We start from the raw sequence: 57,671 nt of genomic DNA on the forward strand, positions 1-57,671 counted from the left end.
ATGCCGAGCTGCAGCAGCGGCAGGCCGGATCGCGCCTGGTCGTGACGGCTCCAGATTTCACGCAATGCGCCGAGCGGGGCTTTTTGCTGACGCGCCAGCACCAGTGCGGCATAGGCCTGAGCGGCAAAGCGGCTGGCCTGGGCGTCGTCGCTGTAGCGCACGGTCATCAGCCCCGGCTCCTGAAGATAGCGCAGCAGGCGTTCGTTACCTTTATTAATGGCGTTGACCGGTACGCTATAGCCCTGCTCGCCCGCGCGAACAAGGAAATCCATGGCGTAAGCCGTCAGCCAGTACTCTTCCGGCCCCTCTTTATCCCATAGCGCAAAGCCGCCGTTTTCCAGTTGCATCTGCAGCAGGCGCGAGATCCCGACATCGATTGCCGCGCGACGTTTTTCGTCGCTGTCCCCGCTGATGCCCAGCGCTTTTAGCTGCGCCGCGCTGGTATACAGGGACGGGAACAGGCCGCTGGCGGTCTGCTCAAGGCAGCCGTAAGGATAGGCTTTCAGGTCGCGGATATAGCGCGCGAGATTCAGCGGCGGCTTGCCGCTGAGCAGCAGCTGGCCCTGCAGCGTCTGCGGGGCGAAACCTGCCGATTGCGCCGCCGGCGCCTGCCAGCTTTCGCCGGGCTGCAGCACGGCGCCGCTGTTAACGGTCTGCGCCGGGAACGCCGGACGAACGCCGATTTTCCACTGCTTCTGCAGCGGGGCGAAGGTTTCCCCCGGCAGGCTCAGGCCGCTGATAGTGGCGCTCACCTGGCCATCGCCAAAGCCCGGCAGCGCGCTCACCGGCACAAACAGCGTGCTGCGCGCCCCCGGCGCCAGCTGCACCGACGGCAGTTGACCCTCGGTCAAGGTCACCAGTCCGCTGGCGGCAAGGTGTACCTGCAGAGTTTGCGGTTTATCGGTCAGGTTACTGAGATCCAGCGCCAGACGGGTGGTGTCGCCGCTGGCGAGGAAGCGCGGGGTATTCAGCTCGGCGATGACCGGGGCGGCCACCACCACTTTATCTTCGCTGCTGCCGAAGTCATCCGCCGTCCAGGCCTGAGCCATCACCCGCAGCTCGCCGTTAAAATCACCGATCGGCAGCGTCACCGTCCCTTCGCCCTGATCGTTCAGCACCACCGGCTGCGCCTGCTGGGCGATGATGGTCACATGGTTAACCGGCGGTTTACCGCCACGTTTTAACTCGTCGCCATCGCCGCCGAAGCGCAGACTGGCCACACGCCCCTGCCCTTCAATCACCTGCCCGTAAATATCATAAATATCCGCCCCATAACGTTTCTGGCCGAAGAAGGCGTTCCACGGATCCGGGGTGGCGTAATCGGTAATATTCAGCACCCCGCTATCGACAGCCGAGAGCAGAACGTTAACCTGCTTCGGCGCCTCTCCCTCTTTGACGCTGGCTTTCACTTTCACCGTCAGCGGCTGGTTGGGGCGCATTTTATCCGGGGCCTCCAGCGCCAGCGTCAGGCGACGGTTTTCATCGCCCAGCGGCAGATGCAGCAGGCCCACCGCGCGTTTCGGCGTCGCCGAGCGGGATTTATCGCCGGGGCGAACCACCAGCGTGCTGAGGTAGAGGTCGTGGCGATTCCAGGCGTTATCCACCGGGATCGACAGGTCCATCCCCTCGGCGGGTACGTCAATCTCCTGCCACCACAGCGGCCCTTCGCTGGATTCCACCATCGCGTAGCCTTTACCCGCCGCCGGGGCGGCGATGTGCAGCCTGATGGTGTCGCCCGGCTTATAGCTCGGTTTATCCAGCTTCATGGTGACCCGGTCCGGGCGCGCTGCGCCGGTGCCTTCGCTGTTATCCTGCCAGCTGTAGCCCGCCCAGAAGCGCACGCTGCTGACGACATCGTCCGGTCCTTTCACCTCCAGGCGATAGGAGCCCCACTCAACCGGAAAGCTCACTTTACCGATCTGGCCGGCCTGCAGATCCAGCGACTCCTCGCCCTCCTGCAGATCTTTTTGATCGAACTGCGACTGCCAGCCTTCGCTATCGGACCAGCTCCAGTAATAATCCCGGCGCTCGCGGATCAGTCGCACCTGCAGGCCGGAAACGGCTTTTTTCTCGCCTTTGGCGTCGGCATAGACGATATCGAACGCGGCGTTGCTGTTTTCATCCACCACCGGCTGCTTCACCGTGGTGTCGGTGCGGTAGTCGTAAACGTCCTTCAGGGTAAATTGCGGGCGGATCCCCGGCAGCGCCTCGGCAGGCCAGATCGGCTGCTTAACCGTACGGGTGACCGGACGCCCACCGGACTCCAGCAGGCTCGCCTGCAACACCACCTGCAGCGGCGAATGGCTATCCTGCCACTGGCTGGAGGTGGTCACTTCGCCATGGCCTTTTTCATCCAGCGTCAGCTGGACTTCATCAAGGCTGCGGGAGAGATTTTCTTCTGCGATATCGCCGAACTCAAAGCCCGGCAGCGCGGCGACGGCGTCGCGCAGCGGGCGCAGGAACAGTTTGCCCTGCAGCGGGTTGCCGCTGGCCGGCGCGCCGTAGAGATAAGCGCCGCTGACGTCAAAGGCGACATCGGCATTCGGCGCGACAGGCGCCGCCTGCGGCGTCAGCTTCAGCGCCATGCGTTCCGGCATAAAGTCTTCGACGTGGAAATCCCACTCGCGGGGCTGGTTGTCGCCGGTGCTGGCACGAATGTGCCACATTCCGGTGGCCGCGCCGCTGTCGAGCGGATAAGTAAACTGGTACAGGCCGTTAACCGGTTTGCTCATCACCGAGCGGATCACCTGGCCATCCGGCTGGACCACCTCCAGCTTCACCGGCTGTTCCGCCAGCGGCTTGCCGTCGCTATCGCGCAGCAGCGCATTGAGGATCACCGTTTCGCCCGGACGATAGAGATCCCGTGGGCCAAACATAAAGAACTGTTTGCTGAAGCCAGGCGCGCCGGCAATGGAGAACTCCGCCAGATCCAGCGCCGGCAGTTTGAGGTCGAGCAGCGTGGTCTGTCCCTCTTTGCGCGCCAGCAGCAGCGCGGCTTCTTTATCGGTTTGCAGGGTGACGTGGCCCTGGCTATCGCTTTTCGCCTGCGCCAGGGTCTGCCCTTTGGCGTTGAGCAGCTGGACATCGATACCAGACTGGGCGGCGCCGTTTTCCAGGCTCTGGGTAAAGACGTCCAGCCGGTTGTGGTAGCGATGCGCCGACACGCCGATGTCGCTAAGGGTAAACAGCGTCGCCGCGTTGCTGTAGCTATAATGACCCGCCGGGTTCATGACCGCCACGTAGACGCCAGGCTGCTGGAGCGGCTTGATGTCGCTCAGCGGCAGCAGCAGCTTTTCGCGGGTATTGCGCGCCGGATTGAGGTCAAAGCGGCCGCTGTATACCAGATCGGCCATCTTCAGCAGCTCGTCGGATTCCCAGTTGCTTAATGAATTGCGGTATTCCCACTGGCTGACGAAGGCCGAGAGCGATTCCGGCTTAATGCGGAAGAAGTTCACGTCGACGTTATCGACGTTCAGCGCCATCACCGGCAGCCCGGCGATCACGTTGCCCGGCAGCAGCGAGCCGCGGCTGGCAAATCCGACGCTTGGCGCGATATCGCGGGTAGTCAGGGTCTTCTCGAACGGTTTATCGAGCGTCGCCTTGTTCAGGGCGGTCAGCGTCGGGTCGACCGAGACAATCAGCTCGCGCTTTGGCTCAAGGTGACGCAGACGCAGCTCTTTCAGGTTCGGCGCCAGCTCCCACGCGCCATCTACCTTACCGCTCTTCTTATCCACCAGGTGCACGCTGCGGGAGAAATCCTGGTCCGGCTGCAGCGGTACGGAAAAGGTCAGCACCAGGGTCGCGGCGCCATCCAGCTGCACCTCCGAGGCGTCGAGCAGCGTCAGCGCTTTGCCCTGGCTTTTTTCCGCCAGCGCCGCCAGCTGGGCGCTGTCCGGTTTTGCCGCCGCGCCAGGGCCGCTATCGGCGGCCGGCGTCGGGGCCGTAGCCTGCGGTGTACCGCTGTCATCACACCCGGTTAATGAAAATGCGGTAAGGAGCGCCAGTGACAGCGCCGCTAAACGAAATGGTTTCATCCTTCTAACCCCTCGGCCGGTGGGCCTGATGCAAATTATCACTTTTTATTATGCGTTAAGGCGGCGCTTCTCAACAGTGATGACGCGGGTTTCTGCCGATTAATCAGAAAAGTGCCGTGACGTCGTCCCCACTCTGGCGTCCTTAACTTGTCAGCACCCGATAAAACGCCGACAATTCAGTCATGAATAGTCAAACGGAGGCACCTATGTCCACCTCGTTTTTTGTCGCCGCCGACTGGCTGGCGGAACATATTGATGACCCGGAGATCCAGATTATCGACGCCCGCATGGCGCCCGCCGGGCAGGAGGCCCTGCGCGATATGGCCGCGGAGTACCGCGCCGGCCACGTGCCGAACGCGCTGTTTTTCGATATCGAGGCGCTGTCCGCTCACACCAGCCCGCTGCCGCATATGATGCCGCGCGCCGAGGCGTTTGCCGTGGCCATGCGCGAACTGGGCGTCTGCAGCGATAAGCACCTGGTCGTCTATGACGAAGGCAATCTGTTTTCCGCCCCGCGCGCCTGGTGGATGCTGCGCGCCTTTGGCGTGGAGAAAGTGTCGATTCTGGCCGGTGGGCTGGAGGGCTGGCGTCGCGACGAGCTGCCGCTGGAACAAGGGGTGCCGGAGGTGGCCGAAGGAGAATTCGACGTGCGATTCGATCCTCAGCAAATTAAGCGCCTGACCGACGTGCTGCTGGTCAGCCATGAAGGATCGGCGCAGATTGTCGATGCGCGTCCGGCAGCCCGGTTTAACGGCCAGGCTGACGAACCGCGCCCGGGCCTGCGGCGCGGGCATATCCCCGGCGCGCTGAACGTCCCGTGGACAGAGCTGGTGATTAACGGCGAGCTGAAGACCGTCGACGAGCTGAACGACATCTTTTTGCGTCAGGGCGTCGATTTTGATCGGCCCATTATCGCCAGCTGCGGATCCGGCGTGACGGCGGCGGTGGTCGTGCTGGCGCTCACCACGCTTGGCGTAAACGGCGTCTGTATGTACGACGGCTCATGGAGCGAATGGGGGGCGCGCAGCGATCTGCCGATTGAACCGGCTCCTGCCGCTCAGTAAACGCCGCATGGCCGCGGACGTCCCGTCCCGCGGCCACTAAATAATTTCTGATTTTCTCCGCTTCATTCTCCTGCCAGTCGCTAAACCAGCTACTCTGTGCTGCCGCAGGGCTTGCGCCTGCCGTGTTGGCTTTACTGCCGCCCACTATATAAGGAAATTGAATGATGGCTTTTTCATTAGCGGATCTCATGGATGTCGTACACAAGCACAACCGCAATCCCACCCCGAAACCGATGCCTGTAGACGAAGTGGATCGCCTGCGCGTCCGGAAATACCGTGATCCGCAAAATAGCGAAACCGTGGCGCTTCCGGAGAGTCTGAAAGCGCTGCTGGCCTACGATTGCCAGCTGACAAGCCCCTACGGTCAACGGGTGCTGGAATCGGTTCTGAACGCCATTGATGAACATGGCGTCCTGCTTTCCGACTCACTGGATGAAGAGGCTTATTATATGAATGGCCTTGATATGATCGGGCTGGATTTTGAAGAGCTAATGCCCGTCTGGAACGACGATCCGCGTCTTCCTGCCCTGATTCGCCTCTGCCATCCCGGGGATCAGCAGGTATTTATCTATGTCACCGAGCGTGATGAACAGGGTGAATATCCTGTCGTCCGTTTCGAGGGTAAAGAGAATGAGCTTTGGCTGGCAGAATCGTCGCTGATTGAATATTTGCAGGGGATTTTTACCGGTGGAAAGGAGAGCCACGACGAATGGCAGCATCAACAAGCCCTCAACGAGTCACGCGATGGCGCCTTGCTGGAGCTGGAATATATTCATGAGGATCTTTACGCCAGGCTCGAAGGTTGTCCTGACTAATTCACCATCTCCCACCGATAGCGCGATTAACGCGCGCCGTCGGGGCCAGCGCCAGGATTGAGCGTTTAATCTATAACCTGATGGCACCACAAGGAGTGAAAATGGCATTAGTCTCCAACCCACATTCTGCTTATTCCCCGCGCCTTCCCTGGCTGGGAGGCATAGCTGGCCTTCTGGTCGGCGGCGCAATCCTCTATTTTTGGCAGCAATGGAACCGGACATGGTTAAGCCTGGTTCCTGCGCCCGTTTCCGTTTATACCCGCTTTCTCGGCGTCACTTTGGAAGACGTCCCGCTGATCACCTATGGTCATCAGGCGCTGCTGGGTTTTCTGATGGTGCTGCTCGCGCCCGGTTACGGTAAATCGACGCTTGCCGCATGGATGATGCACAACCCGGCGTCAAGCCGCCGCTGGCCCGGCGAGGTACTCCGTGCCTGGGCAATGAAATTTGGCCTGCTGGTCATGGTCTTTTGCAATCTGTTCTTTTTGTCCCGGGTCGGATCCGGAACCCTGGCGTTTTATATTTTTATTCTCCAGCACGTCAGCGTTGCCGCGGCGGTGGCATCAGGGGTGCTGCTGCTGCGTGACGCCCGACGTCTGGCCCGCACGTTCGACGCTCAGCTGGCGGATCTGCGCCTTCTGATGCTCCTCACCCTCGGGTTCCAGACGATTTTGCCGGCGCAGATCGCGCTGATGAGCGCCCGGGGCGTGAATACACCGCTGGGCTGGTATATCGTCATTGCGCAGATGGCGGGGGTGTTACTGGCGTTTATGCTGCTCGCCGGGCTGGTAGCAGCGCTACGCTATCTGCTGGGAGAGGAAAGGTGCAGGGCCTGGCGCGGGGATATGGCGCTCTTCAACGGCGTCGTCACGCTGTGCGTGACGGGATTTCTGCTCTATAACATGGCGTCAGCCTATCCGCGGATCGTTGCCGCCCTGCATTAACCTTTGCAACTCCGCTTTTGCATCGAGCTGAAAGCATACCGAAACCGGGGGCAGCCGCCCCCGCTGTCAGATAATGCGGTTTTGTTTGAAATCGCGCAGGAAGCTGCCCCAGCGCTTTTCATAGAACGGCGTGATATGGGCAATCATAAAGTGGCTGATGCCCTTCTCGCCTTCCACCACCTGGCAAATATCGATCGGCTCATCGCCGGGCAGGGTATCGGTGGCCACGCTGCCGGTGGTCTGAATGATGGACTCGATATCCCCTTCCGCTTCAATGCCGATCAGCAGATTAGCGGGCGCGTCGGCGTGCTCTTTGATCGAGCACAGGAACGCCCGCTTGACGGTTTTCAGCGTTTTGAACAGCGTGGTCAGCGAATCCACCATCTGCGCCGGCGGCTCGGCGACTTCAGACAGCAGCAGCGCTTCCCCCCCTTCCAGCACCGTCTGGGTACTGAGCGGGCTGCCCTCTTCCCCGAGCAGATGGCTGATTTCGCGCGGGGTGAACGCTTTACCGTTCGGCAGCTTCGGGTTGAGGAACAGCGATTCACCGAGAGTCATCGCCATCAGCGTGCGGGCCGGCATCATCACGAAAGCCTGTTCGTCTTCCACCGCCTGCTGCAGGGCCTCAAGCGAAGTGAAGAACGGAATGACCGACGTGCCGTCATCTTTTTCCCAGTGCTGCAGATCCAGCGCGCTATCTTCGACAATCTGCTCGCCATCGGCTGCGCTGCCTGGTACCCAGACGGTGGCCTCAAGCAGCGCGCTGAAAAATGCCGGACGATGAGCGGGTTCGGTAGCCGCTTTTTCCAGCAGGGTTTCTAATTCGTTTTTGGTTTCGGACATAGTTTGGCTACTTCAAAAATCGCCCGGCGGCGCTACGTCCGCACGGGCCTGCGGATTTTCCAGGCCGGGTAGGCGTCGCGCCACCCGGCAAGGCCATTACTCAGCCGTCAGCAGATTGGCGATAGTACGTACGCCAAGCCCCGTCGCGCCCGCCGACCACTGCTCAACGGCAGATTTGCGGTAGGTTGCCGAACAGTCGATATGCAGCCAGCCCTGGTGGTAGTTTTCCACGAAGTGGGACAGGAAGCCCGCCGCGGTGCTGGCGCCGGCCGGATAGGCGGCGCTGCCGGTATTGTTCAGTTCCGCGAAATTAGACGGCAGCTGATGACGGTGGAATTCGGCCAGCGGCAGACGCCAGAACGCTTCATTTTCCGCCTGAGCGCTCGCCAGCAGGCGATTCGCCAGCGCATCGTCAAAGCTGAACAGCGCGTGGTAGTCGTTGCCGAGCGCGGTTTTCGCCGCGCCGGTCAGGGTGGCGGCATCGATGATCAGCTCCGGCTTCTGCGCCGAAGCGTCAATCAGGCCATCCGCCAGCACCAGACGACCTTCGGCGTCGGTGTTCATGACTTCGACGGTTTTGCCGTTGCGATAATGAATAATATCGCCCAGTTTGAAAGCGTTACCGCTGATCAGGTTGTCGGCGCAGCACAGATAGAGCTTCACGCGCTTGTTCAGCCCGCGGGTAATAGCGAAGGCCAGGGCGCCGGTGATAGTCGCCGCGCCGCCCATATCGGATTTCATTGAATCCATAAAGGCGCTCTGTTTGATGCTGTAGCCGCCGGAATCAAAGGTGATGCCTTTACCTACCAGACAGGCATATACCGGGGCTTCTTTATCGCCGGTCGGGTTATAGTCCAGCGCCAGCAAAACCGGCGGGCGCTCGGAGCCGCGGCCCACCGTGTGCAGGCCGAGATAGCCCTGCTCACGCAGATCTTCGCCTTTGGTGATGCGATAGCTCATCTTCTCGCCCGCCACGCTGCACAGCAGGTCGACGGCGCGCTGCGCCAGCTGTTCCGGGCCCAGCTCTTCCGCCGGCGCATTGATGGTGTCGCGCACCCAGTCAATAATGGTCAGACGGTTATCCAGCTCGCTTTTCTGCGCATCGTCCAGCGTCGGCCATTCAACTTTACGGGTGCCTTTCGGGCCTTTATAACCCGCCCAGAACGCCCACGCGCGGTCGGTGTTCCAGCCTTCGCCGCTTAACGCGACATGCTTGATCCCCATGCCGTCAATTTTACGCGCCGCGCGCTGAATCAAGCCCAGGTCGTCTTTGCCGTTGAGATGCAGGGCGATGCCGTCATGATTAATGCTGTAAGACGCCTTTTCTCCCCAGCGCGCATCGGCTGGCTGAGTGGAAAGCGTAATCTTCATGGCTTCGGTCATTATCATTATCCTTCTTAGCAAACGGGCCACCGTATGGCAGCCCGTAACGTTCTCTCGCTCAATGATTCATCCGACTTTATACCGCCGCATAAATCATGATGCGAAAATTATTCGGCTTCGTCTAACCAGACTAACAGAATCGCCTCGAGAATTTTTTCATTGGATGCGTTCGGGTCATCATCAAACTCTTCCAGATCGCAAATCCACTGATGCATGTCGGTAAAGCGAACGGTTTTTGGGTCGAGGTCAGGGTAAGCGTCATACAGCGCTTCGCCGATTTCACGACTGTCGGTCCATTTCAGTGCCATATTAGTGCTCGCGTGCGTGGTTGATGGTGTAACGCGGGATCTCAACGACCAGATCTTCGTCGGTGACGCGCGCCTGGCAGCTCAGGCGGCTGTCAGGCTCCAGTCCCCAGGCTTTATCCAGCATATCGTCTTCATCTTCGGTACTTTCCGCCAGCGAGTCAAAGCCTTCACGCACGATGCAGTGGCAGGTGGTGCAGGCACAGGATTTTTCGCAGGCGTGTTCAATCTCGATGCCGCTACGCAGCGCCGCATCCAGAATAGTTTCACCGGTCTCAGCTTCCACAACGATGCCATCCGGACACAGGTCCTGGTGGGGCAGAAATACAATTTTTGGCATTTTAAACCTCGTCCACGGATTGGCCTTTCAGCGCGATACGGACCGACTGATCCATACGGCGGGCGGCGAATTCCTGGGTTTGTGTGTCGATATTTTTAATCGCTTCTTTAATGGCGTCGGCGTCGTCGCCTGCCGCGGCGGCGCGTACCTGCTCCGCAGCGGCATCGATAGCCTGACGCTCCGCGGCGCTTAACAGCGCGGCGTCGGCGGCCAGCGCGCTTGTCAGGCTCTCCAGGACGCGTGCGGCTTCCACTTTCTGTTCAGCCAGCATGCGCGCCTGAATATCCTGTTCGGCGTAGCTCATCGAATCTTTAATCATGGTGGCGATTTCGCCATCGGTCAGACCGTAAGACGGTTTCACCTGAATAGAGGCTTCCACGCCGGTCGACTTTTCCATCGCCGTGACGCTCAGCAGGCCATCGGCGTCCACCTGGAAGGTGACGCGAATATGCGCCCCGCCCGCCGGCAGCGCCGGGATACCGCGTAGCGCAAAGCGCGCCAGGGAGCGGCAATCCTGCACCAGCTCACGCTCGCCCTGCATCACATGAATGGACATCGCCGTTTGGCCATCTTTGAAGGTGGTGAACTCCTGGGCGCGGGCCACCGGAATGGTGGTATTACGCGGGATCACTTTCTCCACCAGGCCGCCCATGGTTTCCAGCCCTAACGACAGCGGGATAACGTCGAGCAGCAACAGTTCGCTGTCCGGCTTGTTGCCGACCAGAATATCGGCCTGGATCGCCGCGCCAATGGCGACGACTTTGTCAGGGTCGATGGAGGTCAGCGGGGTGCGACCGAAGAAGTCGCCGACGCGCTCGCGCACCAGCGGCACGCGGGTGGAACCGCCGACCATCACCACTTCCAGCACCTCTTGCGCCTCAACGCCAGCGTCTTTCAGCGCCCGGCGGCAGGCCATTAACGTGCGTTTTACCAGCGGGGCGATCAGATCGTTAAACTGGCTGCGAGTAATATCGCCCTGCCAGCCGCCGACCTCAACGTGCGCCACCTCGGCATCGCTAAGGGCGATTTTCGCCGCGATGGCGGCATCCAGCAGCTCACGCTGCAGGCGGTTGTCGCTACGGTCGCTAAAGCCCGCCTGCTCGCGCAGGTAGTCCGCCAGCAGATGATCGAAATCATCGCCGCCGAGGGCCGAGTCGCCGCCGGTGGCCAGCACTTCAAACACCCCGCGGCTTAAGCGCAGAATGGAAATATCAAAGGTGCCGCCGCCGAGATCGTAGACCGCAATCACCCCTTCCTGGCCGGAATCAAGGCCATAGGCGATAGCAGCCGCGGTCGGTTCATTAAGCAGGCGCAGCACGTGCAGACCCGCCAGGCGCGCCGCGTCTTTGGTCCCCTGACGCTGGGCGTCATCAAAGTAAGCGGGGACGGTGATGACCACGCCGTCGAGCTCGCCGGCCAGCGCTTCAGTGGCCCGGGCGGCCAGCGCTTTCAGGATATCGGCGGAGACGCGAATCGGGTTCAGCAGGCCGCCGGCGGTCTGGATCATCGGCAGGCCGTTTTCACTGGCCTGCAGCTGATACGGCAGATGCGGATAGCGGTGTTGGATATCGGCGAGGGAGCGCCCCATCATCCGTTTCACGGAGCTGATGGTATTGGCGGGATCCTGGGCGGCGTTCAGCCGGGCGTCATAGCCGACGGTCAGCCCCGATGCGTGGTAATTCACCACCGACGGCAGCAGATAGCGGCCTTGATGATCGGGCAGAGTCTCGGCCTGGCCGCTACGCACGGTAGCCACCAGAGAATTGGTGGTGCCCAGGTCGATACCGGCCGCCAGACGACGCTGGTGCGGCGCGGCGCTCAGGCCGGGCTCACTAATTTGTAATAAGGCCATAATTGCTTCCGAAAATTAAAAATCGAGCAGTTTTTCTTCGAGTTCTTCAGCACTGCTGCGCAGTTTATCGAGGAAACGGAGCTTACGAACCGTGTCCGCCGCCGCCTCCCAGCTCTCATTATGCAATTGGTCAACCATCAGCTGATGGCGGGTATCAAACAGCGCTTTCACTCGTTTGATAAAGCCTTCCAGCCGCGCTTCGTCTTTCGCCTGGCCGATCTCATCCAGCTCTTCGCGCAGTTCCAGCTGTTCCATCAGGAACGCGGTATCGCGAACGGTATGCTGCTCGCTGGCCAGATCGAAGCCATGCAGCGAGAGGAGGTATTCTGCGCGGGTCAGGGGATGGCGCAGCGTCTGCCAGGCCTGGTTAATGGTGGCGGAATACTGAACCGCCGCAAGCTGTTCCGCAGCGGGCGCGCTGGCAAATTTATCCGGATGGTACTGGCGCTGCAGATCCTGATACCGGACAGCCAGTTGTTCAAGCGAGAGGGTATAGCTGGCTGGTAACCCGAAGAGGGTGAAATAGTCCATAGTAACCTCAGGGTCATGCATCTAAACGAAAACCCCACGCGCGGCGTGACCGCGGTGGGGTTGGGGAGTACCGATTATACGTTAAAGCTTTCGCCGCAGCCGCACTCATCTTTGACGTTAGGGTTAGTGAACTTGAACCCTTCGTTAAGGCCTTCTTTGACGAAGTCCAGCTGCGTGCCGTCGAGGAATTGCAGACTTTTGCCGTCGATCACGACCTTCACGCCTTTGTCTTCAAACACGGTGTCTTCAGCCGCCGGCTCGTCAACAAACTCCAGTACATAGGCCATACCTGAGCAGCCGGAGGTTCTCACGCCCAGGCGCAGGCCAAACCCTTTTCCGCGGTTTGCCAGGAAGGCATTGACTCGCGCTGCTGCACTGTCGCTAAGAGTAATCGACATAACAAAACCTCAACTAATTATTTTGCTTCACGTTTGCTTTTGTAATCCGCAATCGCGGCTTTAATCGCGTCTTCCGCCAGAATAGAGCAGTGAATTTTCACCGGCGGCAGCTCCAGTTCATCGGCGATATCGGTGTTCTTGATCGCCTGCGCTTCGTCCAGGGATTTACCCTTCACCCACTCGGTGACCAGAGAACTGGAAGCGATAGCGGAACCGCAGCCGTAGGTCTTGAAGCGCGCGTCTTCAATGATACCTTCATTGTTGACTTTAATCTGCAACTTCATCACGTCGCCGCAGGCCGGCGCGCCGACCATGCCGCTGCCGACGTTCTCGTCGCTGTTGTCAAAAGAGCCGACGTTGCGCGGGTTCTCGTAATGATCGATAACTTTTTCGCTGTAAGCCATGATGAATTCTCCTTATTGGTGCCGAATTAGTGATGTGACCATTCAATACTGTTCAGATCCACGCCCTGTTTGAACATTTCCCACAGTGGAGAAAGCTCGCGCAGACGGCCAATGGATTTACGAATCAGGTTGATGGCGTAGTCAATCTCTTCTTCGGTAGTGAAACGACCTAAAGAGAAACGAATAGAACTGTGCGCCAGTTCATCAGTCATGCCTAACGCGCGCAGCACGTAGGATGGCTCAAGGCTCGCGGAAGTACAGGCTGAACCGGAGGAAACCGCCAGGTCTTTCAGCGCCATAATCAGCGACTCGCCTTCAACATAGTTGAAGCTGACGTTAAGAATGTTCGGCGCGCCCTGCTCGAGGTCGCCGTTGAGGTACACTTCTTCCATATCCTTCACGCCGTTCCACAGACGGTTGCGCAGCGTGCGCAGACGCGCCATCTCGCTTTCCATCTCTTCTTTGGCGATACGGTAAGCTTCACCCATGCCGACGATCTGGTGAACAGGCAGAGTACCGGAACGCATACCGCGCTCGTGGCCGCCGCCGTGGATTTGCGCTTCGATACGAATACGCGGCTTACGACGCACGTACAGCGCGCCGATGCCTTTCGGACCGTAGATTTTGTGACCGGAGAAGGACATCAGGTCAACTTTCAGCTGGCTCAGATCGATAGGCAGCTTGCCCACGCTCTGGGTGGCGTCTACGTGGTAAATGATACCGCGGGCGCGACACATCTCGCCGATGGTAGCGATATCCTGCACCACGCCGATTTCGTTATTCACATGCATGATGGAAACCAGGATGGTGTCGTCACGCATCGCCGCTTCCAGCTCTTTCAGATCGATAATCCCATTGCTCTGCGGCGCCAGGTAGGTCACTTCGAAGCCTTCGCGCTCCAGCTGACGGCAGGTATCCAGAACCGCTTTATGCTCGGTTTTGCTGGTGATGATGTGCTTGCCTTTTTTCTGATAAAAGTTGGCTGCACCCTTGATCGCCAGGTTGTCGGATTCAGTCGCACCAGAGGTAAAGACAATTTCGCGCGGGTCGGCACCGACCAGCTCGGCAATCTGATTGCGGGCGATATCAACCGCCTCTTCAGCCTGCCAGCCAAAACGGTGGGAACGGGAGGCCGGGTTACCAAAGGTCCCGTCCATGGTCAGGAACTGCATCATTTTCTCGGCAACACGCGGGTCCACCGGCGTGGTTGCGGAGTAATCGAGGTAAATCGGTAATTTCATTGCTCTTAAACTCCGTACATCACTCAATGCAAGGAATCAGGCAACCGGCTTGATGTACGACCGAGTACACGGAATGTCGGAGCATCCCGGCCTGATTCTGAAAGCTCTTTATAATCGTTGTCCCGCCGTTTCGCGCTGCCTCGCCCTGTCAGCCGCAGCCCGAAACGGGACGGGTCACTCAGGCGCGCAGTTTAACGTCGATCGCGTCCTGGGTGCGCGCATTGCGCTGGGTTTCGTGCTGATGCTGACGACCGGAAACATCGAGGATCTCCTGGTTATTCACCAGTTCCCCGAGGGTGATATTGTTCAGGAAGCCGGTCAGGCGTTCGCTCAGATCGCGCCACAGCGCGTGAGTCAGGCATTTATCGCCGCCCTGACAGCCACCCTTGCCCTGGCAACGGGTGGCGTCAACGGATTCGTCCACGGCGCTAATGACTTCGCCGACGGCGATACTGCCGGCATCTTTACCTAACAGATAACCGCCGCCTGGGCCACGAACGCTGGATACCAGGCCATTTTTACGCAGGCGAGAGAACAGCTGTTCCAGATAGGAAAGCGAAATTCCCTGACGCTCTGAAATATCTGCCAACGGCACCGGGCCCGTTTCAGAGTTGAGCGCAACGTCAAGCATCGCGGTCACGGCATAACGCCCTTTAGATGTCAGTCTCATGTCTTACTTAACCTCAAACTCGCCCCTGGCCGGGCTTTTTATTAATATGGGTATTGCATAGCAGGGCCAAGTCTGACATTCCCGAGTAATTTGGTCAACTATTTACTTGACTGTTTTAGTCAGGTATTTGGCTTTCCGTGCCGTTTTCCTTCCGCGTTGCCGGGCGCCCTCACCCCGGCCCTCTCCCACCAGGAGATAGCAAGGGCCGCGTGATTTGCATGCCGGATAAGCGCAGCGCCATCCGGCATCAACGCGGTTACTTGCCTTTATTCTGCTGGTCAATCGAGGCCAGCATGCCGCGCAGGATGTTCAGCTCCTGGCTTTCCGGGCGCGCACGAGTGAACAGACGACGCAGTTTGTTCATCACCTGCCCCGGATGATTCGGGCGGATAAAGCCCGTCGCCAGCAGCGTCTGCTCAAGATGACCGTAGAAACGCTCCAGGTCATCCACCAGCGGGTACGGCGCTTCTTCGTGCTCAACCGCTGGCTGCGCTTGCTCCTGCGCCGCCAGCCAGGCCATCCGCACTTCGTAGGCGATAACCTGCACCGCCATCGCCAGGTTCAGCGAGCTGTACTCCGGGTTGGCGGCGATGGCCACATGGTAGTGACACTTCTGCAGTTCGTCGTTGGTCAGGCCAACGCGCTCGCGGCCAAACACCAGCGCCACCGGCGCATGCTGGCCTTCGGCGATGCTTTTCAGGCCGCATTCGCGGGGATCGAGCATCGGCCACGGCAGCGTGCGGGAGCGCGCGCTGGTGCCAACCACCAGGCTACAGCCCGCCAGCGCTTCATCAAGGGTATCGACGATCTGCGCGTTGCCAATGACGTCGCTGGCGCCCGCGGCCAGCGCAATGGCCTGGGAATCAGGTTTCACCAGCGGATTGACCAGCCACAGGTTGGTTAAGCCCATGGTTTTCATCGCGCGGGCAACGGAGCCCATATTGCCGGTGTGGGAGGTTTCTACCAGTACGATTCGAATATTTTGCAGCATTATGGTTCTTCGGCTAAAGATTATTCGGGCATGCTACCATAAAACGGAGACATAAGCAGAATTCGCTGTTATTATATGCGCCGTTTTTTCCCGTTCTTTAACATCCAGTGAGAGAGACCGATGCATCCGATGCTGAACATCGCCGTGCGCGCCGCGCGCAAGGCGGGTAATTTAATTGCCAAACACTACGAAACGCCAGACACCGTAGAAACCAGCCAGAAAGGCAGCAATGATTTTGTGACCAACGTCGATAAAGCCGCCGAAGCGATTATTATCGAAACCATTCGCAAATCTTACCCGCAGCACACCATTATCACCGAAGAAAGCGGTGAACACGCTGGTGAAGAGCAGGATGTTCAATGGGTTATCGATCCACTGGATGGTACCACCAACTTCGTTAAACGTCTGCCGCATTTCTCTGTTTCCATCGCCGTACGCATCAAAGGCCGTACTGAAGTCGCGGTGGTTTACGATCCGATGCGTAACGAACTGTTCACCGCGACCCGCGGCCAGGGCGCGCAGCTGAACGGCTACCGTCTGCGCGGCAGCAATGCTCGCGACCTCGACGGCACCATCATCGCGACCGGCTTCCCGTTCAAGGCGAAGCAGCACGCCACCACTTACATGAATATTCTCGGCAACATGTTCACCGAATGCGCCGATTTCCGCCGCACCGGCTCCGCCGCGCTGGATCTGGCCTACGTTGCCGCCGGCCGCGTTGACGGTTACTTTGAAATTGCCCTGAAACCATGGGATTTCGCCGCAGGCGAGCTGATCGCCCGTGAAGCAGGCGCTATCGTTTGCGACTTCACCGGCGGTCATAACTATATGCTGACGGGCAACATCGTTGCCGGTAACCCGCGTGTGGTGAAAGCGATGCTGGCGAATATGCGCGAGCAGCTGAGCGACGCGCTGAAGCGTTAATCTCTTGCAGATGTAAAAAGGAAGCCGCGGCTTCCTTTTTTTATGTTCTAAAACGGTCGCAAACCGCCGCCTGGCGCGATCGCGCTACTCCACATCACGACAGCGGCCACCAGCAGCGCCACGCCGCCGGCCAGCGCCAGCGTCAGCCAGCCCACCTGACGCCACAGCGGCGGCGCCTGATGCCGGCCCAGCTTCACCGCCAGCTGGCGAAAACTGTGCACCAGCAGCGCCAGCGCCGTGATAGTCAATGAGGTCCCTGCCGCCATCGCCAGCGCCGCCGCCATCCCCCAGTTGAACACCCCGATCACCTTGCTGAACAGCAGGACCATGATCGCCCCCGAGCAGGGACGCATGCCCATCGACAGGACAATCACGGTGCGAGCCCGCCAGTCGTCGCCGGCCTGCAGCTGCTCCGGGGCCGGGAGATGCTGATGCCCGCAGCCGCAGTGTTCGTTATGAACATGATGCGGGGTAAACGCGGTAAACGTTGGCCGGCTCAGCAGCAGACGCAGCTTTTTCAGCGCCCGCCAGCAGAGCAGCAGACCTAACGCGCCCACCAGCAAATAGCTCCCCTTCTCGAGCCAGAAACTACTGAGATGCAGCTGGCGCGCCGGCAGCTGCAGCAGCGCCAGCACCACTACCACCAGCGCGATAGCCACCAGCCCCTGCAATAAAGAGGCGGCCAGCGTCAGGTTAATACTCGATTTCAACTTCGAGGGATGGGTGGCAAGCCAGGTGGTAATGACAATTTTGCCGTGGCCGGGCCCTAAGGCATGGAGCACCCCGTAAACGAAGCTGAACCCAAGCAGCGACAGCCCCGCCGCCGCCGGGTTCTCCGCCACCGCCTGCAGCAGGCGGCTGAGCTCCAGATTGAGCGCGCGCTGCCAGACCGCGCTCTGCATCAGCACCTGCGGCCAGGCCTGCCACAGCCAGAAGCCGCCCGTGACGCTCACGGCCAGCAGTAGCGCCAACGGCCACAGCGCTTTCCAGCGCGACGCGCGCGTGCGCGGGGTAAAAATTACTGACATGTCAGGGTCACCTTCTGGGCAAAATAGCTGCCCAGCGCCATATCCTCCGGCGGCGCATCCGCTTTATCCAGCGACTGGGCGTATGAGAGCATTTTGTCATTCGGTTTTGGCGTCATTACCGTTGCCTTACAGTCGGCCTGCAGCCCTGCGGGCAGGGAAAAATCGCTATCTTTGTCATAAAACATGTCGACATAGTAGGTCGGGTCGAAAGTGGAAAAGGTAAATGTCTGTCCGGCAACGGGTTGCGGCGTCGCCAGCGGCAGGGTGAAGGTCAGTACCGCCTGCAGGCCGTCGCGCTCAAGACCGTAGCCGTCGGGGCGATTTTCAAATTTCACCCGCTGGCCGTTGTGCCACAGCTCGCTGAAATAGTGCTGGCCGAGCACGTTGGCCATCACCTCCGCCGCCAGTTTTTTCCATACTTCGCTGCCTGGTTTAGCGTTTCCGGCGTCGTAGAGCAGATCCGATGAGGTAATTTCATCCATCGTCCAGCGCATTTTAAACCCGCTCAGCAGGCCGTCTTTGACCACCGGCTCGCTCTGCAAACTGATGAAGCTATGCGGATGCGCGGCGGCTGTCCATGATAAAACCATGAAAAACGCCGCGCTGGTGCATTGTTTCACTCTGTTCATCTGTTCCTCACGTGAAAAATTCTGTGAACTTCGCCAGCAATCCTGAGCTAAAGCGGGCGCACTTCCCTGCCCCCGCCGCTGTCATTGTCTATTCTTAGCGGAAACCCTAACTGGAACTTACCAGATGATGACCGTCATTGAACCACCATCTGCGCTTTCCAGTCCACAGCGCCGTAGCCAGGTGCTCCTGATGTTTTATCTGCCCGGACAGTCGGTAACGACTGAACGGCTTGGCAGAATCAACCTCGTTGATGAGACCACGGCCCGGCAGGATATTGAGGAGACCGGACGCGAAATTCAGCGTTACCACCGCCTGACCCTTCGGTCACAGGTGGACGGCAGCTATCGGATTGAAGGCGCCGCGCTCGACCAACGTTTATGCCTGCTGCATGCGCTGCGGCGGGGCCTGCGCCTGTGCCCGCAGTTCGTTAACCATCATTTTACCCCGGCGCTGAAAACGCAGCTTAAACAGGAAGGCATCGCCCGTACCCTGTACGATGATACTAACCTGCAGGCGCTGGTGAACCGCTGCGCGCGAGCGCTCAATCGCCAGTTCGACTGCCGGGACGTTCAGTTTCTGCGCCTGTACCTGCAGTACTGTCTGCTTGAGCATCACCGGGGATATTCACCCGACTTCAATGATGAACAGCAACGCTGGGCGCAGACCGCCGCCGAGTTCACGTTGGCGCAGGAGATTGTCCGCCACTGGCAGCGTCGGGTCGGCGCGACGCCGCATGTCGGAGAGCCTTTTTTCCTCTCGCTGCTGTTTATGATGCTCAAAACCCCCGATCCGCTTCGCGATGGTCACCCGCAGGATCGACGCCTGCGGCTGGCTATTTCCGGCCTGATCCACCGCTTCCAGATGCTCGCCGGCAGGTCGTTCAGTGACGAGCAGGGGCTGAGCGATCAGCTTTATATTCACTTGTCGCAGGCGTTGATCCGCAGCGTGTTTGCTATCGGCATCGATAACACGCTCACAGAGGAAGTGAGCCGGCTCTATCCTCGCTTACTGCGCACCACCCAGGCGGCATTGAGCGAATTCGAGGAGGCCTGGCACGTCAGTTTTAATGAGGAAGAGACCGGCTTAATCGCGGTGATCTTTGGCGCCTGGCTGATGCAGAAAAGCGACCTGCATGAGAAGCAGGTCCTGCTGCTGACCGATGATAATCCGGATATGGAAGCGGCCCTGGAGCAGCAGTTGCGCGAACTGACGCTGCTGCCGCTGAACATCAAATACCAGAGCGTAGAGCGCTTTCAGAAAGAGGGGGCGCCCAAAGGGGTGACGCTTATCGTCACCCCCTATGCGACGGCGCTGCCGCTGTTTTCACCGCCGCTGATCCACGCGGAGAACTGCTTCACTGAACGCCAGCAGCAGCATATCTGCGCGATGCTCGAAGACTAGGCCGCCACCGTTTTTGGCCGGATAGCCAGCGCCGGGATGGTCAGCAGCGCCATCACCCAGAACACGCCCTGGTGCAGGTGCTGGTAGAGGAAGCCTGCGAAGACGGTCATGATGGCAATACTGCCACCCATCGCCACCGCGGAGTAGACGGCCTGCAGGCGGATCACTTCGCTGCCCTGGCGAGCGGCGATATAGCGCATCGCCGCCAGATGACACACCGTAAAGGTGCCGCAGTGAAGGATCTGCGCGAGGATAAGCCCCGGCAGCGCCGTGGTCCAGCCCATCAGCGTCCAGCGGACCAGCCCGCACAGGGCAGAGAGCAGCAGCAGATCCCGCGCGCTAAAGCGGCGGAACACCTTTTTACTCAGCGCGAAGATCACCACTTCCGCCACCACGCCTAGCGACCACAAATAGCCCACCGCCGAGGCCGAATAGCCTGCCTGCTGCCAGTAAATGGCGCTAAAGCCGTAGTAGGCGGCGTGCGCCCCCTGCAGCAGGCAAACGCAGGCGAGAAAGCGCCAGCTCTGGCGCACCAGCGTCAGCCAGGCCGCCAGTCCGGCCCCCTGCTGCTGGCGCGACGCCCCCTCGGGCATCACCGACGGTTTCAGCAGCATGCCGAGCAGCATTGAGGCGACGCCCAGGCTGAGCATCAGCAGGATCGCCCGGTAATCAAACAGGCTCACCAGCTTGCCGGTCAGCGCCGAACCAATCACAAAGGCGATGGAGCCCCATAGCCGCACCCGGCCATAGTCCATGGTGATTTGCTTTTGCCAGGTATTGGCCAGGGCATCCGTCAGCGGCACCAGCGGCGAAAAGAACAGATTGAAGCCCACAATGATCGCCAGCAGCCATGCGACGTGGCTACCGGCCCAGAAGGCCAGCGCGAAGAGCAAGGTTAACAGCGCCAGCACGCGCAGCGCGGCGATCAGCCGGGAGGGGTCGCTCACCCGCGGGGCGATCAGCAGGCTGCCGAGAAAACGGGCTACCAGACCGGCGCCGAGCAAGATGCCGATGGTTTCCGGGGTCAGTCCGTTACCGGCCAGCCAGACGCTCCAGAAGGGCAGAAAAATACCGTAGCTAAAAAAGTAGGTGAAGTAACTGAGCGCCAGCCAGCGCGTGGAGTGCAAGACCATGATTCCCTCCCGAATGGAGGCGACAGTCTGGCGATAAAGCGGGGCGGGTGCAAGAGGCCCTCGCCCCAAAAATGGCGCTATCCGCGCCCCTGAACGTCTATTGTTAGCGAAAAGTTCAGCGTATCTCCAGTGCCCAAAACCCGCAGCCCCGGTTGGCCGTCCATGTTATGGGCGTTTACCGGGTGAGTTTGCGGCTCGAGGCAAAGGAACGGTTCATCCTGCATTCTGAAAAGCATCAACCACGGAGTTTGCGAAAGAATTGTGACATCCATCACATCACTAATCACCCTCGCCCGCCCGCTCCAGCCGGAATAGCCGACGTTTAGCCAGCGATCCTCACCGTACTGCGGGTGGCTGAAATCGGCATAGCCGGGAAGATGGCTTTGCCAGTCCAGCGGCAGGTGCTGTTCCCCTTCCGGCCAGTAGCCACTGGCGGCAAACTGCGCCGTGCTGCGCTTATCAAAGGAGAAAAAGGGATGAAAACCGCCGCCGTAGGGCATAGGCGTACTACCGCAGTGGGTAAGCATCAGCGACGCTATCAGTTGGTTACCCTGCAACTGATAGCGGATCTGCGCCAGGTAATCGAAACCGCAGACATGCTGCCGACGTAGCTGTAACACGCAAAAATCGCCCCCGCGCGCAATGATATCCCAACGCTGCAGCCAACCGTCGCCGTGGAGAAAAAAATGCGCGTCGGCGTGGTGACGTGGCAGGACTATCTCGCGTCCCTGAAAAATAAAGCGATTTCCGGCAACGCGATTGGCCATCGGCAGCATCGGAAACATGCCGCCGGCGGGATTTTCATATAGCACCGGCGCCTGATAGTGCCGCGAGAATAAACTTTGCACTTTGCCGCCCAGAGAAGAGACGCACATCCGCAGATGCGCGTTCTCCAGAATCCACGCTTCCGCCATTAGCGCATCTGCTCCTGCTTCGCCGCATTAACGCCCGTATGGCGTTGCGCCAGCTGTTCTTCCAGGGCTTCGAGAGTGATCCCCTTTGTTTCCGGCACGTTGCGCAGAATATAGAGATAGCCGGCGGCGCAAATGACACCATACAGCAGGAAGCTGCCCGCCGCGCCCAGACCGGCATTAAGCAGCGGGAAAGTGTAGGTTAACAAGAAACAGGCAATCCACAGCGCCAGGGTGCCTAAAGACATGGCGAGTCCGCGAACGCGGTTAGGGAAGATTTCCGCCAGCAGCACCCAGGTGACCGGCGCCAGGGTCAAAGCGTAAATGGCAATCGCCGCCAGCACCAACAACAGTACCGGCCAGCCCATAATGCCCATGGCGTAAGCGCCGGCAATCAGCACATAGATCAGCGTCAATCCGGAAGCGCCGAGCAGCATCAGTTTACGGCGGCCGATCTTATCCACCAGCGGCAGCGCGGCGAGGGTAAACACCAGGTTGACGATCCCTGTTGCGACAATCGATTTCAGCGTGCTGTTAATATCGAATCCCGCCGAGGCAAAAATCTCCTGTGCGTAGTTGAAGATGACGTTAATTCCGCACCACTGCTGGAAGACGGCGAGGACCATGCCGATGATAACGATCGGTTTTACCTGCGGAGCCAGCAGCGCGCTATAGGAGATTTTATGGTTATCTTTTTCCAGCGTGTGCGCGATGTCGCGTAATATTCTGTCTGCATAGTCGGCGGAACCAATGCGTTCCAGCGCGGCGCGGGCGCGCTCGGGCTTCCCGGCCTTCATGAGCCAGCGCGGCGATTCGGGAACAAAGAACATTAGTATCAGAAACGCCAGCGCCGGCACCAGTTCTGCGCCGAACATCCAGCGCCAGCCCATCTGCCCGTTCCAGGTTTCGACAATCATTTGCTGTGTCGCTCCCGTCGCCACGGGTTCCGCAATCATCAGGTTGATAAGCTGAGCGGCCAGCACGCCAATCACGATAGTGAGCTGGTTTATCGCAACAAAGCGCCCTCTTTTTTCTGCCGGGCTGACTTCGGCAATGTAAAGCGGGCTGAGAGCGGAAGCCAGACCAATCCCCACGCCGCCCACAATGCGGTAAACCACAAACATATCGAAACTGCTGGCGACCGCCGTCCCCCACGCCGAGGCGCTGAACAGCACGGCGGACAGTATTAAGGGCCGCTTGCGCCCGAGTTTATCGGCGCACCATCCCGAGATTAATGCGCCGAAAACGCAGCCCGCCAACGCCGAACTCATCGCCCAGCCGGACTGTGCCGGATCGGTAATAGAAAACCAGGCTTCATAAAATGGCTTTGCGCCGCCAATGACTACCCAGTCATAGCCAAACAGTAAACCACCGCAGGCGGCGACCAGACAGATAGTCCAGACGTAGCCCATTTTGAGATGTGTCTGCGCATTATTCATAATGATTCCTCTATAAGGGAAACGCAGGGAACAGTAGGGTTCAGGCGGGCCAGGCCCGCCCATTGAGGTTCAGGAAAAAATGCCGCTTTGCAGGGCATGACGAATCAGATGCGCCTTATCGTGAGCCGGGTTCAGCTGCAGAAGCCGCTGCATCGCCTGCTGGCTGGCGGATACATTCCCCAGCCCCAGATGGCCCAGCGCTTCAATAAACAAGCAGTGCTGCTGATGTTGCTGCTCCGGGCTGACATCCAGCGCCACCAGATCCGGCAGCGATACGGCAAAGAAGTCCGTTTCCGGCACGCAGTCACGCTGTTGTTCTACCCAGTCGAGGAAGCTGTGGAAATGCGCATCCGCTTCAGAAGACTGACCGTTTGCCCGCATCGCCATACCCTGCCAGAACAAATAGTCAGCAGGCTGGTCATTGTAGTAACGCCCGGCGCTCAGGCCGTAATCCCCCAGCAGCGCCCGCGACAGCGCCTGAACGGCCAGCGCGTCTTCGCCTCGCATTTGATGGCAGTGCGCCAGCAGATACCAGATGTCGTTATCGGTCTGCCCCGGCAAGCGCCCTTCCCCCAGGTTCAGCGGATAGCGTAGCCCCTGCTGTAGTAATTCTATCGCCAGGCCGCTATCGCCCAGGGACATCGCCGTCAGCGCACGATGGATTTGGTTAAGCAGATACTGCCCCGTTACCTTCCCTTCCCCGCCCTCCCAAGGATGGAAATCGCGTTCGCGCAGCACCTGCGCCGCCTCGGCATATTCCCCAACGCCATTCCACAGGCTGAGCAGCTCGGCAGTGAGATCGTCACGCTTGAGCACCACTTCGCGACGCGGCGTCAGTAACGCCAGCCGCGCTTCCCGACTCTGGCCCTGCTGTTTGTTGAGATAATCCAGCTCAAATAAGAAGCGGGCGTTGTCTGGCTCCAGTGCCACCGCTTGTTGTAAATAGCGGCTCGCCAGTTGGGCGTTATGCTGTTTATTCCAGGCGTAGATCCCCAACAACCGGTGCACGGGCGCAAAGTCGGGCTGTTGCGCCAGCGTCTGCTGCCAGCAGGCAATGGCATCATCATAGCGACGTTTGCTGTACCAGAAGCAACCGAGCAGATAACAGGCAAAGGCGTCCTGTTGCAGAGATTGCAGCATCACTACTTCATCGAGCGTATTGGGGAAGCGGACGCATTTGGCAAAACTGCGCTGGGCATTAAGTAGATATGACTGCGGGTTGTCGCTGAGCGAAGCCTGCCAAAGCAGCGGCAATGTTTCCTGACAGTCCAGCAGCGCCAGCAGTTCGCTAGCCGCCTGCTTTTTACCCAGCGATACCAGCCACCCCGCCAGCGTACTGGCGTTAATACCTCGTCCCCCGGTCACCTGACGCAATGCGTCGCCCGACGCCTCATCGCCGCTAATGGCCCAACGCGCATAGTGCAACACATAGCTCAGCGGGTGCGTTTTCAACGCCAGGTCAATGTAGGTCAACGCCGTCTGTTGACTCTGCGTTGTTGCAAGCGCCAGCGCTTTCAACCCCATCGCGAGGTTATTACTGCCATTAAACTGCAGGCTGAGTTCAACCTTTGCCAGCGCGTCAGCCTCATCGCCGCGCACCATCGCCAGCCGCGCCAACGAATAAAACGCCGCATCGCGGCAGTTGCCGCTCCAGCTTGCCTTATAGTAGCTATCCCATGCTTTGCTCACTTCGCCCTGACGCTCGAAAGCCGCCCCCAGCAGTAGACTAGCTTCTCCATCGCGTGGGTTCTTGTTCAGTCGATGTGCTCGAGCCAGCGCCGATTCAGCACAGCGCTGCGCCATCAGCCAGTCGGCACGGTTCAGCGCCAGATTGCCCAGCGCCACGTTATTGCGATAGTCCTCCGGGTCCAGTTCAATGGCCCTACGGTAATAATCCTCGGCGTAACGGCTGGCGTGGTTGTACTGCTCAATATGCTGGCCGATGAAATAAAGTTCTTCAGGGTTATGCAATTCGTGTGGCTGCTTTGGCGCGCTGGCGGCGTTGGGCAGCGGCGTCGCTTCGGGAATGTGCTCCTCATACTGCAGCAGCGGCGTACCATCGCTGGCTAACACCGCCATGGTCAGGCGCTGCGGCCACCCCTCCGCCAGCGTCTCCTGCCAGCTTTCGCCCGGCTCCAGCGTCACCTGCGTACGCCACAGCGTTTGCTCGCCATCGCGAATTTCCACCCGCACGTCGTGCAGCGGCGCAACGGCATACAGCCCCAGCGCCAGCTGCGACGCCTGACGTTCAAGACGCATCACCAGCCGGGTACTGGCGTTCTGCACCGACGATAGCTCACTGTAGGGGAGAAAATTCTGTACAAAAACCTTCTCTTCATACGGTGCAAGCCAGGTGAAGTCCGGCTGGTTATCGGTGTACACCCCGGTCATCAGCTCAATGTAAGGGCCGTTTTCGTCGGTCAACTGACGATCCCAAGCCTGACCAAACTCGCCGTGACCCCATGACCACTGTTTTTTTCCGGGCGAGATGTGATGATCCGCCACGTGCAGCAAGCCACCGCGCTCGCCGTGATGCCAGGCGCCGACAAAATCATATTCTGACTTTTCCGCCATGTAGGAAGTGGGGACTGGCACATTCTTATAGCGAGAGATATCGACACCCGCGGAATAGTCCACTTTGTAATAGGTACCGGTGGCAATAGGAAATGACGAGACGGCACGTTTACCGTGATCGAACACCGCCGTGACGTCTGGCGGGAATACGCTCTGGTGATCGTCTCCCCCCTTCACCGCTGGGTTTGACCACCACAGGAAATGGCGCGGCGTGGCGTTACCGTTAAACACTTTGCCGGTAATTTCCACGAGCGCCCTGTCCGGGTACAGCGTGAAGCCAGCCATCAACTGTAAGCCGCGCATCGGTTCGACTTCCCCCATCCACACCGTTTGTTCACCGTGTTCACCCTGCGTAATGGTGAAATCAACGGGCATAAAAGTGGTTGGACGATGGTGCTGAGGCCAGTTGAACTCGATACCGCCGGAGATCCAAGGCCCTAATAGCCCAACCAACGCGGGTTTCACCACTTCGTTGTAGTAGACGAAATCGCGCTGTTTGACCTTGTCATACGCACGATGAATACGGCCGCCGAGTTCCGGTAACAGCATAATTCGAATGAAATCATTCTCCATCCATACTGCCTGATAATCACGCATCTCACGTTCGCCGGTCAGGGTGTCAATCACGCCGTAGGGATAGACGTTACCGGAGGAGCCTTGATAAACGCGTTTTTCCAGAAACATGGGGTTCGGATCCTCCGCCCCCGTCGTCCACGTAGGTAATGTAATTATTTCCTGCCAGACCTTAACCGAACCGTACATGACGCCTCCACTAAACAAAGTTATATAAAATTCGCTTTGAAAGGAGTTTATATCGCCATTTAGCTGCTAAAATGCGCAACGCTCACGCAATATAGTTAAGGGAGTTAAGTGTATGCAGCGCACCGGTTTAAATAACGCCCGGGTCAGACAGGCCAATAAATCCATTTTTCTGGCTCATCTCTGGCGGGAGAAGCAGTTGAGTAAATCCCAGCTTTCTCAGCTCACCGGGCTCTCTATTCCGGCGGTGAGCAATATTCTTGAAGAGCTGCTCAGCGAGGGACTGATCGATCATTCCACAGAAAAAATGAGCAAACGCGGCGTGAACAGCGGAAGTTACCAGATCCCCGCGCGCGGAGCCTGGACGCTATGCATGAATATTACGCCGACCAGTATTGAGTATCAGCTTGCCGACGCCCGTCTACTGGCAGTTGACGGCCACCACCATTTGCCCATAGACCCACCGACGCCGCAGGCTCTGCTGGAGGCCATCGTGGAATGCTGGCGGCGTATCCACCGCCGCTACCCGCAGCACACCATCAATCTCGCGCTTGGCGTCCATGGGCAGGTTGATCCGATCACCGGCGTGTCTCAAACTATGCCTCAGGCGCGCTGGAAAACACCGATCGAAATAAAGTACCTCCTTGAGGAACAGCTCGGCGTGCAGGTGCGGGTGGATAATGACTGCGTGATGCTGGCGCTGGCGGAGAAGTGGCAGCATCAGGGTCTGCAGCCGGATTTCTGCGTGATCAACGTTGACTATGGTATCGGCTCGTCATTTGTGATTAACGATCATATTTATCGCGGAAGCCTCTACGGCAGCGGGCAGATTGGACACACGATTGTGAATCCTGACGGCAAAGCCTGCGACTGCGGGAGATATGGCTGTCTTGAAACCGTAGCCTCCCTCAGCGCGTTGAAAAAACAGGCGCGGATGTGGCTTAAAACCCAGCCTGAGGCGCGGCGCTCCCCGGAGCAGTTAACCACGGCATCACTCATTGAGGCCTGGGAACAGGGAGATGTGCAACTTCGCGCATGGGTGGATAACGCCGCCAACGCTATTGGCTTAAGCCTGTATAATTTCCTGAATATATTAAATATTAATCAGATCTGGCTTTACGGGCGCAGCTGCGCCTTTGGTGAGCAGTGGCTGGAAAATATCGTCAAACAAACGGGTTTCAACCCATTTGATCATGGTGATACGCCGCGAGCGCACGCCACCCAAATTGGCTTTGGCCAGCTGACCCGCGCCCAGCAGCTGATGGGGATAGGCTATCTGTACGTTGAGGAGCAGTTGCAGACGCTGGTTTAGTCATAAACGAACGTGGCGGAGCGCAAATTTGTGTATTACGTTTAAATCACACGTCTCTCATAACGAGCTGATTATGAACACACTCCGCTATTTTGATTTTGGCGCATCCCGCTCTCTGCTACTGCTTATCGCCCGCATCGCCGTGGTAGTTCTGTTTATTCTTTTTGGCTACCCCAAACTGCTGGGCTTTGACGGTACGGTGCAGTACATGGCCGCCTCCGGCGCGCCGATGCCGACCCTGGCGGCGATTATCGCCGTCATTATGGAAGTGCCTGCCGCCATTTTAATTGTGCTGGGCTTTTTCACCCGCCCGCTGGCGGTCATCTTTATCTTCTACACCCTGGGCACCGCGGTGATTGGCCATCACTACTGGGATATGACTGGCGATGCGGTATTGCCGAACATGATTAACTTCTGGAAAAACGTCAGCATCGCCGGCGCTTTCCTGCTGCTGGCGGTAACCGGCCCCGGAGCGATTTCGCTCGACCGCCGCTAATCCCCAGACGCAAAAAAGGCCGCAAACGCGGCCTTTTTGATGTCAACGCTAACGCTTACGCATAAACCGGGAAGCGGGCGCAGATATCCAGGACTTTGCCTTTCACGCGCTCAATGACCGCGTCGTCATTGATATTGTCCAGCACGTCACACATCCAGCCAGCCAGCTCTTTGACTTCCGCTTCTTTAAAGCCGCGGCGAGTCACTGCCGGAGAACCGATACGGATACCGGAGGTTACGAACGGGCTCTTCGGATCGTTCGGCACGCTGTTTTTGTTGACGGTGATGTTGGCGCGGCCCAGGGCAGCGTCAGCTTCTTTACCGGTCAGGTTTTTATCCACCAGGTCCAGCAGGAACAGATGGTTCTCAGTACCGCCAGACACCACTTTGTAGCCGCGGTTCAGGAACACTTCCACCATCGCTTTGGCGTTTTTCGCAACCTGCTGCTGGTAAACTTTAAACTCTGGCTCCATCGCTTCTTTCAGCGCCACCGCTTTCGCCGCGATAACGTGCATCAGCGGGCCGCCCTGCGCGCTTGGGAATACCGCAGAGTTCAGTTTCTTGTACAGCTCTTCGCTACCGCCTTTCGCCAGGATCAGGCCGCCGCGCGGACCCGCCAGGGTTTTGTGGGTGGTGGTGGTCACGACGTGAGCATGCGGAACCGGGTTCGGATACACGCCAGCGGCAATCAGGCCTGCCACGTGCGCCATATCGACAAACAGGTATGCGCCGATGCTGTCAGCGATTTCACGCATTTTTGCCCAGTCAACGATACCGGAGTAAGCGGAGAAACCACCGATGATCATCTTCGGTTTATGTTCCTGAGCCTGCTTCGCCATGTCGTCATAGTCAATTTTGCCGGACTCATCAATACCGTAAGGGATGATGTTGTACAGTTTGCCGGAGAAGTTAACCGGAGAGCCGTGAGTCAGGTGGCCGCCCTGCGCCAGGTTCATCCCCAGCACGGTATCGCCCGGCTGCAGCAGCGCGGTGTAGACGGCAAAGTTAGCCTGGGAGCCGGAGTGCGGCTGGACGTTAGCATAGTCAGCGCCGAACAGCTCTTTCGCGCGGTCGATAGCCAGCTGCTCAACCACGTCGACATATTCGCAGCCGCCGTAGTAACGCTTGCCCGGATATCCTTCAGCATATTTGTTGGTCAGCTGAGAGCCCTGCGCCTGCATCACGCGCGGACTGGTGTAGTTTTCGGAGGCGATCAGTTCGATGTGCTCTTCCTGACGTACTTTTTCCTGCTCCATAGCCTGCCACAGTTCGGCATCATAATCGGCAATGTTCATTTCACGCTTTAACATCCGCATCTCCTGACTCAGCTAACAATAAAATTTCGGCCTAAAAAGGCGGTCCGATTGGACAACGGCCCACAGTATAACCGAATCATTCTGTGATAACAGGTCTTGACAAAGGATTTTACGCAAACGTTTGGCTCCGCATGACACAAGGCTTTGAGCAATAACGCCTCTCTCAGTATCAACGGATTTCTTTTCAGGATTGTGATGCAAATTCTTCATGTTGTAACTGCAACGGCGGAAAGTGTTAAAGAACCATTTACAACGCAGGGTTATTTCCTTAAGATGCATTTAAAATACATCATTAAAGTAACACACAAGGAAGCACGCTATGCTCGACGCTCAAACCATCGCTACGGTCAAAGCCACCATCCCCCTGCTGGTAGAGACTGGACCAAAATTAACCGCCCATTTCTACGATCGTATGTTTGCGCATAACCCGGAGCTCAAAGAGATCTTCAATATGAGCAACCAGCGCAACGGCGACCAGCGAGAAGCGTTGTTCAACGCCATTGCCGCCTACGCCAGCAATATCGATAACCTGCCCGCCCTGCTGCCGGCGGTGGAAAAAATCGCCCAGAAACACACCAGTTTCCAGATCAAACCGGAGCAGTACAACATCGTGGGCAGCCATCTGCTGGCGACCCTCGATGAAATGTTCAGCCCGGGTCAGGAAGTCCTTGATGCCTGGGGGAAAGCTTACGGCGTGCTGGCGAACGTCTTTATCGGCCGCGAAGCCGAGATCTATCAGCAAAACGCCAGTAAAACCGGCGGCTGGGAAGGGACCCGCGCGTTCCGCATCGTGAAGAAAACCCCGCGCAGCCAGCTTATCACCAGCTTTGAGCTCGAGCCGGTCGACGGCCAGCCGGTCGCCGATTACCAGCCTGGCCAGTATCTGGCCATCTGGCTGAAGCCGGAAGATTTCGAATATCAGGAAATTCGCCAGTACTCCCTGACCCGCAAAGCGGACGGCAAGGGCTACCGCATCGCGGTTAAACGCGAAGAAGGCGGCCAGGTTTCCAGCTGGCTGCATAACCATGCCAGCGAAGGCGATGTGGTCTATCTGGCGGCGCCGGCCGGGGACTTCTTCCTTAACGTTGAGCCGCAGACGCCGGTCACTCTGCTCTCCGGCGGCGTCGGGCAAACGCCGATGCTGGCGATGCTGGATGCGCTGGCGAAAAGCCGCCACCAGGGTCAGGTGAACTGGTTCCATGCGGCAGAGAACGGCGACGTGCACGCCTTCGCGGACGAAGTTAAAACGCTGGGTGAAACCCTGCCGAAGTTTACATCTCACGTCTGGTACCGCAGCCCGAGCGAAGCGGACCGTGAATCCGACGCGTTTGATAGCGAAGGTTTGATGGATTTAACGGCCCTGGCCGGCAAGATCGGCGACCCGCAAATGCAGTTCTATCTCTGCGGCCCGGTGGCGTTTATGCAGTTTGCCGCGAAGCAGCTGGTAGATCTGGGCGTGAGCAGCGGCAACATTCATTACGAATGCTTCGGGCCGCATAAGGTGCTGTAAGCCCCGACGACGCGGGGATTTGTAGGCCGGGTAAGCGCAGCGCCACCCGGCAATACTACAGCGAGCGGCGAGCGTTAAATCGCCGCGTCGTCTTCTTCGCCGGTACGGATACGAATCACGCGCGCGACATCAAAGACAAAGATTTTACCGTCACCGATTTTGCCGGTCTGCGCGGTACGGATGATGGTATCCACACAGGTATCGACGATATCGTCGGTCACCACGATTTCAATTTTCACTTTCGGCAGAAAATCCACCATATACTCCGCGCCGCGGTAGAGTTCGGTGTGCCCTTTCTGGCGGCCAAAGCCTTTCACTTCCGTTACCGTCATCCCGGTGATGCCGACTTCGGCCAGCGCTTCACGCACGTCATCCAGTTTGAAAGGTTTAATAATCGCATCAATCTTTTTCATGGTGTTCCTGTCTTAGTCGCGTAACCGGTTGCTTACCGTATCATAACTTGCGCTATGTTGCGGAGCTACTCTTTAAAGTCGTTGGCGTCGAGCTCATGGCGCGACAGCAGCTTATAGAATTCAGTGCGGTTGCGTCCAGCCATCCGCGCGGCGTGGGTGACGTTGCCCCTGGTAATCTGCAGCAGCTTGCGCAGGTAGTTCAGCTCAAACTGATTGCGCGCCTCCACGAAGGTCGGCAGGGCGGTGTTCTCGCCCTCCAGCGCCTGCTCCACCAGCGCATCGCCGATCACCGGCGACGAGGTCAGGGCCACGCACTGCTCAATCACGTTCACCAGCTGGCGCACATTGCCCGGCCAGTTGGCGGCCATCAGCCGCTTCATCGCATCGCTGGAAAACGCCCGCACGAACGGCTTATGGCGATCGGCGGACTGACGCAGCAGATGGTTGGCTAACAGCGGAATATCTTCCGTGCGTTCGGAGAGCGGCGGGATCTTCAGGTTAACCACATTGAGGCGATAGAACAGATCTTCGCGAAACTCGCCGCGAGCCATCGCCTTCGGCAGGTCGCGGTGGGTGGCGGAGATGATCCGCACGTTGATCTCGATATCGCGGTTGCTGCCGAGCGGGCGTACCTTACGCTCCTGCAGGACGCGCAGCAGCTTCACCTGCAGGGCGACCGGCATATCGCCAATCTCATCGAGAAACAGCGTACCGCCTTCGGCGGCCTGGAATAACCCTTCGCGGTTGCTGACCGCGCCGGTAAAGGCGCCCCGCGCATGGCCGAACAGTTCGGACTCGAGCAGCTGTTCCGGCAACGCGCCGCAGTTAATCGCCACGAACGGCTTGTCATGACGCGGGCTGGCGTTGTGGATCGCCTGGGCGACTATCTCCTTCCCGGTCCCGCTCTGGCCGTTAATCAGCACGCTAACGTCGGATTGCGCCACCATCCCGGCCTGCTCGAGCAGGCGCAGCATCAGCGGGCTGCGGGTGACAATGGCCTGACGCCAGGCTTCATCGGTGGCTGGCGAGCGCTGCTCCAGCGCCTCATCAATGGCTTGATACAAGGCGTCTTTATCAACCGGCTTAGTCAGGAAGCTGAAGACGCCCTGCTGGGTGGCCGCCACCGCGTCGGGGATCGAGCCATGGGCGGTGAGAATGATCACCGGCATGCCGGGCTGCCCCTTCTGGATCTCACTGAACAGCTGCAGACCGTCCATTTCATCCATCCGCAGATCGCTAATCACCAGATCCACCTTCTCACGCCCCAGCACGCGCAGCGCTTCCGGGCCGCTCTCGGCGGTGACCACGCTATAGCCTTCGCTGACCAGGCGCATGCCCAGCAGCTTCAGCAGCCCCTGATCGTCATCCACCAGCAGCAAACGCGCCGGTTTACGGATCGTCATGGATCACCTCCGGCACTTTTTCGCTGCCGAAATTGCCGCCCGGCTTGCGGCTGGAGAGCTGGCGTTCAATATCCGTCAGATTCTCCAGCTTACGGGTGGTCAACTCCAGCTGTTCGCGCAGCGACTGCTCCTGCTGGCGCAACGTCTCCAGCTCGCTATCGCTGGACTGCTGAAGCTTCGCGTAGCGGGCTCGCTCCTCCACCAGCTGCAGCTGACGGGCCTGCCCGTCGCGCCAGAGCTGATACAGCGGGCGGACCTGAACGGCGATTTGCGGGCTGAAGGTGTCGAGACGCGCCACCAGCTCGCGGCGCTCGTCAGGGGTAATTTTGGCATCGGCAAGCAGAATGCCGCGGCGGAACGCGTCCTGCCAGCTGTCGTCGGTATGGCGTTTCGCCTCCGCTCGCGCCTGCGCCGGCGCGAGACGATCGGCGCAGTCAATGCCCCGCAGCCAGTAGAGGGGGTTTTTGTCGCTGGCATCGCTGCTGTGCGCCCAGATATCGGCGCAGTCCACCGCGACAAAATCGGCCACCTGATGCTGCGCCTGCCCGGGGGCGGCGGCACCTTCCGCACTATGCGGCGAGAAGCCGGCGGAACACCCCGCCAGCGTCAGACAAGCAATGCCTGAGAGCAGCCATCCGCTAAGGGAACGGCGCCAGGCCAGGAATTGGGACATAGTTCCCCGATATCGATTCATTAGTTGGATTATTCCAGCGCTGAGGGAAGCGTAATGCGAAAACAGACCTGCCCGGCGGGGGCGTCAACCAGACTGAGCTCCCCTTGCATCTGACGGACGCAGTCGCGGGCGATGCTTAACCCCAGTCCACTGCCTTTTACGGCCCCTTTACGCTGGTGACTCCCCTGGTAAAAGGGCTCAAAAATCATATTCTTTTCCGCGGCCGGGATCGGTTCGCCGCTGTTGGCGACATCAATACGCACCTGCTCTCCGTGCCGGTAGCTATGGATACGAATGTTACCGGATTCAGCGCCATAGTGCACCGCATTGGAGTAGAGATTATCCATTACGCTTATCAATAGCGCAGGCTCTGCCAGACAATGCCGCGCCTGCAGCGCCAGCTCGGTATGCATCAGTTTAGCCCGCGCGGGCAAACTGTGCGCCGCCACGACGTTTTCCACCAGCTCCACCAGGTCCACTTCTTCCCGGGCTACCGGGCCGTCGGCCTGTTTGCGGTTGTAGTCCAGCAGCTGTTCAATCAGCTTTTGCAGGTTGCGGCTGCTGCTGTCGAGGATCTCGACGATCTCCTGCTGCTCCGGCGTCAGCGGCCCGGCGACACGGTCGGCCAACAGCTCGGTGCCTTCACGCATACTGGCCAGCGGGGTTTTCAGCTCATGCGACAGATGGCGAAGAAACTGATGCCGCTGCGACTCCAGCCATGCCAGGCGCTCGCTGAGCCAGATAATGCGCTTGCCCACCGAGCGCAGCTCGCGCGGGCCGGTAAACAATGCCGCGTCGTCCAGCGACTTCCCTGCCCCCAGCTGGTTGATCATTCTTTCGATGCCTTTCACCGGGCCGATGATCATGCGGGTAAAAAGCAGCACCAGCGCCAGGCTCAGCAGAAACAGCACCAGCGCCTGCCAGCCGAAAAACTGGCCGCGCTCGGCAATCTCCTGCTGCAGCTGCTGGCCGCGGGAATAGACCACCGCCCGGGTCGCCTGGACCATGTCGCTGTTATTACTGGCGAACACTTCCAGTCTGGCGGCTGCCTGGGCGTCGGGGCCGCTGTTGTTACACTGCAGCTGCGCCAGATCGCTGACATCCTGGCGCAGCGCCTGCCAGAGCTTCTCGTCCGGCAGCACGCCGGCGTGCGCGTCCAGCATCTGGCTGTAGCGCTGCCGCTGGTTTTGATAGACGCGCGCCAGCGTCGGATCGTCCAGCACGCAGTACTGGCGATAGCTGCGCTCCATCTCCAGCGCGGCATTGATCATCGCCTCGCTGCGGCGGGCATCGACCAGCGTAGTGCGGTTGATATGCGCCGCCTGGGCGCTGAGGGCATTGAGGCTCTGCCAGGCCTGCCAGGCCAGCACCAGCAACGGCAGCAGGATCAGCACAAAGGAGAGCGTCACCAGCTGACGCAGCGAACGGGGAAAAAGAGAGAGTCGCTTCAAGGGTGTGGTCTCAATCATTAGCTCTGGTCGATGCTAACTGAGGAGCGCGGCGGAGAAAAGCGATACCCGTCGCCACGGCGCCGCAGAAACAACAAAGCCAGGCGCAAGGCCTGGCTTTGTTGAGAAATGAGGCGGTGCCTTACTCGACGTTTCGCCCGATGTCTGATAAAGCCAGGCTGTTATCAGGAGTTGGACGGCAGGCACCTGTTTGTGCGTCATTCGAAGTTTATGTAGCGCGTCCCGAAGGGGCTGACATAAGAAGGTGAATGAGCCACTGGTTAATATTATGCATGAACTATGCCATCTTTCAAAACATTTTATTAACACGTTGATATATATGACTTTTACCATAAAATCCAACCATTCCAGCGCTGTATACTTTTTATCCATGATGTCGCCGATTAGCGACACTAAATATGCCCCAGTTTACTCATCATTTAAATCAATAACTTAAGTGTCGCCTTTTGGCGACACTGCAATATGCCAGTTGTCGGTGATTCCCGACACCCTGGCGTGCCGGCCGTCACAGATAAAAAAAAGCCCCCTGCCTGAGCAGGGGGCCGATACGTTCGTGAGACACGCTTCGGGAAGATTAACCCAGCTGTTTACGCGCGTTGCGGAAGATACGCATCCACGGGCTGTCTTCGCCCCAGTTTTCCGGGTGCCAGGAGTTGCTTACGGTGCGGAAGACGCGTTCCGGGTGCGGCATCATGATGGTCGCACGCCCGCTTTCGCTGGTCACCGCAGTGATACCGTTCGGGGAACCGTTCGGGTTCGCCGGATAGGTTTCGGTCACTTTGCCGAAGTTGTCCAGGAAGCGCAGCGCTACCAGACCTTTGCTCTCCAGCTGGGCCAGATGCGCGCTGTCGCGCACTTCCACCTGCCCTTCGCCGTGGGAGACCGCAATCGGCATCCGCGAGCCAACCATGCCTTCCAGCAGCAGAGACGGGCTTTGCGTCACTTCCACCAGGCTGAAGCGCGCTTCAAAGCGGTCAGACTGGTTGCGCACAAAGCGCGGCCACAGGTCGCTGCCCGGGATCAGCTCGCGCAGGTTGGACATCATCTGGCAGCCGTTGCACACGCCGAGCGCCAGGGTCTGCGGACGATGGAAGAAGGTCGCGAACTCATCGCGCACGCGCTCGTTGAACAGAATCGACTTCGCCCAGCCTTCGCCTGCCCCCAGCACGTCGCCGTAGGAGAAGCCGCCGCAGGCCACCAGGGCATGGAAATCGCCCAGACCGGTGCGGCCCGCCAGCAGGTCGCTCATATGCACGTCGATGGCGTCAAAGCCGGCGCGATGGAAGGCTGCCGCCATTTCAACGTGAGAGTTCACCCCCTGCTCGCGCAGGACGGCCACTTTCGGACGCGCGCCGGTGGCAATGTACGACGCGGCGACGTCGTCATTAATATCAAACGAGAGCTTCACATTAAGGCCCGGATCGGCGTCGTTGGCTTTCGCCTCGTGCTCCTGATCGGCGCAGGCCGGGTTGTCGCGCAGACGCTGCATCTGCCAGGTGGTTTCCGCCCACCACATGCGCAGGGTGGTGCGGCTTTCGCTAAACACCGTCTGACCGCTGGCGGTCAGCACGAAGCGATCGCCCTCGACCGCTTTACCGAGGTAATGCACGCAGTCCGCCAGGCCGTTAACCGCCAGAATGGCTTCCACTGCCTCACGGTCTGCGGCGCGGACCTGAATCACCGCCCCCAGCTCTTCGTTGAACAGCGCCGCCAGACGGTCGTCGCCCAGCGCGGCGATATCCGCTTCCAGTCCACAGTGGCCGGTAAAGGCCATTTCCGCCAGGGTGACCAACAGGCCGCCGTCGGAGCGGTCGTGGTAGGCCAGCAGTTTACGCTGCGCCACCAGGGCCTGCATCGCCTCCCAGAAGCCTTTCAGCTGCGCGACATCGCGCACGTCAGCCGGCTTGTCGCCGAGCTGGCGATAGACCTGCGCCAGCGCCGTCGCGCCCAGCGCGTTGTGCCCTTTACCGAGGTCGATCAGCAGCAGGGCGTTATCTTCCGTCGAGAGCTGCGGCGTGACGGTATGACGAACATCTTCGACACGAGCGAAGGCGGAGATCACCAGCGACAGCGGAGAGGTCATCTCACGCTGCTCGCTGCCTTCCTGCCAGCGGGTTTTCATCGACATTGAGTCTTTGCCGACCGGAATGGTCAGGCCCAGCGCCGGGCACAGCTCTTCGCCCACCGCTTTCACCGCCTCATACAGACCCGCGTCTTCGCCCGGGTGGCCGGCGGCGGCCATCCAGTTAGCCGACAGCTTCACGCGGTTCAGCTCGCCAATCTGCGTGGCGGCGATATTGGTCAGCGCTTCGCCAACCGCCAGACGGCCGGAGGCGGCGAAGTCCAGCAGAGCAACCGGGGCGCGCTCGCCCATCGCCATCGCTTCGCCGTAGTAGCTGTCGAGGCTGGCGGTGGTGACCGCGCAGTTGGCCACCGGGATCTGCCACGGGCCGACCATCTGGTCGCGGGCGACCATGCCGGTCACGGTGCGGTCGCCGATGGTCACGAGGAAGGTTTTCTCGGCCACCGTCGGCAGGTGCAGAACGCGATTAACCGCATCGGCGATGGTAATCGGTTGGCGATCCAGCGCGCTGCCCTGGGCTTTCAGGGTCTGCACGTCGCGGGTCATTTTCGGCGTTTTGCCAAGCAGGACGTCCAGCGGCAGATCGATCGGCTGATCGTTAAAGTGGCTGTCGCTCAGGCTCAGGTGCTGCTCGGCGGTGGCTTCGCCGATAACCGCATAAGGCGCGCGCTCGCGGCGGCACAGCTCGTCGAACAGCGGCAGTTGCTCCGGGGCGACCGCCAGGACATAACGTTCCTGCGATTCGTTACACCAGATCTCCAGCGGGCTCATGCCTGGCTCATCGCTCAGGATATCGCGCAGCTGGAATTTACCGCCGCGGCCGCCGTCGCTGACCAGCTCCGGCATGGCGTTGGAGAGACCGCCGGCGCCGACGTCGTGGATAAACAGGATCGGGTTGGCGTCGCCCAGCTGCCAGCAGCGGTCGATCACTTCCTGACAGCGACGCTCCATTTCCGGGTTGTCACGCTGGACGGAGGCGAAATCGAGGTCGGCATCGGACTGGCCGGAGGCCATGGAAGACGCCGCGCCGCCGCCGAGGCCGATGTTCATCGCCGGACCGCCCAGCACGATCAGCTTCGCGCCGACGGTAATCTCGCCCTTCTGCACGTGCTCGCCGCGGATGTTGCCGATACCGCCGGCCAGCATGATTGGTTTGTGGTAGCCGCGCAGCTCTTCACCGTTATGGCTGGTGACTTTCTCTTCATAGGTGCGGAAGTAGCCGTTCAGCGCCGGGCGACCAAATTCGTTGTTAAACGCCGCGCCGCCCAGCGGGCCTTCGGTCATGATGTCCAGGGCGGTGACGATGCGATCCGGCTTGCCGAAATCTTCTTCCCACGGCTGTTCGAAGCCCGGGATGCGCAGGTTGGAAACCGAGAAGCCCACCAGGCCCGCTTTCGGCTTCGCGCCGCGGCCGGTGGCGCCTTCATCGCGGATTTCGCCGCCGGAGCCGGTTGCCGCGCCCGGCCATGGGGAGATGGCCGTCGGGTGGTTATGGGTTTCCACCTTCATCAGAATGTGCGCCGGCTCCTGATGGAAGTCATAGCGTCCGGTCTGGTGGTCGGCAAAATAGCGCCCCACTTCAGACCCTTCCATCACCGCGGCGTTGTCTTTATAGGCCGACAGGACGTAGTCCGGCGTTTTTTCGAAGGTGTTTTTGATCATTTTGAACAGCGACTTCGGCTGCTGTTCGCCGTCGATGATCCAGTCGGCGTTGAAAATTTTGTGACGACAGTGCTCTGAGTTCGCCTGGGCGAACATATACAGCTCGATATCGTTCGGATTGCGTCCCAGACGGGTAAAGGCGTCCTGCAGGTAGTCAATTTCGTCATCTGCCAGCGCCAGCCCCAAACGGAGGTTGGCGTCAATCAGCGCCTGACGCCCTTCGCCCAACAGGTCAACGCTGGTCACCGGCGTCGGCTGATGGTGAGCGAACAGCTTTTCGCCCGCTTCCAGCGCGTCGAAGACGCTCTCCATCATGCGGTCGTGCAGTTCCGCCGCCACCGCGGCCCACTGCGCTTCGGTCAGGGTCGAGGCTTCAACATAATACGCTACGCCGCGCTCCAGACGCACAACCTGAGCCAGGCCGCAGTTATGGGCGATATCGGTAGCTTTAGAAGACCAGGGAGAGATGGTGCCAGGGCGAGGGGTCACGAGCAGTAATTTACCGGTCGGGGTATGGCTGTTTAAGCTCGGGCCATACTTAAGCAGTCGCGCCAGGCGCTCGCGATCGTCAGCGCTCAGCGGGGCGTTCAGATCGGCAAAATGAATATACTCGGCATATATGGCGCTTACCGGAAGGTTGGCCGCCTGAAATCGTGCCAGCAGTTTATTAATACGGAATGCCGACAGTGCAGGTGAACCACGCAAAATTTCCATCATAAGTCTCTCGTCTTCGAAGCTTTCAGGGTGAGCCAGGGGGGGAAACGGGCGTCATTATAGTGAATCCTGCGCCCCGACGAAACCGTTTGCGTAGAAATAAAATCATTGATGCTGTTTATCAATAAATGTGACGTCCATCGCGAATAAGTTGCCAACTGGCGCATTCTTAAGCAGAATGCCGCTCATTCGACGACAACCTTGCGTTTTTTCCGGACATCGCCTGCTGAGGAACCTGAAGCTGCAGAAGATTAACGCGCTGAAAAAATTAAAGATTAATTATCTGCTCATCGGCATTGTCACCCTTTTGCTGGCGGCTGCCCTGTGGCCGTCGATCCCCTGGTCCGGTAAACCGGAGAACCGGGTGGCGGGCATTATCGCTCGCGGCGAGCTACGCATCAGCACCATCAACTCGCCGATGACCTTCGCCACCATGAACAATAAAACCTTCGGCCTGGACTACGAACTGGCGAAGCAGTTTGCCGACTACCTCGGCGTGACGCTTAAGATAACCGTCCGCCAGAACATCAGCCAGCTGTTTGACGACCTCGACGACGGTCAGGCCGATATGCTGGCCGCCGGGCTGGTCTATAACCAGGAGCGGGTGAAAAACTACCAGGCCGGCCCTGGCTACTACTCCGTTTCCCAACAGCTGGTCTATCGCGTCGGCAATACCCGGCCGCGCAGCCTCGCGGCGCTGACCGCAGAGCAGCTCGCCATCGCCCCGGGTCACGTGGCGATCAACGACCTGCAGGTACTGAAAGCGGAGAAATACCCGGATCTTGCCTGGCGCGTGGACGAAAAGCGCGGCACCACCGCGCTGATGCAGGCGGTGATTGACGGCAAACTCGATTACACCATCGCCGACTCGGTGGCCGTCAGCCTGTTCCAGCGCGTCCATCCGGAGCTGGCGGTAGCCCTCGATATCACCGACGAACAGCCGGTCACCTGGTTCAGCGCCCGGGACGACGATAATTCGCTGTCGGCGGCGATGCTTGATTTCTTCAACAATATTAATGAAGACGGCACCCTGGCGCGCCTGGAAGAGAAGTACCTCGGCCACGGCAACGATTTCGATTATGTCGATACCCGCACCTTCCTGCGCGCGGTGGAAAACATTCTTCCGGAGGTGCAGCCGCTGTTTGAAAAGTACGCCCGCGAGATCGACTGGCGCCTGCTGGCCGCCATCGCCTGGCAGGAATCCCACTGGGATCCGCAGGCCACCTCGCCTACCGGCGTGCGCGGCATGATGATGCTTACGCGTAATACGGCGCAGAGTCTGGGGCTGACTGACCGGACCGATGCGGCGCAGAGCATCGACGGCGGTATGCGCTATCTCCAGGATATGATGGATAAAGTGCCGGATTCGATCCCGAAAGATGAACGCATCTGGTTTGCGCTGGCCGCTTACAATATGGGCTATGCCCATATGCTGGACGCCATGGCGCTCACCCGCAAACAGAAAGGCGATCCCAACAGCTGGGCAGACGTTAAGCTGCGTTTACCCCTGCTGAGCCAGAAACCCTATTACAGCAAACTTAAATACGGCTATGCCCGCGGCCATGAGGCCTACGCCTATGTGGAAAACATCCGCAAATATCAGATAAGCCTTGTCGGCTATTTGTCAGAAAAGGAGCGCCAGCAGCAGCAAACGCTGGCCCTGGCGGAGGATTACCCGGCGGTGCACCCCAATGAGCTCGAACAGCCGCAGGAGACCACCCTGCCCTTTTTCAAGTTTCGCGCCGATAAACAGATGGATAATGCCCGGATGAAACTCCCCGGCCACCTGTATTAACTTTCCCCGTTCTGCTCCCGGGCTTTCTTCAGCGCTTTTTTCTCTTCCCGCCGCCAGCGGAAGAAGTCGCTCAGCATGGCAGAGCAGGATCCCGCCAGCACGCCTTCGCTAATCTCAACCCGATGGTTCATTCCCGGGTGGTGCAGAACATCCATCAGCGAGCCGGCGGCGCCGGTCTTGGCATCCCTGGCGCCAAACACCAAGCGGGCGATACGGCTGTGCACCATCGCGCCCGCGCACATCACGCAGGGCTCGAGGGTCACGTACAGCGTGGCGTCGATCAGGCGATAGTTTTGCAGCACCAGCCCGCCCTGGCGTAAGGCCATAATTTCCGCATGGGCGGTGGGGTCGTGACGGCCTATCGGCCGGTTCCAGCCCTCGCCAATGACCTGATTGTTATGCACCAGCACCGCGCCCACCGGCACCTCGCCCTCTTCCCAGGCGCGCTTCGCCAGCGTCAGGGCATGACGCATCCAGTATTCATCATTGAGTTCGAGGTCAGACACAGCGGCCACTCCAGCAGAAAAAGCGGGGCGCATTATACATGGGAGCTATCAATTACACACTATTACTCCAGTTGCTGCAGCTCTCCCTGCGGGGTGACCCGCCAGCGATGCTGGCAAAAGCCGAGCAATGGGTTATCCTGCTCGCTATCGCTATAGCCGCTATACAGCTGCAGCGGAGCGCCAATCTTTTTCTCCAGCTGCACCACCTTTTCATGGCCCAGGCAGCGCAGGGTCAATACCCAGCCGCCCCAGCGGCGCGCGGTGCGGCTGGCTATCAAATTCACCCGCGGCAGCCAGAGGGTATCGCGATAGACCTGTTCCACCAGCGACTGCGGCGAGCCGGTGATCAACCAGACGTCGGCATCGGTACTGGTCAGGTAGGCCGTCAGCCGCGCATGAACCACCGGAAACGCCGTCACATGATGACGAAACCAGCCGACAAACTCCGCTTCCAGCCGCTTCAGTACCGCCTCGCGACGGCCAAAGGTTGACGCCCACAGCAGCAGGCTCATCGGCCAGCGCGCCGCCCGCCCGCACACCGCCAGCCCGGCAAGGATCGCCGGCCCCATCGCCACCACCAGCAGCAGGTTCAGCGGCAGATGGCGCAGCAGGTAGCGCAGAAAACTGCCGAACATATCCTGTTGATGCAAGGTTCCGTCCAGATCGAAAAACACCACTTTCCGTTCACTGTGCTGCAAACTGCCTCCTTCTCTCAGGATTCGCTTCTCGTTAGGGTAAGCTTAACAGTCTTATGCCATGAAGAGGGAAAACATCCCTGCCGTTAAGGAAGAATTAAATTAGCAGGCGAAGGAAAAATTGTGGCTTATGAATTTTTAATTCGTGGTATACCCCTTATAATCGAATAAAAATTCTGTCAGTCACGAGCCGGACGGCTCCAGCGGAGCTCCAATGAACTGTTTAACGCGTATTCGTCAGCGCTATCCCACCCTGGCGGCGAGCGACAAAAAGTTGGCCGATTTTATTCTGAGCCAACCCGATGATACCCGGCACCTCAGCTCGCAGCAGCTGGCGGTGGAAGCCGGTGTGAGTCAGTCCAGCGTGGTTAAATTTGCCCAGAAACTGGGGTTCAAAGGCTTTCCGGCGCTGAAGCTGGCGCTGAGTGAAGCGCTGGCCAGCAGCCCGGATCCGCACTCCGTTCCGGTACATAACCACATTCGCGGTGACGACCCGCTGCGTCTGGTGGGCGAGAAACTCATTAAAGACAATGTCGCCGCCATGCATGCCTCGCTGGACGTCAACACTGAAGAGACGCTGCGGGAAGCCGTCACGCTGCTGCGCAACGCCCGGCGGGTGATCGTCACCGGGATTGGCGCGTCCGGCCTGGTGGCGCGTAACTTTAGCTGGAAGCTGATGAAGATCGGCGTTAATGCTGTTTCGGAGCAGGATATGCACGCCCTGCTGGCGACGGTGCAGGCCATGTCCAGCGACGATCTGCTGCTGGCGATCTCTTACTCCGGCGAGCGTCGGGAGATCAATATGGCGGCCGGTGAAGCGCTGCGCGTGGGCTCCAGGATCCTGGCGATCACCGGCTTTAGCCCTAACGCCCTGCAGCAGCAGGCGACCCACTGCCTGTACACCATCGCCGAAGAGCAGGCGACGCGCAGCGCGGCCATCTCTTCCACCAGCGCGCAAATGATGCTCACCGACCTGCTGTTTATGGGGCTGGTGCAGCAGGATCTGGAGCGGGCGCCGGAGCGCATTCGCCATAGCGAAGCGCTGGTGAAAAAGCTGGTCTGAGCAGAAAATGGGCGTATAATGCCCGCCCTGTTTGTGTTGTTTCTGAGATTTTCCTGATGGCGCTGTTAATTACCAAAAAATGCATCAACTGCGATATGTGCGAGCCGGAGTGCCCCAATGAGGCCATTTCGATGGGTGACAGCATTTATGAAATTAACAGCGACCTCTGCACCGAATGCGTGGGCCATTACGACACGCCCACCTGCCAGAAGGTGTGCCCGATCCCAAATACCATTCTGAAAGATCCGGCACACGTCGAGAATGAAGAACAGCTGTGGGATAAATTCGTCCTGATGCACCACGCGGATAAAATTTAACCGCTTCCCGGCTTAGCTTTCGACAATCACCGTGGCGCAGGCGTAATGGCGCTCATCGGCGAGCGTGACATGAATATGGCTCACCCCCAGTCGTTCCGCCAGCCGTTGCGCCTCACCCCATAGCCGCAGCTTCGGCTTGCCCAGCTCATCGTTGTAAACTTCGAACTGATTAAAGGCCAACCCGTTGCGGATCCCGGTCCCCAGCGCTTTCGCCGCCGCTTCCTTGACCGCAAAGCGTTTCGCCAGGAAACGCACCGGCTGCTGGTGCTGCTCCCAGATGCTCCATTCATGGTCGCTCAGCACCCGGCGGGCAAGGCGATCGCCGCTGCGGGCGATCACCGCCTCGATGCGGGCGATCTCGACGATGTCGGTACCCAGCCCGAGGATGGCCATTAGCCGCGCGCTTCCAGCATCAGACGTTTCATTTCCGCCACCGCCTCTTTCAGGCCGCTCATTACCGCCCGGCCAATAATCGCGTGGCCGATATTCAGCTCATGCATTTCCGGCAGCGCAGCAATCGCTTTCACGTTGTGATAGGTCAGACCGTGACCCGCATTGACCTTCAGGCCGAGGCTGGCGGCGTAGGTGGCCGCTTTGGCAATACGTTCCAGCTCCTTCGCCTGCTCGGCGTCGGTTTTAGCATCGGCATAGCAGCCGGTGTGGATTTCGATATAGGGCGCGCCAACGTCCGCCGCCGCTTTGATCTGCGCCTCATCCGCATCGATAAACAGGGAGACCAGGATGCCGGCATCCGCCAGGCGTTGACAGGCATCACGCATCTTGTCGCGCTGGCCGGCCACGTCCAGTCCACCTTCGGTGGTCACTTCCTGACGCTTCTCCGGCACCAGGCAGCAGAAATGCGGTTTGGTTTCGCAGGCGATCGTCAGCATCTCTTCGGTGACCGCCATTTCAAGGTTCATGCGGGTGTGCAGCGTCTGGCGCAGGATACGCACATCGCGATCGGTGATATGGCGGCGGTCTTCGCGCAGATGCACGGTTATGCCGTCGGCGCCGGCCTGTTCGGCAATGAAAGCCGCCTGAACCGGATCCGGGTAAGCGGTGCCGCGGGCGTTACGCAAGGTCGCGATATGGTCAATATTGACCCCTAACAGTAATTCAGCCATGACAATCCTCGTTAATCATTATTCGTATTATCCGCTCGCGCCTTTCGCGCGGGCATAAACTGGCGAAACAATTCCCGGCTCTTGAGCGGTTTGCCGCCGAGATAGGGCTTCAGGGCGATACGGGTAAAGCGCTTCGCGGCGCGCAACGTATCAACATCAGGAAACTCGCGACTCGCCAACGCTTTCAAATGGTGCCCGGTAAACGTGTTGTTATCAATCACCAGGCTGGCAATAAAGCCTTTTTCTTCGCGATAGCGGTAGGTCATGGTGTCGTCCACCGGCTCGCCGCTCCCGGCACAGTGGAGAAAATCCACGCCATAGCCCAGGTGTCCGAGCAGCGCCAGCTCAAAGCGCCGCAGCGCAGGCTCCGGCGAACCGCTGGCCCCGGCGAGCGCCTGAATGCAGTGCAGATAGTCAAAAAAGAGTTCGGAGAAGCGCGTTTCGTGCTCAAGCACGCGGGAGATAAGCTCGTTAACGTAAAGACCGCTGTAGAGGGTGATGCCGCTGAGCGGCAGCGCCAGCGAGACAGCTTCCGCGCTGCGCAGGGTTTTGACTTCGCCGCGGCCGCCGAAGCGAACCAGCAAGGGGGTAAAGGGCTGTAAAGCGCCTTTAAGATTCGAGCGTTTGGAGCGTGCGCCCTTGGCAACCAGGCGCACGCGACCGGATTCTTCCGTGAAGACGTCCAGCATCAGGCTGGTTTCGCTCCACGGTCGGCTATGCAGGACAAAGGCGCGCTGCCATCCATCCACGTTGCGTTAACTCAGAGGTCGTCAACATAACCGAGACTGCGCAGGGCGCGCTCGTCATCGGCCCAGCCGGATTTCACTTTGACCCACAGCTCGAGGTGCACCGGCGCTTCAAACATTTCCTGCATGTCCTTACGCGCTTCGATGCCGATGGTTTTGATTTTGGCGCCTTTGTTGCCAATCACCATCTTCTTCTGCCCTTCACGCTCGACAAGGATCAGGCCGTTGATGTCGTAACCGCCACGCTCGTTGGTCACGAAACGTTCGATTTCCACGGTGACGGAGTACGGTAGCTCAGCGCCGAGGAAACGCATCAGTTTTTCACGGATGATTTCGGAGGCCATAAAGCGCTGGGAACGGTCGGTAATATAATCTTCCGGGAAGTGGTGGATCGCTTCCGGCAGATGCTTACGCACGATCGACGCAATGGTGTCGACGTTGGTCCCCGTTTCCGCCGACATCGGCACGATATCAAGGAAGTTCATCTGGCTGGCGAGGAACTGCAGATGCGGTAACAGATCCGCTTTTTCCTGCACGTTATCCACTTTGTTGACCGCGAGGATCACCGGCGCTTTGGCGTCGCGCAGCTTGTTGAGCACCATCTCGTCGTCCTGCGTCCAGCGGGTGCCTTCCACCACGAAGATGACCAGCTCAACATCGCCAATAGAGCTGCTGGCCGCTTTGTTCATTAAGCGGTTAATGGCGCGCTTTTCTTCCATATGCAGGCCCGGGGTATCGACGTAAATCGCCTGATACGGCCCTTCGGTATGGATGCCGACGATGCGGTGACGGGTGGTCTGCGCTTTACGGGAGGTGATCGAGATCTTCTGCCCAAGCAGCTTATTCAACAGCGTGGATTTGCCAACGTTTGGACGACCCACGATGGCGACAAACCCACAATAACTTTTTTCTTCGCTCATTCCAGCTCCAGCTTTTTCAGCGCCTGTTCGGCGGCAGCCTGCTCCGCCTTACGACGGCTGGAACCTGTGCCAACCACCGGTTCACTCAGGCCACTGACCTGGCAGTGGATAGTAAATTCCTGATCGTGCGCTTCGCCGCGCACCTGGACTACCAGGTAGGACGGCAGCGGCAGATGACGACCCTGCAGATACTCCTGCAGACGCGTCTTCGGATCCTTTTGCTTATCGCCCGGGCTGATTTCGTCCAGACGAGTCTGGTACCAGGAGAGGATTAAGCGTTCAACGTTCTGAATATCGCTGTCGAGGAAAACCCCGCCAATTAACGCTTCAACGGTGTCCGCGAGAATCGATTCGCGACGGAAACCGCCGCTTTTCAGTTCGCCCGGCCCGAGGCGCAAGCATTCGCCCAGTTCAAACTCGCGGGCGATTTCCGCCAGCGTGTTGCCACGCACCAGCGTCGCGCGCATACGGCTCATGTCGCCTTCATCCACGCGAGGAAAGCGATGATACAGCGCATTAGCGATCACGAAACTTAAAATGGAGTCGCCTAAAAATTCCAGGCGCTCATTATGTTTGCTGCTGGCACTGCGGTGAGTTAATGCCTGTTGCAACAGCTCCTGATGATGAAAAGTGTAGCCCAGCTTTCGTTGAAGCCGATTAATTACGATGGGGTTCATGCGTTACCAATAAATGAATGCGTCAAAGATGCAGCACACGAAACCGACCTGAGCATACGCTTCAAACAGTAAGTTGAAACAGACCAATACGCTTTCGTGTGCAGTGTCACCCGGCAGAGCGACAACCAAAAACTTCGGGGGGATATTCTATACGCAACGACACGGGATGTCGTTAGTTTGAATGGATTTAAATACTAAATAATTCGCGCCGCTGCGATAACAGCAGCGGCGTGAATTCAGCAGATGAAATTAATGAATTCCACCAATGCGCGATAACCGCACGCCGGTCGGCCATTCACCTTCCTGCTTTTCAAAACTCATCCAGATAGCGGTGGCCTTCCCGACCAGGTTTGCTTCCGGCACAAAGCCCCAGTAACGGCTGTCGGCGCTGTTATCCCGGTTGTCGCCCATCATGAAGTACTGACCCGGCGGCACAATCCAGGTGGCCAGCGGCAGACCACTCTGATGGTAATACATGCCAGCCTGATCCTGAGCAATCGGCACCATCAGAATACGATGCGTGACGTCGCCCAGCGTCTCCTGACGCTCGGTGAGGCGAATGCCGTCGGCTTTGGTTTCGCCCTTCGGCAGCTGCCAGAAACCGCTGCTCGCTTCGCCGCCGTTGCTGCGGGAGAAGGTCTGAACGAAATCGCTCGGCTCCACGTTGGAGTAAGTCACCGGCAGCGCGTTGCCGCAGGCCTGTCCGGAGCTGCAGCCCGGCTGAATAGTGACCTGCTTGGCAATCGGATCGTAGGTGACTTTATCCCCCGGGAGCCCCACCGCGCGCTTGATGTAGTCCAGGCGCGGGTCTTCCGGATATTTAAACACCACGATATCGCCGCGCTTCGGATGACCCGTCTCGATCAGCGTTTTCTGGTAGATAGGATCTTTAATGCCGTAGGCAAATTTCTCCACCAGGATGAAATCGCCAATCAGCAGAGTCGGCATCATCGAACCTGACGGGATCTGGAACGGCTCATAAATGAATGAACGTACCACCAGAACGATCGCCAGCACCGGGAAAACCGATGCGCCGGTTTCCAGCCAGCCCGGTTTCGGGCCGACTTTCTTCAACGTCTTTTTGTCCAGCTGCTCGCCGGTCGCTGCCTGAGCAGCGGCCTGACGCTCACGACGTTTCGGTGCAAAAATGAACTTGTCCAGGCACCATAAAACGCCCGTCACCAGGGTTGCAATCACCAGGATCAGGGCAAACATGTTCGCCATGCCAACTCCTTAGGGTTATTTGCCGTCTTTACCAACGTGCAGAATGGCGAGGAACGCTTCCTGCGGCAGTTCAACGTTACCGACCTGCTTCATACGCTTCTTACCTTCTTTCTGCTTCTGCAGCAGCTTTTTCTTACGGCTGACGTCACCGCCGTAGCATTTCGCCAGCACGTTTTTACGCAGCTGTTTCACGGTAGAGCGCGCGATGATGTGGTTGCCGATGGCCGCCTGAATCGCGATGTCGAACTGCTGACGCGGAATAAGATCTTTCATCTTTTCCACCAGCTCGCGGCCGCGATACGGCGCGTTATCGTTGTGGGTGATCAGCGCCAGCGCATCGACGCGCTCGCCGTTGATCAGCACATCGACGCGTACCATGTTCGACGCCTGGAAGCGTTTGAAGTTGTAGTCCAGCGACGCATAGCCGCGGGAGGTAGACTTCAGACGGTCGAAGAAGTCGAGCACCACTTCCGCCATCGGGATTTCGTAGGTCAGCGCCACCTGTTTACCGTGGTAAACCATGTTGGTCTGCACGCCACGCTTCTCCACGCACAGGGTGATCACGTTGCCGAGGAACTCCTGCGGCAGCAGCATGTGACACTCGGCGATCGGCTCACGCAGCTCCTGAATATTATTCAGCGGCGGCAGCTTGGACGGGCTGTCGACGTAGATAACTTCTTTGGAGGTGGTCTCCACTTCGTAAACTACCGTCGGCGCGGTAGTGATCAGGTCAAGATCGTATTCACGCTCCAGACGCTCCTGAATGATCTCCATGTGCAGCAGGCCGAGGAAGCCGCAGCGGAAGCCGAAGCCCAGCGCGGTAGAACTTTCCGGCTCGTAGAACAGAGAGGCGTCGTTGAGGCTCAGTTTGCCCAGCGCGTCGCGGAAAGCTTCATAATCATCGGAGCTTACCGGGAACAGGCCGGCATACACCTGCGGTTTCACCTTCTTAAAGCCAGGCAGCGCTTTGTCTGCCGGGTTGCGGGCGGCGGTCAGGGTATCGCCCACCGGCGCGCCAAGGATGTCTTTGATCGCGCAGACCAGCCAACCTACCTCGCCGCATTTCAGCTCGGTACGGTCAACCTGTTTCGGGGTGAAGATGCCCAGACGGTCGGCGTTATAGACCTGGCCGGTGCTCATGACCTTGATCTTGTCGCCCTTGCGCATGGTGCCGTTTTTAATTCGTACCAGCGACACCACGCCGAGGTAGTTATCGAACCAGGAGTCGATAATCAGCGCCTGCAGCGGCGCGTCCGGATCGCCTTCCGGCGGCGGAATATCGCGCACCAGACGCTCCAGCACCTCGGTCACGCCGACGCCGGTTTTCGCCGAGCAGCGCACCGCGTCGTGGGCGTCGATCCCGACGATATCTTCAATTTCGTCCGCTACGCGCTCAGGGTCGGCCGCAGGCAGGTCGATCTTGTTGAGTACCGGAACGACCTCCAGGTCCATCTCCATGGCGGTGTAGCAGTTGGCCAGGGTCTGGGCTTCTACGCCCTGCCCGGCGTCAACCACCAGCAGCGCGCCTTCGCACGCGGCGAGGGAACGGGAAACTTCATAAGAGAAGTCCACGTGGCCCGGGGTGTCGATAAAGTTCAGCTGATAGGTCTCACCGTCGTTAGCCTTATAGTCCAGGGTGACGCTCTGCGCCTTGATGGTGATCCCGCGTTCGCGCTCAAGATCCATGGAGTCCAGAACCTGGGCTTCCATTTCACGATCAGAAAGGCCACCGCAAATCTGGATGATACGGTCAGACAGCGTCGACTTACCGTGGTCGATGTGAGCGATGATCGAAAAGTTACGTATATTCTTCATATTTAGAGTTAATTATGCCTTACGAGTATCATGAGGCCGCTGTACTGTGCCTGACGTTTTTTAATCCGAAAACGCCGCATTCTACACTACATCCTTGAAACCAGGAAATGCTGTTAGATCCAGCATAACCGCAGAAATTGTGGCGTTGTAACAGGAAGGGTAAATAAAGATAAGGGCCAGTGAAATCACTGACCCATGTCGGAGGAAGGCGTTTCGATACGCACCAGATCCGGCGGCAACGCGACGCTCAGAATCACCGGCTGCCACGACTGGCGCGCTGCCAGCTGCGGCGACAGACCGCGCGCCACCAGAAACCCGCCGACGCCGCCCAGCAGCGCGCCGCACAGCGAAGCGATATCGCTGGCAAACAGCACCTGGAAAATCGACGCCATCACAAACAGACCCACCAGCGGCGCCATGTAGACCAACAGCGCCGAACCCAGCAGACTGCTCTCGGCGATCCCCAGCTCCACTTTCTGCCCCGCCGTCAACGGCTGCTCGCAGGGCACGCTGATGGTATGGCTGGTCTGCGGCCCCAGCTTGTTTAATACCCGGCTGCCGCAGCCGGCGCGGGAGGCGCAACTGCTGCAGGAGGCTTTAACGTCGCAGTGCACCTGCGCCACGCCGTTATGCCAGGAAACCACGGTGGCCCACTCTTTGATCATTGTACTGCCTTGAATTTAATGCTGTCTGAGATACGCTTCGCCGTCTGCGGCGGCAGTTCGCCCACCACGGTGATCTCCGCGTTATCGCGTACCGTCGTGCTGACGGTGCGTCGGCCGGTGCGCAACAGCTGGTCGCTGCTGGCCGCGGTGGCGCGGTTGATATTGATCGAGAAGCTGAACAAGCCGTCGGAATAGAGACGTGATTCTACCGGACCATCAAAGGTGGGCAGACGACGCTGGCTGCTGGAGACCTCAGTCATGCCCTGCGGGAGCCACGTTGGCGCCCAGTTGAAGTTGGCTTTGTCGCCCCCTTCAGGCACCGACAGCTGCGGCGGCAAATTCGCTTTCGCCAGCGTCTCCATGCTGGCGCTGACGTTATCGCCAACGTTGAAAGAGACGACCCGGAACTGCTCCAGCGTTTCACCGTCGCGGTCGAGCAAATCGACGCGCAGCGGCAGCTTGGTCTCAGCGTCCAGCCAGGCGATAAAGCTATAGCGCGTGCCGTCGCGAGCCACGACGCGGATCACGTCGCAGAGGCGGTCGGCGATACGGGTACGGCCCACGGAGATAAAATCATAGGCTGCGCTGAGACGTTTGAAATCGCTGTAAACCAACGACGGCAGCGAATCGACGATATAGTCGCCGTTCAGGGTGAACGGATCGAGGCCGGGTTCAAAATAGCTGATTTCCGTACCGCGCAGGACCACTTCCCGGCGCGGACCGTCCAGCTGCAGAAGCTGCGCCAGCGGTTGATTGTTCAGTCGCGCGTGACGATAGCGCAGCGACTCAACGCCTTGTTTGCTGATGCTGACGAAAGACAGCTCATAATTGAGGGACTGGCTGGCCAGGTTCATCTGCTGCAACAACGCCCCGGACGATGTATCAGCCGAGGCGTTGACAGAGAACAACAGACTGCCTGCCATGAGCGACATGGCACACCAAAGTTGCTTCATTACTGCGATTGCGTTCCTAAAGTTTGATAACCCGGCACCTGGACTGCGGCCTGCTGAGTCTGGGCCTGGCCAAACTGAAGCTGCTCAGCGTGCAGGCGGCGCTGCAGTTCGTAGTCCTGCAGCATGGCGTTAATCCGCCGACGCTGTTCCTGGACCTGAGCCTGCTGGCCGCTACCTGCTGATACGTCAGCCGGTACGCCAAGGCTTACCGGGCTCGCTTTACCCATCATCGGCAGCGTATTGAACACCGGCGCCTCTGGCTGCTGAGCGGCATCAGACTGCCCATTATAGTGCTGGACGCCGACGATAACCGCAAGCGATACGCAGGCGGCAACGCCCATCTGGGTCAGTGAGCTGGCCCACGGGCGCACTTTGTTCCAGAACGGCATCTGCCGCCACTGGTGCGGTGCGGGCTGAGATTCAGGAATAAGCGGCGCCGTCTGACGAACGGGCTCATTTTCAATGGCGGCCATCACCCGGGCGGAGATATCAAATTGCAGCACCTCTGCGGTATCGCCACGCAGCGTATCGCGGATAAGGTGATAACTCTCCCAGGTTTTTTGCATCTCAGAAGAACGACTCAGCTCGTTGAGCAGTTCGTTATCCAGCGTTTCACCATCCATTAAAGCCGAAAGTTTTTCTTTCTGCATGCCTGATACCCTTTTCCAGTATTCCGCTATCGTCAACGCCTGATAAGCGGTTGAACTTTATTATCAATAGCTTCTCGCGCCCGGAAGATACGCGAACGCACCGTCCCAACCGGACAATCCATGATAGCGGCTATCTCTTCATAGCTTAGGCCATCCAGCTCCCGTAACGTAATTGCCATGCGTAAATCTTCCGGAAGCGATTCAATGGTACGAAAAACTATTTGTCTCAGTTCTTCTGACAACATTAAGTTCTCAGGGTTCGAAATTTCTTTCAACGCCCCGCCGCTTTCGAAGTTTTCCGCCTCGTTGGCGTCAACATCGCTGGACGGCGGACGGCGTCCCTGAGCAACCAGATAATTCTTCGCCGTATTGACGGCGATACGGTATAACCAGGTGTAAAAAGCGCTATCTCCCCGGAAAGAGTCCAGCGCACGCCATGCCTTAACGAACGATTCCTGAACGACGTCAGCGATATCGCCCGGCGGTACATAGCGGGAAACCAGGCTCGCGACCTTATGCTGATAGCGCACTACCAGCAAATTAAACGCTTTCTGATCTCCTTTCTGGACCCGTTCAACAAGGACCTGATCCGTTAACTGCTCGCTCATCCGAGGTAATGTCTCCCCAAACCCAATTCCCATGCGTCTTCAAAACACCACCCAAAATCTGCATTATGAGCAAGCTGACTCTTGGAGTGTATGAAAACAATAAAGTTCCGTTACGCTTTTGTTTTTTGTCTGGCAACGGCGGCAGATCGTTATCAATCATTATATGCCCAGGTTGCTAAACGATAGGTTAGTCAATAAGAAAAAGCGCAGGCCCGTCTGAAGGGTATCGTAACACGGCGTTTATTTCACTATAAAATCCAATGCTATCAACCTGCCACGCGTCTCATTTTCGCCGTGCTCCAGACCGTTTCCGCTCGCCTGCTGTTTAGCCGTCACAACGCCAGTTAAAAAAAATTGTACGATTCCTCACGAGCTGGTGCTATTGTGAGCTAAATGTGTTTAGTAAATTAAACAAAGACGATGAATACCACTCCTGACTTCTCTTGTGATGTGTTGATTATCGGCAGCGGCGCTGCCGGCCTCTCTCTTGCGCTGCGCCTGGCAGAGCACAGTTCGGTAACGGTGTTGAGTAAAGGGCCGATCAGCGAAGGTTCGACGTTCTATGCGCAGGGCGGGATTGCCGCCGTCTTCGACGAGACCGACAGTATTGAATCCCATGTCGAAGATACCCTGATCGCCGGCGCAGGGTTATGCGATCGCCATGCGGTCACCTTCGTCGCCAGCAACGCCAGGCCATGCGTCCAGTGGCTTATCGATCAGGGCGTATTGTTTGACACCCAGGTCCAGGCCAATGGCGAAGAGAGCTATCATCTCACGCGCGAAGGGGGCCACAGCCATCGGCGCATTCTTCACGCCGCCGACGCTACCGGCAAAGCGGTGGAGACGACGCTGGTCGATAAAGCCCTCGCCCATCCCAATATCCGCATCCTTGAGCGCAGCAATGCCGTCGACTTGATCGTATCGGATAAGATTGGCCTGCCGGGCACGCGCCGGGTGGTCGGGGCATGGATCTGGAACCGCAATAAAGAGCGCGTGGAAACCTGCAGCGCGAAGGCGGTGGTGCTCGCCACCGGCGGAGCCGCCAAGGTTTATCAATACACCACTAACCCCGACGTCTCTTCCGGAGACGGTATCGCGATGGCCTGGCGGGCGGGCTGCCGGGTGGCGAATCTGGAATTCAACCAGTTTCACCCCACCGCGCTGTATCATCCGCAGGCGCGCAATTTCCTGCTGACCGAAGCGCTGCGCGGCGAAGGCGCCCACCTTAAACGCCCGGACGGCACCCGCTTTATGCCGGACTTTGACGAACGCGGCGAGTTGGCCCCACGCGATATCGTCGCCCGCGCCATCGATCATGAGATGAAGCGCCTTGGCGTTGACTGTATGTTCCTTGATATCAGCCATAAACCCGAGGCGTTTGTTCGCCAGCACTTCCCGATGATTTACGAAAAGCTGCTCGGTCTGGGAATTGATTTAACCAAAGATCCGGTGCCGGTCGTCCCTGCCGCGCATTACACCTGCGGCGGCGTGATGGTGGATGATAATGGCCGCACCGACGTCGATGGGTTATACGCCATCGGCGAAGTCAGCTATACCGGGCTGCACGGCGCGAACCGTATGGCCTCGAACTCGCTGCTGGAGTGTCTGGTTTACGGCTGGTCCGCCGCAGAAGATATTGCCCGTCGCCTGCCGCTGGCCCAGAAGGTCAGCACCCTGCCGGCGTGGGATGAAAGTCAGGTGGAGATCCCGGATGAACTGGTGGTTATCCAGCATAACTGGCACGAGCTGCGCCTGCTGATGTGGGATTACGTGGGGATTGTGCGCACCACCCGCAGGCTGGAGCGCGCCCTGCGGCGCATTACCATGCTGCAGCAGGAGCTGGATGAGTATTACGCCCGCTTCCGCGTCTCGAATAATCTGCTGGAGCTGCGCAATCTGGTACAGGTGGCGGAACTTATCGTACGCTGCGCGATGTTGCGCAAAGAGAGCCGGGGACTGCATTACACCCTCGACTATCCGCAGCCGCTGCCGAACAGCGGTCCGTCGATATTGTCGCCCCTGGCTCACATAAAGAGATAAAAATCCTCGGTCAGAGCGGTAAAACCTTCTGAATACTGCTGCTCTGGCCCGCGGATCGCCAGCCTGTCGCTGAAACACTCCCCCGCCGTCGGGGAGAAAGCCAGCAGCACCCGATGCGGCGGCCGCAGCTCGGTCTCCGCCACATCAGTGCGCAGTCGCAGGTGCCAGCCCATCGCGGTTGCCCGTTCGATAAACGCATTACCGATATCTACCGGCAGCACCACGCAAAAAAAGCCTTCTTCGGTGATATGCTCAGCGGCACAGGCCAGCAGAGAAGCGTGATCGAGCGTCGTGGTATACCGCGCCTGCTCCCGCTGCGAGGTGGCGCAAGGCACCCCTTCCGCAAAAAAGGGCGGGTTACTGATTATCAGTTGATAGCGTCGGGTCTGCGGCGGCTGCCACTGATGAATATCGGCCTGACAGACCTCAACCCGCGAAGCCCATGGCGACGCAAGGGCATTTTCCTGCGCCTGGGCGGCGGCCTCCTCATCCAGTTCGACCGCATCGACACGCACATCATCGCCGGTACGCTGCGCGAGCATTAGCGCCAGCAGGCCGCTGCCGGCGCCAATATCCAGCACATGTTTCACCCCGGCAATCGGCGCCCAGGCGCCGAGCAAAATGCCGTCGGTACCCACCTTCATCGCGCAACGATCGTGGGCGACAAAAAACTGTTTGAAGGTAAAACCATTGCGCGGCAGCGCAAACTTCGACTGAGACATCCTCAATAACCTTGCCGACAAAAAACTCCTGAACGTAAGGCTATGCACAATACCGGAGAACAGATAGCCTTACAAACAGATGAACATTACGTCAGTAACGTCTATAATCGGCGGCCCACTCAGAGGTAGAACATGACTGTAACGACTTTTTCCGAACTTGAACTCGATGAAAACCTGCTGGAAGCCCTCCAGGATAAAGGTTTCACTCGCCCGACAGCCATTCAGGCCGCCGCTATTCCGCCTGCGCTCGATGGCCGTGACATTCTCGGTTCAGCGCCGACCGGCACCGGTAAAACGGCGGCGTATCTGCTGCCAGCGTTGCAGCACCTGCTCGATTTCCCGCGTAAGAAATCCGGCCCGCCGCGTATTCTTATCCTGACGCCGACCCGTGAGCTGGCGATGCAGGTGGCTGACCACGCCCGCGAGCTGGCGAAGCATACCCATCTGGATATCGCCACCATTACCGGCGGCGTAGCCTACATGAACCACGCGGAAGTGTTCAGCGAAAACCAGGACATCGTGGTCGCCACCACTGGTCGCCTGCTGCAGTATATAAAAGAAGAGAACTTCGACTGCCGCGCCGTCGAGACCCTGATCCTCGATGAAGCCGACCGCATGCTGGACATGGGCTTTGCGCAGGATATCGAAACCATCGCCGGTGAAACCCGCTGGCGCAAGCAGACCATGCTGTTCTCCGCGACGCTGGAAGGCGATGCGATCAAAGACTTCGCTGAGCGCCTGCTGGAAGAGCCGGTTGAAGTTTCCGCTACCCCGTCGACTCGCGAGCGTAAGAAAATCCATCAATGGTACTATCGCGCGGACGATATCGAACATAAGACCAGGCTGCTGGTGAATCTGCTGCAACAGCCGGAAGCTACCCGCGCTATCGTCTTTGTGCGCAAGCGCGAGCGCGTGCATGAGCTGGCCAACTGGCTGCGTGAAGCGGGGATTAACACCTGCTGGCTGGAGGGCGAGATGGTGCAGGCCAAGCGTAACGAAGCCATTAAGCGTCTGACCGACGGCCGCGTAAACGTGCTGATCGCCACCGACGTCGCCGCCCGCGGTATCGATATTCCGGACGTCAGCCACGTCTTTAACTTCGATATGCCGCGCACCGCCGACATCTATCTGCACCGTATCGGTCGTACCGGCCGTGCAGGTAAGAAAGGCACCGCGATTTCGCTGGTTGAAGCGCACGATCACCTGCTGCTGGGCAAGATCGGCCGCTACGTTGAAGAACCGCTGAAAGCTCGCGTGATTGATGAATTGCGACCCAAAACCCGCGCGCCAAGCGAGAAGTTGACCGGTAAACCATCGAAGAAAGTGCTGGCGAAACGCGCCGAGAAAAAAGAGAAAGAAAAAGAGAAGCCGCGGGTGAAGAAGCGCCACCGCGATACGAAAAATATCGGTAAGCGCCGGAAGCCAAGCGCGACCGGGACGCCATCAGCGTCGAGCGAAGAGTAAAAAAAACGCCGGGATATCCCGGC

At 58.8% G+C, this 57,671-nt stretch carries 52 protein-coding genes (1 of these 52 only partly in view); 13 read left to right on the top strand and 39 right to left on the bottom strand.

What is annotated here, in order from left to right:
* On the bottom strand, positions 1-4,034 hold the 5' portion of the coding sequence (locus tag L2I46_RS11710; protein WP_236947882.1) for an alpha-2-macroglobulin family protein. It extends 916 nt beyond the left edge of the window; only the first 4,034 of its 4,950 coding nucleotides appear in the window; its start codon is at positions 4,032-4,034; the stop codon falls past the left edge of the window.
* A 206-nt stretch (positions 4,035-4,240) separates the two neighbouring features.
* Here L2I46_RS11710 and sseA point away from each other — a divergent pair, with 206 nt between their 5' ends.
* The 3 genes from sseA to L2I46_RS11725 all read left to right on the top strand — a co-directional run bounded on the left by sseA (position 4,241) and on the right by L2I46_RS11725 (position 6,857).
* Positions 4,241-5,098 carry a 3-mercaptopyruvate sulfurtransferase gene (gene sseA / locus L2I46_RS11715; RefSeq protein ID WP_236947883.1) on the top strand — a complete coding sequence of 286 codons (858 nt, stop codon included), beginning with the start codon at positions 4,241-4,243 and terminating at the stop codon, positions 5,096-5,098.
* 164 nt (positions 5,099-5,262) lie between these two features.
* Positions 5,263-5,913 (top strand): DUF5066 family protein, encoded by a 651-nt coding sequence (locus L2I46_RS11720; protein WP_023290639.1) that lies wholly within the window; start codon positions 5,263-5,265, stop codon positions 5,911-5,913.
* 101 nt (positions 5,914-6,014) lie between these two features.
* Entirely contained in the window at positions 6,015-6,857 is an 843-nt protein-coding gene (locus L2I46_RS11725; protein ID WP_110212101.1) for a hypothetical protein, read from the top strand.
* 66 nt (positions 6,858-6,923) lie between these two features.
* Here L2I46_RS11725 and sseB read toward each other — a convergent pair whose 3' ends face one another.
* The 11 genes from sseB to trmJ all read right to left on the bottom strand — a co-directional run bounded on the left by sseB (position 6,924) and on the right by trmJ (position 15,815).
* Positions 6,924-7,700, bottom strand: a complete 777-nt coding sequence (sseB, locus tag L2I46_RS11730) for an enhanced serine sensitivity protein SseB (RefSeq protein WP_032453723.1) — start codon at positions 7,698-7,700, stop codon at positions 6,924-6,926.
* Between the two features lie 96 nt (positions 7,701-7,796).
* On the bottom strand, positions 7,797-9,083 hold the full coding sequence (pepB, locus tag L2I46_RS11735) for an aminopeptidase PepB (protein WP_023290642.1): 1,287 nt from the start codon (positions 9,081-9,083) through the stop codon (positions 7,797-7,799).
* 107 nt (positions 9,084-9,190) lie between these two features.
* Positions 9,191-9,391 carry a Fe-S cluster assembly protein IscX gene (iscX, locus tag L2I46_RS11740; RefSeq protein WP_002913954.1) on the bottom strand — a complete coding sequence of 67 codons (201 nt, stop codon included), beginning with the start codon at positions 9,389-9,391 and terminating at the stop codon, positions 9,191-9,193.
* Position 9,392: 1 nt separating this feature from the next.
* The gene (fdx, locus tag L2I46_RS11745) at positions 9,393-9,728 is read right to left on the bottom strand and encodes an ISC system 2Fe-2S type ferredoxin (RefSeq protein WP_004201872.1); all 336 of its coding nucleotides are present in this window, start codon (positions 9,726-9,728) and stop codon (positions 9,393-9,395) included.
* 1 nt (position 9,729) lies between these two features.
* Entirely contained in the window at positions 9,730-11,580 is a 1,851-nt protein-coding gene (hscA, locus tag L2I46_RS11750) for a Fe-S protein assembly chaperone HscA (protein ID WP_023290643.1), read from the bottom strand.
* A 15-nt stretch (positions 11,581-11,595) separates the two neighbouring features.
* On the bottom strand, positions 11,596-12,111 hold the full coding sequence (gene hscB / locus L2I46_RS11755) for a co-chaperone HscB (protein WP_023290644.1): 516 nt from the start codon (positions 12,109-12,111) through the stop codon (positions 11,596-11,598).
* A gap of 74 nt (positions 12,112-12,185) precedes the next feature.
* Complete coding sequence (gene iscA, locus L2I46_RS11760) at positions 12,186-12,509, bottom strand: iron-sulfur cluster assembly protein IscA (protein WP_002913979.1); 324 nt, start codon at positions 12,507-12,509, stop codon at positions 12,186-12,188.
* Between the two features lie 17 nt (positions 12,510-12,526).
* On the bottom strand, positions 12,527-12,913 hold the full coding sequence (gene iscU / locus L2I46_RS11765) for a Fe-S cluster assembly scaffold IscU (protein ID WP_002913991.1): 387 nt from the start codon (positions 12,911-12,913) through the stop codon (positions 12,527-12,529).
* Between the two features lie 26 nt (positions 12,914-12,939).
* On the bottom strand, positions 12,940-14,154 hold the full coding sequence (gene iscS / locus L2I46_RS11770; protein ID WP_017900428.1) for a cysteine desulfurase: 1,215 nt from the start codon (positions 14,152-14,154) through the stop codon (positions 12,940-12,942).
* A 178-nt stretch (positions 14,155-14,332) separates the two neighbouring features.
* Positions 14,333-14,824: a Fe-S cluster assembly transcriptional regulator IscR gene (gene iscR / locus L2I46_RS11775; protein WP_002913993.1), complete on the bottom strand. Its 492-nt coding sequence runs from the start codon at positions 14,822-14,824 to the stop codon at positions 14,333-14,335.
* Between the two features lie 256 nt (positions 14,825-15,080).
* A complete protein-coding gene (gene trmJ / locus L2I46_RS11780) occupies positions 15,081-15,815 on the bottom strand; it encodes a tRNA (cytosine(32)/uridine(32)-2'-O)-methyltransferase TrmJ (RefSeq protein WP_023290645.1) in 735 nt (244 codons plus the stop codon).
* 120 nt (positions 15,816-15,935) lie between these two features.
* Between trmJ and suhB the strand changes: the two genes are divergently transcribed.
* A complete protein-coding gene (gene suhB, locus L2I46_RS11785; RefSeq protein ID WP_002913995.1) occupies positions 15,936-16,739 on the top strand; it encodes an inositol-1-monophosphatase in 804 nt (267 codons plus the stop codon).
* 47 nt (positions 16,740-16,786) lie between these two features.
* On the opposite strand, the gene L2I46_RS11790 is transcribed toward suhB, so the two are convergent.
* Entirely contained in the window at positions 16,787-17,767 is a 981-nt protein-coding gene (locus L2I46_RS11790; protein ID WP_023290646.1) for a nickel/cobalt transporter, read from the bottom strand.
* Positions 17,758-18,396, bottom strand: a complete 639-nt coding sequence (locus L2I46_RS11795) for a DUF1007 family protein (protein WP_023290647.1) — start codon at positions 18,394-18,396, stop codon at positions 17,758-17,760. The genes L2I46_RS11790 and L2I46_RS11795 overlap by 10 nt, the downstream gene beginning before the upstream one ends.
* 124 nt (positions 18,397-18,520) lie before the next feature.
* Here L2I46_RS11795 and csiE point away from each other — a divergent pair, with 124 nt between their 5' ends.
* Positions 18,521-19,798, top strand: a complete 1,278-nt coding sequence (gene csiE, locus L2I46_RS11800; RefSeq protein WP_065883062.1) for a stationary phase inducible protein CsiE — start codon at positions 18,521-18,523, stop codon at positions 19,796-19,798.
* Here the strand turns inward: csiE and L2I46_RS11805 are convergent.
* From L2I46_RS11805 to L2I46_RS11820, 4 genes are all read right to left on the bottom strand, one after another.
* Positions 19,795-20,931 (bottom strand): 3-phenylpropionate MFS transporter, encoded by a 1,137-nt coding sequence (locus L2I46_RS11805; protein WP_048336304.1) that lies wholly within the window; start codon positions 20,929-20,931, stop codon positions 19,795-19,797. The two genes, csiE and L2I46_RS11805, sit on opposite strands and share 4 nt — an antisense overlap.
* 77 nt (positions 20,932-21,008) lie before the next feature.
* The gene (locus L2I46_RS11810) at positions 21,009-21,845 is read right to left on the bottom strand and encodes an aldose 1-epimerase (protein WP_032453727.1); all 837 of its coding nucleotides are present in this window, start codon (positions 21,843-21,845) and stop codon (positions 21,009-21,011) included.
* Positions 21,845-23,281 carry a sugar porter family MFS transporter gene (locus L2I46_RS11815; protein ID WP_032453728.1) on the bottom strand — a complete coding sequence of 479 codons (1,437 nt, stop codon included), beginning with the start codon at positions 23,279-23,281 and terminating at the stop codon, positions 21,845-21,847. Before L2I46_RS11815 ends, L2I46_RS11810 begins: the two co-directional genes overlap by 1 nt.
* 69 nt (positions 23,282-23,350) lie before the next feature.
* Positions 23,351-26,617 (bottom strand): DUF5107 domain-containing protein, encoded by a 3,267-nt coding sequence (locus tag L2I46_RS11820; protein WP_032453729.1) that lies wholly within the window; start codon positions 26,615-26,617, stop codon positions 23,351-23,353.
* A 112-nt stretch (positions 26,618-26,729) separates the two neighbouring features.
* On the opposite strand from L2I46_RS11820, the gene L2I46_RS11825 reads away from it, so the two are divergent.
* Together L2I46_RS11825 and L2I46_RS11830 are read left to right on the top strand one after the other, a co-directional pair.
* Positions 26,730-27,926 carry an ROK family transcriptional regulator gene (locus L2I46_RS11825; protein WP_032453730.1) on the top strand — a complete coding sequence of 399 codons (1,197 nt, stop codon included), beginning with the start codon at positions 26,730-26,732 and terminating at the stop codon, positions 27,924-27,926.
* A 73-nt stretch (positions 27,927-27,999) separates the two neighbouring features.
* Positions 28,000-28,422, top strand: a complete 423-nt coding sequence (locus tag L2I46_RS11830; protein WP_023290656.1) for a DoxX family protein — start codon at positions 28,000-28,002, stop codon at positions 28,420-28,422.
* Between the two features lie 55 nt (positions 28,423-28,477).
* Here the strand turns inward: L2I46_RS11830 and glyA are convergent, their stop codons facing one another.
* The gene (glyA, locus tag L2I46_RS11835) at positions 28,478-29,731 is read right to left on the bottom strand and encodes a serine hydroxymethyltransferase (RefSeq protein ID WP_002914027.1); all 1,254 of its coding nucleotides are present in this window, start codon (positions 29,729-29,731) and stop codon (positions 28,478-28,480) included.
* A 325-nt stretch (positions 29,732-30,056) separates the two neighbouring features.
* On the opposite strand from glyA, the gene hmpA reads away from it, so the two are divergent.
* Complete coding sequence (gene hmpA / locus L2I46_RS11840) at positions 30,057-31,247, top strand: NO-inducible flavohemoprotein (RefSeq protein ID WP_086075122.1); 1,191 nt, start codon at positions 30,057-30,059, stop codon at positions 31,245-31,247.
* Positions 31,248-31,321: 74 nt separating this feature from the next.
* On the opposite strand, the gene glnB is transcribed toward hmpA, so the two are convergent.
* The 5 genes from glnB to purL all read right to left on the bottom strand — a co-directional run bounded on the left by glnB (position 31,322) and on the right by purL (position 39,667).
* Positions 31,322-31,660, bottom strand: a complete 339-nt coding sequence (gene glnB, locus L2I46_RS11845; protein ID WP_002914032.1) for a nitrogen regulatory protein P-II — start codon at positions 31,658-31,660, stop codon at positions 31,322-31,324.
* 65 nt (positions 31,661-31,725) lie between these two features.
* Positions 31,726-33,063 carry a two-component system response regulator GlrR gene (glrR, locus tag L2I46_RS11850; RefSeq protein WP_065883064.1) on the bottom strand — a complete coding sequence of 446 codons (1,338 nt, stop codon included), beginning with the start codon at positions 33,061-33,063 and terminating at the stop codon, positions 31,726-31,728.
* Positions 33,050-33,736 (bottom strand): two-component system QseEF-associated lipoprotein QseG, encoded by a 687-nt coding sequence (gene qseG / locus L2I46_RS11855; RefSeq protein WP_023290659.1) that lies wholly within the window; start codon positions 33,734-33,736, stop codon positions 33,050-33,052. The genes glrR and qseG overlap by 14 nt, the downstream gene beginning before the upstream one ends.
* 29 nt (positions 33,737-33,765) lie before the next feature.
* Positions 33,766-35,187: a sensor histidine kinase gene (locus L2I46_RS11860; protein ID WP_074442661.1), complete on the bottom strand. Its 1,422-nt coding sequence runs from the start codon at positions 35,185-35,187 to the stop codon at positions 33,766-33,768.
* A gap of 592 nt (positions 35,188-35,779) precedes the next feature.
* Positions 35,780-39,667 carry a phosphoribosylformylglycinamidine synthase gene (purL, locus tag L2I46_RS11865; protein ID WP_236947884.1) on the bottom strand — a complete coding sequence of 1,296 codons (3,888 nt, stop codon included), beginning with the start codon at positions 39,665-39,667 and terminating at the stop codon, positions 35,780-35,782.
* 175 nt (positions 39,668-39,842) lie between these two features.
* On the opposite strand from purL, the gene mltF reads away from it, so the two are divergent.
* Positions 39,843-41,459: a membrane-bound lytic murein transglycosylase MltF gene (gene mltF / locus L2I46_RS11870; protein ID WP_236947885.1), complete on the top strand. Its 1,617-nt coding sequence runs from the start codon at positions 39,843-39,845 to the stop codon at positions 41,457-41,459.
* On the opposite strand, the gene tadA is transcribed toward mltF, so the two are convergent.
* Together tadA and yfhb are read right to left on the bottom strand one after the other, a co-directional pair.
* A complete protein-coding gene (gene tadA, locus L2I46_RS11875) occupies positions 41,456-41,965 on the bottom strand; it encodes a tRNA adenosine(34) deaminase TadA (protein ID WP_023290663.1) in 510 nt (169 codons plus the stop codon). The genes mltF and tadA overlap by 4 nt on opposite strands.
* A 62-nt stretch (positions 41,966-42,027) precedes the next feature.
* The gene (yfhb, locus tag L2I46_RS11880) at positions 42,028-42,663 is read right to left on the bottom strand and encodes a phosphatidylglycerophosphatase C (RefSeq protein WP_065883071.1); all 636 of its coding nucleotides are present in this window, start codon (positions 42,661-42,663) and stop codon (positions 42,028-42,030) included.
* Between the two features lie 211 nt (positions 42,664-42,874).
* Between yfhb and L2I46_RS11885 the strand changes: the two genes are divergently transcribed.
* Positions 42,875-43,723, top strand: coding sequence for a MurR/RpiR family transcriptional regulator (locus L2I46_RS11885; protein ID WP_023290664.1), 849 nt, complete (start codon positions 42,875-42,877; stop codon positions 43,721-43,723).
* Between the two features lie 56 nt (positions 43,724-43,779).
* Positions 43,780-44,040, top strand: a complete 261-nt coding sequence (locus L2I46_RS11890) for a YfhL family 4Fe-4S dicluster ferredoxin (protein ID WP_065883074.1) — start codon at positions 43,780-43,782, stop codon at positions 44,038-44,040.
* A gap of 12 nt (positions 44,041-44,052) precedes the next feature.
* On the opposite strand, the gene acpS is transcribed toward L2I46_RS11890, so the two are convergent.
* The 12 genes from acpS to rseD form a co-directional block, all read right to left on the bottom strand.
* Positions 44,053-44,433 carry a holo-ACP synthase gene (acpS, locus tag L2I46_RS11895; RefSeq protein ID WP_004201835.1) on the bottom strand — a complete coding sequence of 127 codons (381 nt, stop codon included), beginning with the start codon at positions 44,431-44,433 and terminating at the stop codon, positions 44,053-44,055.
* Positions 44,433-45,164, bottom strand: a complete 732-nt coding sequence (gene pdxJ, locus L2I46_RS11900) for a pyridoxine 5'-phosphate synthase (protein ID WP_004201834.1) — start codon at positions 45,162-45,164, stop codon at positions 44,433-44,435. The genes acpS and pdxJ overlap by 1 nt, the downstream gene beginning before the upstream one ends.
* Positions 45,165-45,175: 11 nt before the next feature.
* Complete coding sequence (gene recO, locus L2I46_RS11905; RefSeq protein WP_002914062.1) at positions 45,176-45,913, bottom strand: DNA repair protein RecO; 738 nt, start codon at positions 45,911-45,913, stop codon at positions 45,176-45,178.
* An 11-nt stretch (positions 45,914-45,924) separates the two neighbouring features.
* Positions 45,925-46,830: a GTPase Era gene (era, locus tag L2I46_RS11910; protein ID WP_023290667.1), complete on the bottom strand. Its 906-nt coding sequence runs from the start codon at positions 46,828-46,830 to the stop codon at positions 45,925-45,927.
* Complete coding sequence (gene rnc / locus L2I46_RS11915; RefSeq protein WP_002914065.1) at positions 46,827-47,507, bottom strand: ribonuclease III; 681 nt, start codon at positions 47,505-47,507, stop codon at positions 46,827-46,829. The genes era and rnc overlap by 4 nt, the downstream gene beginning before the upstream one ends.
* Before the next feature lie 249 nt (positions 47,508-47,756).
* Positions 47,757-48,731, bottom strand: coding sequence for a signal peptidase I (gene lepB / locus L2I46_RS11920; RefSeq protein ID WP_004201827.1), 975 nt, complete (start codon positions 48,729-48,731; stop codon positions 47,757-47,759).
* Positions 48,732-48,746: 15 nt separating this feature from the next.
* Positions 48,747-50,546 (bottom strand): translation elongation factor 4, encoded by a 1,800-nt coding sequence (gene lepA / locus L2I46_RS11925; RefSeq protein WP_023290668.1) that lies wholly within the window; start codon positions 50,544-50,546, stop codon positions 48,747-48,749.
* A 185-nt stretch (positions 50,547-50,731) separates the two neighbouring features.
* Entirely contained in the window at positions 50,732-51,211 is a 480-nt protein-coding gene (gene rseC, locus L2I46_RS11930; protein ID WP_004201822.1) for a SoxR-reducing system protein RseC, read from the bottom strand.
* On the bottom strand, positions 51,208-52,164 hold the full coding sequence (rseB, locus tag L2I46_RS11935; protein WP_004201821.1) for a sigma-E factor regulatory protein RseB: 957 nt from the start codon (positions 52,162-52,164) through the stop codon (positions 51,208-51,210). The genes rseC and rseB overlap by 4 nt, the downstream gene beginning before the upstream one ends.
* Positions 52,164-52,814, bottom strand: a complete 651-nt coding sequence (rseA, locus tag L2I46_RS11940; protein ID WP_032453736.1) for an anti-sigma-E factor RseA — start codon at positions 52,812-52,814, stop codon at positions 52,164-52,166. The genes rseB and rseA overlap by 1 nt, the downstream gene beginning before the upstream one ends.
* A gap of 32 nt (positions 52,815-52,846) precedes the next feature.
* Positions 52,847-53,422 (bottom strand): RNA polymerase sigma factor RpoE, encoded by a 576-nt coding sequence (gene rpoE / locus L2I46_RS11945; protein ID WP_002914074.1) that lies wholly within the window; start codon positions 53,420-53,422, stop codon positions 52,847-52,849.
* Positions 53,419-53,523, bottom strand: a complete 105-nt coding sequence (gene rseD, locus L2I46_RS29725; protein ID WP_122975137.1) for a rpoE leader peptide RseD — start codon at positions 53,521-53,523, stop codon at positions 53,419-53,421. Before rseD ends, rpoE begins: the two co-directional genes overlap by 4 nt.
* 319 nt (positions 53,524-53,842) lie before the next feature.
* On the opposite strand from rseD, the gene nadB reads away from it, so the two are divergent.
* Positions 53,843-55,462, top strand: a complete 1,620-nt coding sequence (gene nadB, locus L2I46_RS11950) for an L-aspartate oxidase (protein WP_023290670.1) — start codon at positions 53,843-53,845, stop codon at positions 55,460-55,462.
* Here nadB and trmN read toward each other — a convergent pair.
* Positions 55,447-56,184, bottom strand: coding sequence for a tRNA(1)(Val) (adenine(37)-N(6))-methyltransferase TrmN (gene trmN / locus L2I46_RS11955; RefSeq protein WP_086075117.1), 738 nt, complete (start codon positions 56,182-56,184; stop codon positions 55,447-55,449). The genes nadB and trmN overlap by 16 nt on opposite strands.
* 132 nt (positions 56,185-56,316) lie before the next feature.
* On the opposite strand from trmN, the gene srmB reads away from it, so the two are divergent.
* Complete coding sequence (srmB, locus tag L2I46_RS11960; protein WP_032453738.1) at positions 56,317-57,648, top strand: ATP-dependent RNA helicase SrmB; 1,332 nt, start codon at positions 56,317-56,319, stop codon at positions 57,646-57,648.
* Positions 57,649-57,671: the final 23 nt, after the last annotated feature.

The organism is Klebsiella sp. 2019SCSN059 (genome assembly GCF_021739525.1).
Classification (GTDB): Bacteria; Pseudomonadota; Gammaproteobacteria; order Enterobacterales; family Enterobacteriaceae; genus Klebsiella; species Klebsiella quasipneumoniae.

Bases quoted from the DNA above. Each gene is read 5' to 3' on its own strand.
- trmN (WP_086075117.1), bottom strand. From the start codon at position 56,184: ATGTCTCAGTCGAAGTTTGCGCTGCCGCGCAATGGTTTTACCTTCAAA.
- pdxJ (WP_004201834.1), bottom strand. From the start codon at position 45,164: ATGGCTGAATTACTGTTAGGGGTCAATATTGACCATATCGCGACCTTG.
- sseA (WP_236947883.1), top strand. From the start codon at position 4,241: ATGTCCACCTCGTTTTTTGTCGCCGCCGACTGGCTGGCGGAACATATT.
- qseG (WP_023290659.1), bottom strand. From the start codon at position 33,736: ATGTCCCAATTCCTGGCCTGGCGCCGTTCCCTTAGCGGATGGCTGCTC.
- rpoE (WP_002914074.1), bottom strand. From the start codon at position 53,422: ATGAGCGAGCAGTTAACGGATCAGGTCCTTGTTGAACGGGTCCAGAAA.
- csiE (WP_065883062.1), top strand. From the start codon at position 18,521: ATGATGACCGTCATTGAACCACCATCTGCGCTTTCCAGTCCACAGCGC.
- mltF (WP_236947885.1), top strand. From the start codon at position 39,843: ATGCCGCTCATTCGACGACAACCTTGCGTTTTTTCCGGACATCGCCTG.
- L2I46_RS11825 (WP_032453730.1), top strand. From the start codon at position 26,730: ATGCAGCGCACCGGTTTAAATAACGCCCGGGTCAGACAGGCCAATAAA.
- glnB (WP_002914032.1), bottom strand. From the start codon at position 31,660: ATGAAAAAGATTGATGCGATTATTAAACCTTTCAAACTGGATGACGTG.
- hmpA (WP_086075122.1), top strand. From the start codon at position 30,057: ATGCTCGACGCTCAAACCATCGCTACGGTCAAAGCCACCATCCCCCTG.
- L2I46_RS11790 (WP_023290646.1), bottom strand. From the start codon at position 17,767: ATGTCAGTAATTTTTACCCCGCGCACGCGCGCGTCGCGCTGGAAAGCG.
- L2I46_RS11885 (WP_023290664.1), top strand. From the start codon at position 42,875: ATGAACTGTTTAACGCGTATTCGTCAGCGCTATCCCACCCTGGCGGCG.
- era (WP_023290667.1), bottom strand. From the start codon at position 46,830: ATGAGCGAAGAAAAAAGTTATTGTGGGTTTGTCGCCATCGTGGGTCGT.
- L2I46_RS11805 (WP_048336304.1), bottom strand. From the start codon at position 20,931: ATGGTCTTGCACTCCACGCGCTGGCTGGCGCTCAGTTACTTCACCTAC.
- purL (WP_236947884.1), bottom strand. From the start codon at position 39,667: ATGATGGAAATTTTGCGTGGTTCACCTGCACTGTCGGCATTCCGTATT.
- L2I46_RS11720 (WP_023290639.1), top strand. From the start codon at position 5,263: ATGGCTTTTTCATTAGCGGATCTCATGGATGTCGTACACAAGCACAAC.
- suhB (WP_002913995.1), top strand. From the start codon at position 15,936: ATGCATCCGATGCTGAACATCGCCGTGCGCGCCGCGCGCAAGGCGGGT.
- L2I46_RS11815 (WP_032453728.1), bottom strand. From the start codon at position 23,281: ATGAATAATGCGCAGACACATCTCAAAATGGGCTACGTCTGGACTATC.
- lepA (WP_023290668.1), bottom strand. From the start codon at position 50,546: ATGAAGAATATACGTAACTTTTCGATCATCGCTCACATCGACCACGGT.
- nadB (WP_023290670.1), top strand. From the start codon at position 53,843: ATGAATACCACTCCTGACTTCTCTTGTGATGTGTTGATTATCGGCAGC.
- L2I46_RS11890 (WP_065883074.1), top strand. From the start codon at position 43,780: ATGGCGCTGTTAATTACCAAAAAATGCATCAACTGCGATATGTGCGAG.
- rseB (WP_004201821.1), bottom strand. From the start codon at position 52,164: ATGAAGCAACTTTGGTGTGCCATGTCGCTCATGGCAGGCAGTCTGTTG.
- iscU (WP_002913991.1), bottom strand. From the start codon at position 12,913: ATGGCTTACAGCGAAAAAGTTATCGATCATTACGAGAACCCGCGCAAC.
- trmJ (WP_023290645.1), bottom strand. From the start codon at position 15,815: ATGCTGCAAAATATTCGAATCGTACTGGTAGAAACCTCCCACACCGGC.
- rseA (WP_032453736.1), bottom strand. From the start codon at position 52,814: ATGCAGAAAGAAAAACTTTCGGCTTTAATGGATGGTGAAACGCTGGAT.
- glrR (WP_065883064.1), bottom strand. From the start codon at position 33,063: ATGACGATCCGTAAACCGGCGCGTTTGCTGCTGGTGGATGACGATCAG.
- srmB (WP_032453738.1), top strand. From the start codon at position 56,317: ATGACTGTAACGACTTTTTCCGAACTTGAACTCGATGAAAACCTGCTG.
- hscA (WP_023290643.1), bottom strand. From the start codon at position 11,580: ATGGCCTTATTACAAATTAGTGAGCCCGGCCTGAGCGCCGCGCCGCAC.
- glyA (WP_002914027.1), bottom strand. From the start codon at position 29,731: ATGTTAAAGCGTGAAATGAACATTGCCGATTATGATGCCGAACTGTGG.
- L2I46_RS11830 (WP_023290656.1), top strand. From the start codon at position 28,000: ATGAACACACTCCGCTATTTTGATTTTGGCGCATCCCGCTCTCTGCTA.
- acpS (WP_004201835.1), bottom strand. From the start codon at position 44,433: ATGGCCATCCTCGGGCTGGGTACCGACATCGTCGAGATCGCCCGCATC.
- hscB (WP_023290644.1), bottom strand. From the start codon at position 12,111: ATGGACTATTTCACCCTCTTCGGGTTACCAGCCAGCTATACCCTCTCG.
- L2I46_RS11820 (WP_032453729.1), bottom strand. From the start codon at position 26,617: ATGTACGGTTCGGTTAAGGTCTGGCAGGAAATAATTACATTACCTACG.
- iscR (WP_002913993.1), bottom strand. From the start codon at position 14,824: ATGAGACTGACATCTAAAGGGCGTTATGCCGTGACCGCGATGCTTGAC.
- lepB (WP_004201827.1), bottom strand. From the start codon at position 48,731: ATGGCGAACATGTTTGCCCTGATCCTGGTGATTGCAACCCTGGTGACG.
- rseC (WP_004201822.1), bottom strand. From the start codon at position 51,211: ATGATCAAAGAGTGGGCCACCGTGGTTTCCTGGCATAACGGCGTGGCG.
- fdx (WP_004201872.1), bottom strand. From the start codon at position 9,728: ATGCCAAAAATTGTATTTCTGCCCCACCAGGACCTGTGTCCGGATGGC.
- L2I46_RS11795 (WP_023290647.1), bottom strand. From the start codon at position 18,396: ATGAACAGAGTGAAACAATGCACCAGCGCGGCGTTTTTCATGGTTTTA.
- pepB (WP_023290642.1), bottom strand. From the start codon at position 9,083: ATGACCGAAGCCATGAAGATTACGCTTTCCACTCAGCCAGCCGATGCG.
- iscA (WP_002913979.1), bottom strand. From the start codon at position 12,509: ATGTCGATTACTCTTAGCGACAGTGCAGCAGCGCGAGTCAATGCCTTC.
- rnc (WP_002914065.1), bottom strand. From the start codon at position 47,507: ATGAACCCCATCGTAATTAATCGGCTTCAACGAAAGCTGGGCTACACT.
- L2I46_RS11725 (WP_110212101.1), top strand. From the start codon at position 6,015: ATGGCATTAGTCTCCAACCCACATTCTGCTTATTCCCCGCGCCTTCCC.
- iscS (WP_017900428.1), bottom strand. From the start codon at position 14,154: ATGAAATTACCGATTTACCTCGATTACTCCGCAACCACGCCGGTGGAC.
- iscX (WP_002913954.1), bottom strand. From the start codon at position 9,391: ATGGCACTGAAATGGACCGACAGTCGTGAAATCGGCGAAGCGCTGTAT.
- L2I46_RS11810 (WP_032453727.1), bottom strand. From the start codon at position 21,845: ATGGCGGAAGCGTGGATTCTGGAGAACGCGCATCTGCGGATGTGCGTC.
- sseB (WP_032453723.1), bottom strand. From the start codon at position 7,700: ATGTCCGAAACCAAAAACGAATTAGAAACCCTGCTGGAAAAAGCGGCT.